The 44,659-nt window shown below is 42.2% G+C and carries 41 protein-coding genes and 1 pseudogene; 15 read left to right on the forward strand and 27 right to left on the reverse strand.

The genetic code is table 11. From position 1 onward, the window contains the following. Nucleotides 1-95: 95 nt before the first annotated feature. Nucleotides 96-767, reverse strand: a complete 672-nt coding sequence (locus tag FTU03_RS12630) for an HAD family hydrolase (RefSeq protein WP_159123698.1) — start codon at nucleotides 765-767, stop codon at nucleotides 96-98. A 258-nt stretch (nucleotides 768-1,025) separates the two neighbouring features. Here FTU03_RS12630 and FTU03_RS12635 point away from each other — a divergent pair, with 258 nt between their 5' ends. After that, nucleotides 1,026-1,793: a hydroxymethylpyrimidine/phosphomethylpyrimidine kinase gene (locus FTU03_RS12635; protein WP_159123701.1), complete on the forward strand. Its 768-nt coding sequence runs from the start codon at nucleotides 1,026-1,028 to the stop codon at nucleotides 1,791-1,793. A 113-nt stretch (nucleotides 1,794-1,906) separates the two neighbouring features. Here FTU03_RS12635 and FTU03_RS12640 read toward each other — a convergent pair whose 3' ends face one another. The 16 genes and pseudogenes from FTU03_RS12640 to acnD all read right to left on the reverse strand — a co-directional run bounded on the left by FTU03_RS12640 (nucleotide 1,907) and on the right by acnD (nucleotide 15,080). Then, nucleotides 1,907-2,350: a nuclear transport factor 2 family protein gene (locus FTU03_RS12640; RefSeq protein ID WP_159123697.1), complete on the reverse strand. Its 444-nt coding sequence runs from the start codon at nucleotides 2,348-2,350 to the stop codon at nucleotides 1,907-1,909. A gap of 390 nt (nucleotides 2,351-2,740) precedes the next feature. Beyond that, nucleotides 2,741-3,103, reverse strand: a complete 363-nt coding sequence (locus FTU03_RS12645) for a 5-carboxymethyl-2-hydroxymuconate Delta-isomerase (RefSeq protein WP_159123696.1) — start codon at nucleotides 3,101-3,103, stop codon at nucleotides 2,741-2,743. Between the two features lie 115 nt (nucleotides 3,104-3,218). After that, the gene (locus FTU03_RS12650; RefSeq protein ID WP_034705280.1) at nucleotides 3,219-3,557 is read right to left on the reverse strand and encodes a zinc ribbon domain-containing protein YjdM; all 339 of its coding nucleotides are present in this window, start codon (nucleotides 3,555-3,557) and stop codon (nucleotides 3,219-3,221) included. A gap of 123 nt (nucleotides 3,558-3,680) precedes the next feature. Further along, complete coding sequence (locus FTU03_RS12655) at nucleotides 3,681-4,127, reverse strand: SRPBCC domain-containing protein (RefSeq protein WP_159123695.1); 447 nt, start codon at nucleotides 4,125-4,127, stop codon at nucleotides 3,681-3,683. A 239-nt stretch (nucleotides 4,128-4,366) separates the two neighbouring features. Then, nucleotides 4,367-4,762: a ribonuclease E inhibitor RraB gene (locus FTU03_RS12660; RefSeq protein WP_004785133.1), complete on the reverse strand. Its 396-nt coding sequence runs from the start codon at nucleotides 4,760-4,762 to the stop codon at nucleotides 4,367-4,369. Between the two features lie 236 nt (nucleotides 4,763-4,998). After that, complete coding sequence (locus FTU03_RS12665; protein WP_179993179.1) at nucleotides 4,999-5,943, reverse strand: DUF4041 domain-containing protein; 945 nt, start codon at nucleotides 5,941-5,943, stop codon at nucleotides 4,999-5,001. A gap of 568 nt (nucleotides 5,944-6,511) precedes the next feature. Next, the gene (locus FTU03_RS12670) at nucleotides 6,512-7,177 is read right to left on the reverse strand and encodes a pseudouridine synthase (RefSeq protein WP_179993180.1); all 666 of its coding nucleotides are present in this window, start codon (nucleotides 7,175-7,177) and stop codon (nucleotides 6,512-6,514) included. An 87-nt stretch (nucleotides 7,178-7,264) separates the two neighbouring features. Next, nucleotides 7,265-7,720: a hypothetical protein gene (locus tag FTU03_RS12675; protein ID WP_004785138.1), complete on the reverse strand. Its 456-nt coding sequence runs from the start codon at nucleotides 7,718-7,720 to the stop codon at nucleotides 7,265-7,267. Nucleotides 7,721-8,466: 746 nt separating this feature from the next. Next, nucleotides 8,467-9,180 carry an SIMPL domain-containing protein gene (locus FTU03_RS12680; protein ID WP_005237113.1) on the reverse strand — a complete coding sequence of 238 codons (714 nt, stop codon included), beginning with the start codon at nucleotides 9,178-9,180 and terminating at the stop codon, nucleotides 8,467-8,469. Nucleotides 9,181-9,304: 124 nt separating this feature from the next. Beyond that, a pseudogene (locus FTU03_RS12685) lies at nucleotides 9,305-9,551 on the reverse strand (DUF6868 family protein). Nucleotides 9,552-9,700: 149 nt separating this feature from the next. Then, nucleotides 9,701-9,922, reverse strand: coding sequence for a hypothetical protein (locus FTU03_RS12690; protein ID WP_159123700.1), 222 nt, complete (start codon nucleotides 9,920-9,922; stop codon nucleotides 9,701-9,703). Between the two features lie 128 nt (nucleotides 9,923-10,050). Next, nucleotides 10,051-10,257, reverse strand: a complete 207-nt coding sequence (locus tag FTU03_RS12695; RefSeq protein ID WP_005237115.1) for a hypothetical protein — start codon at nucleotides 10,255-10,257, stop codon at nucleotides 10,051-10,053. A 196-nt stretch (nucleotides 10,258-10,453) separates the two neighbouring features. Further along, entirely contained in the window at nucleotides 10,454-11,032 is a 579-nt protein-coding gene (locus FTU03_RS12700; RefSeq protein ID WP_179993181.1) for a DUF4126 domain-containing protein, read from the reverse strand. Between the two features lie 120 nt (nucleotides 11,033-11,152). Beyond that, nucleotides 11,153-11,350: a zinc ribbon-containing protein gene (locus FTU03_RS12705; RefSeq protein ID WP_257229525.1), complete on the reverse strand. Its 198-nt coding sequence runs from the start codon at nucleotides 11,348-11,350 to the stop codon at nucleotides 11,153-11,155. A gap of 107 nt (nucleotides 11,351-11,457) precedes the next feature. Further along, entirely contained in the window at nucleotides 11,458-12,354 is an 897-nt protein-coding gene (locus tag FTU03_RS12710) for a hypothetical protein (RefSeq protein WP_179993183.1), read from the reverse strand. 119 nt (nucleotides 12,355-12,473) lie between these two features. Then, nucleotides 12,474-15,080 (reverse strand): Fe/S-dependent 2-methylisocitrate dehydratase AcnD, encoded by a 2,607-nt coding sequence (gene acnD / locus FTU03_RS12715; protein ID WP_159123692.1) that lies wholly within the window; start codon nucleotides 15,078-15,080, stop codon nucleotides 12,474-12,476. A 748-nt stretch (nucleotides 15,081-15,828) separates the two neighbouring features. Here acnD and FTU03_RS12720 point away from each other — a divergent pair. The 3 genes from FTU03_RS12720 to FTU03_RS12730 all read left to right on the forward strand — a co-directional run bounded on the left by FTU03_RS12720 (nucleotide 15,829) and on the right by FTU03_RS12730 (nucleotide 19,904). Continuing rightward, nucleotides 15,829-17,991 (forward strand): multicopper oxidase family protein, encoded by a 2,163-nt coding sequence (locus FTU03_RS12720; protein WP_179993184.1) that lies wholly within the window; start codon nucleotides 15,829-15,831, stop codon nucleotides 17,989-17,991. Between the two features lie 115 nt (nucleotides 17,992-18,106). Then, on the forward strand, nucleotides 18,107-18,832 hold the full coding sequence (locus tag FTU03_RS12725) for a folate-binding protein YgfZ (RefSeq protein WP_179993185.1): 726 nt from the start codon (nucleotides 18,107-18,109) through the stop codon (nucleotides 18,830-18,832). Between the two features lie 274 nt (nucleotides 18,833-19,106). Then, on the forward strand, nucleotides 19,107-19,904 hold the full coding sequence (locus tag FTU03_RS12730; RefSeq protein WP_179993186.1) for a tetratricopeptide repeat protein: 798 nt from the start codon (nucleotides 19,107-19,109) through the stop codon (nucleotides 19,902-19,904). A gap of 72 nt (nucleotides 19,905-19,976) precedes the next feature. On the opposite strand, the gene FTU03_RS12735 is transcribed toward FTU03_RS12730, so the two are convergent. The 3 genes from FTU03_RS12735 to FTU03_RS12745 form a co-directional block, all read right to left on the reverse strand. Beyond that, nucleotides 19,977-20,903, reverse strand: a complete 927-nt coding sequence (locus tag FTU03_RS12735; protein WP_179993187.1) for an AEC family transporter — start codon at nucleotides 20,901-20,903, stop codon at nucleotides 19,977-19,979. 58 nt (nucleotides 20,904-20,961) lie between these two features. Beyond that, nucleotides 20,962-22,071 carry an NADH:flavin oxidoreductase/NADH oxidase gene (locus tag FTU03_RS12740; RefSeq protein WP_179993188.1) on the reverse strand — a complete coding sequence of 370 codons (1,110 nt, stop codon included), beginning with the start codon at nucleotides 22,069-22,071 and terminating at the stop codon, nucleotides 20,962-20,964. Between the two features lie 104 nt (nucleotides 22,072-22,175). Further along, on the reverse strand, nucleotides 22,176-23,438 hold the full coding sequence (locus FTU03_RS12745) for a carbohydrate porin (RefSeq protein ID WP_179993189.1): 1,263 nt from the start codon (nucleotides 23,436-23,438) through the stop codon (nucleotides 22,176-22,178). Nucleotides 23,439-23,821: 383 nt separating this feature from the next. Here FTU03_RS12745 and mutM point away from each other — a divergent pair, with 383 nt between their 5' ends. Both mutM and FTU03_RS12755 read left to right on the forward strand, forming a co-directional pair. Beyond that, nucleotides 23,822-24,682 carry a bifunctional DNA-formamidopyrimidine glycosylase/DNA-(apurinic or apyrimidinic site) lyase gene (mutM, locus tag FTU03_RS12750; RefSeq protein ID WP_179993190.1) on the forward strand — a complete coding sequence of 287 codons (861 nt, stop codon included), beginning with the start codon at nucleotides 23,822-23,824 and terminating at the stop codon, nucleotides 24,680-24,682. Further along, nucleotides 24,679-24,963 carry a peptidylprolyl isomerase gene (locus tag FTU03_RS12755; protein ID WP_004785172.1) on the forward strand — a complete coding sequence of 95 codons (285 nt, stop codon included), beginning with the start codon at nucleotides 24,679-24,681 and terminating at the stop codon, nucleotides 24,961-24,963. Before mutM ends, FTU03_RS12755 begins: the two co-directional genes overlap by 4 nt. A 99-nt stretch (nucleotides 24,964-25,062) precedes the next feature. Here the strand turns inward: FTU03_RS12755 and mscL are convergent, their stop codons facing one another. Together mscL and typA are read right to left on the reverse strand one after the other, a co-directional pair. Further along, nucleotides 25,063-25,506, reverse strand: coding sequence for a large conductance mechanosensitive channel protein MscL (gene mscL, locus FTU03_RS12760; RefSeq protein WP_159123684.1), 444 nt, complete (start codon nucleotides 25,504-25,506; stop codon nucleotides 25,063-25,065). Between the two features lie 147 nt (nucleotides 25,507-25,653). Beyond that, on the reverse strand, nucleotides 25,654-27,489 hold the full coding sequence (typA, locus tag FTU03_RS12765) for a translational GTPase TypA (RefSeq protein ID WP_111884800.1): 1,836 nt from the start codon (nucleotides 27,487-27,489) through the stop codon (nucleotides 25,654-25,656). 173 nt (nucleotides 27,490-27,662) lie between these two features. Between typA and FTU03_RS12770 the strand changes: the two genes are divergently transcribed. The 3 genes from FTU03_RS12770 (at nucleotide 27,663) to FTU03_RS12780 (ending at nucleotide 31,597) form a co-directional block, all read left to right on the forward strand. Then, nucleotides 27,663-29,033 (forward strand): uracil-xanthine permease family protein, encoded by a 1,371-nt coding sequence (locus FTU03_RS12770; RefSeq protein ID WP_179993191.1) that lies wholly within the window; start codon nucleotides 27,663-27,665, stop codon nucleotides 29,031-29,033. Nucleotides 29,034-29,099: 66 nt separating this feature from the next. Then, nucleotides 29,100-30,134: a methyltransferase gene (locus FTU03_RS12775; RefSeq protein ID WP_159123682.1), complete on the forward strand. Its 1,035-nt coding sequence runs from the start codon at nucleotides 29,100-29,102 to the stop codon at nucleotides 30,132-30,134. After that, a complete protein-coding gene (locus FTU03_RS12780) occupies nucleotides 30,134-31,597 on the forward strand; it encodes an amino acid permease (RefSeq protein ID WP_179993192.1) in 1,464 nt (487 codons plus the stop codon). Before FTU03_RS12775 ends, FTU03_RS12780 begins: the two co-directional genes overlap by 1 nt. Nucleotides 31,598-31,652: 55 nt before the next feature. Here the strand turns inward: FTU03_RS12780 and FTU03_RS12785 are convergent, their stop codons facing one another. Continuing rightward, complete coding sequence (locus tag FTU03_RS12785) at nucleotides 31,653-32,186, reverse strand: peptidase C39 (protein ID WP_179993193.1); 534 nt, start codon at nucleotides 32,184-32,186, stop codon at nucleotides 31,653-31,655. A 103-nt stretch (nucleotides 32,187-32,289) separates the two neighbouring features. Then, nucleotides 32,290-33,351: an outer membrane protein Omp38 gene (omp38, locus tag FTU03_RS12790; protein ID WP_179993194.1), complete on the reverse strand. Its 1,062-nt coding sequence runs from the start codon at nucleotides 33,349-33,351 to the stop codon at nucleotides 32,290-32,292. 375 nt (nucleotides 33,352-33,726) lie between these two features. On the opposite strand from omp38, the gene FTU03_RS12795 reads away from it, so the two are divergent. The 3 genes from FTU03_RS12795 to FTU03_RS12805 all read left to right on the forward strand — a co-directional run bounded on the left by FTU03_RS12795 (nucleotide 33,727) and on the right by FTU03_RS12805 (nucleotide 36,178). Continuing rightward, nucleotides 33,727-34,248, forward strand: a complete 522-nt coding sequence (locus FTU03_RS12795) for a GspH/FimT family pseudopilin (protein WP_179993195.1) — start codon at nucleotides 33,727-33,729, stop codon at nucleotides 34,246-34,248. A 112-nt stretch (nucleotides 34,249-34,360) separates the two neighbouring features. Beyond that, a complete protein-coding gene (locus FTU03_RS12800; protein ID WP_179993196.1) occupies nucleotides 34,361-35,536 on the forward strand; it encodes an acetyl-CoA C-acyltransferase in 1,176 nt (391 codons plus the stop codon). 186 nt (nucleotides 35,537-35,722) lie between these two features. Further along, entirely contained in the window at nucleotides 35,723-36,178 is a 456-nt protein-coding gene (locus FTU03_RS12805) for a VOC family protein (protein ID WP_179993197.1), read from the forward strand. Between the two features lie 52 nt (nucleotides 36,179-36,230). On the opposite strand, the gene FTU03_RS12810 is transcribed toward FTU03_RS12805, so the two are convergent. From FTU03_RS12810 to FTU03_RS12820, 3 genes are all read right to left on the reverse strand, one after another. Next, nucleotides 36,231-36,716 carry a DUF934 domain-containing protein gene (locus tag FTU03_RS12810; protein WP_179993198.1) on the reverse strand — a complete coding sequence of 162 codons (486 nt, stop codon included), beginning with the start codon at nucleotides 36,714-36,716 and terminating at the stop codon, nucleotides 36,231-36,233. After that, on the reverse strand, nucleotides 36,709-38,352 hold the full coding sequence (locus tag FTU03_RS12815) for a nitrite/sulfite reductase (RefSeq protein ID WP_159123674.1): 1,644 nt from the start codon (nucleotides 38,350-38,352) through the stop codon (nucleotides 36,709-36,711). Before FTU03_RS12815 ends, FTU03_RS12810 begins: the two co-directional genes overlap by 8 nt. 226 nt (nucleotides 38,353-38,578) lie before the next feature. Continuing rightward, a complete protein-coding gene (locus FTU03_RS12820) occupies nucleotides 38,579-39,703 on the reverse strand; it encodes a CaiB/BaiF CoA-transferase family protein (protein WP_179993199.1) in 1,125 nt (374 codons plus the stop codon). Between the two features lie 213 nt (nucleotides 39,704-39,916). Between FTU03_RS12820 and FTU03_RS12825 the strand changes: the two genes are divergently transcribed. From FTU03_RS12825 to FTU03_RS12835, 3 genes are all read left to right on the forward strand, one after another. Then, nucleotides 39,917-40,927 (forward strand): AraC family transcriptional regulator, encoded by a 1,011-nt coding sequence (locus FTU03_RS12825; protein WP_004785199.1) that lies wholly within the window; start codon nucleotides 39,917-39,919, stop codon nucleotides 40,925-40,927. A 224-nt stretch (nucleotides 40,928-41,151) separates the two neighbouring features. Next, nucleotides 41,152-42,357: an acetyl-CoA C-acetyltransferase gene (locus FTU03_RS12830; RefSeq protein ID WP_159123672.1), complete on the forward strand. Its 1,206-nt coding sequence runs from the start codon at nucleotides 41,152-41,154 to the stop codon at nucleotides 42,355-42,357. A 10-nt stretch (nucleotides 42,358-42,367) separates the two neighbouring features. Beyond that, a complete protein-coding gene (locus tag FTU03_RS12835; RefSeq protein ID WP_179993200.1) occupies nucleotides 42,368-44,500 on the forward strand; it encodes a 3-hydroxyacyl-CoA dehydrogenase NAD-binding domain-containing protein in 2,133 nt (710 codons plus the stop codon). The last annotated feature ends 159 nt before the right edge of the window (nucleotides 44,501-44,659 follow it).

Consider the following 44,659-nt stretch of genomic DNA (forward strand, 5'->3'; position numbering starts at 1 on the left):
CAATTACGCAAAATAATTCGGTACTATTAAACATCGGGACTAGAGTTTTAAGTTTTGTGTGGTAACTCAACTGATGGCTCTAGTCCTCTTATTTTTCAAGTCAATTTTTTATCCGCGATTCGGGTTAAATAGTTTAATAAATGCCTAAAGTTCTCAATCGTATACTTGGGCTGTGCCTGCTGTAATTCAATTTCTGAGCCATAGCCGTATTTGACTGCAATCGATTCAATCCCATTATGGCGGGCACCAAAAATATCATGCTCACGGTCTCCCACCATAATGCATTGATCAGCCTGTATGCCTTGTTGTTCCAGGATATACTGAATCAGTTCCCCTTTATTGGTCCGGTCACCATTCAGCTCACTGCCATAAATCTCAGTAAAATACTGGGCCAGATTAAAATGTTCCAGAATCTGTCTGGCATAAACGGTTGGTTTTGCTGTTGCGAGAAACAGGCGATAACCACGGCGTTTAAGTTCCGCCAGAGTTTCAGCTACGCCTTCAAAGACGTGATTTTCATATAAGCCAGTCACTGCAAAACGCTCACGATATGCCATTAGTGCCTGTTCAGCCAGGGTATCATCCGCATCTACATTCAGAATTTTGGCTAACGAAGCTTTTAGAGGAGGCCCGATAATCCAGTCAATATTCGTGTCTTCACTGATCGGATGACCCACCTTTTCCAGACCATAGCGGGCAGAAGTCGTAATCCCCACTTTTGGATCGGTTAATGTACCATCCAAGTCAATTAAAATATTCTGAATCACACCTTGTCCCCTATGTTTGCAACCGACATCAATTCATAACGTGAGTATAGCCAGATTTCTCTACTCTAAAGCAATTATTAGGCCATAAAAACAAGCCAAGAATGCCCATTTTCAGGGTAATCAACTCTATATTTTGATCAGATAAAACATACGAAATTTTGCCTGACAGACCGTTCTTGCAAGTGATAGAAATTAATATCGAGAGTTTGAATAAATTTGCCTATACTAAGGCAATTTTAGTGAATGAAGGACATCATTTTGCGACCTACCGTACTTTGCTTTTCAGGTTTAGATCCTTCAGGTGGAGCAGGCCTTCAAGCAGATATTGAAGCCATCGGTCAAAGTGGTGCTCATGCTGCAATAGCCTGTACAGCCCTGACTATCCAGAACTCACAACAGGTCTTTGGTTTTGAAGCAACTTCAAAGGAATTACTGCTGGCTCAGGCCAATGCCGTGGTAAATGATCTGCCGATCCGCTGTGTTAAATCAGGCATGCTGGGAACGACTGTAAATATTGAGGTGCTAGCAGAATTTCTAACTGCGCATCCGGACTATCAGTATGTACTGGATCCGGTGCTGGTAGCCAACAGCGGTGGCTCACTCGGCAATCAGGCCACACTGGTCAAAGCGTTTAAACAACTGATTCCGCTAGCTACGATTTTAACTCCAAATACTGTTGAGTTGCGTGCCCTAACAGGTGAGCAGGATTTAGATCAAGCCACGCAGAAACTGTTTGAAATGGGTGCTCATGCGATTTTGGTCAAAGGCGGCCACGAAGATACTCCCGACTATATCCAGAACCGCCTATATATTCAGGGTGAATTAATCAACGAAACCCGCTGTCCGCGTCTGGAAGGTGAATATCACGGCTCAGGCTGTTCACTGGCGAGTTTCATTGCCGGACGTTTAGCCTTGGGTGACCAGTTGAAAACAGCCGTACAACATGCAGAAACCTGGTTATTTGGCGTATTAAAAAATGCGGAAATTCCGGTACCGAATGGTCAGCGGATTCCAAAACGCTTTTAATCTTCCCTAAATAAAAAAGCCTGAATGATTCAGGCTTTTTTATGGCGATTTCTTTTCAAGAATGGACAAATAGACATGATGATCTTGTTTCAATGAAATTTAAAACTTGCACCTTAACCTGCCAGTTTCACAGGACGCAGTTTTTCAGTTTTCTCCTGAACAGGGACAGAAATATGCTGATAATGCAATTGCCACTGATCTTGCTGCTTGCTTAAGACCATGCTGAAGCGACACCACTGTAAAGGAAAATATCGCTCCATCGCCGCATAGGCAATCCGGACATAACCATATACGAAAGCCATGTCATTATTGACCTGAATGGTGACCTCCTTCCGTTCAACGCGCATACCATTGTTGCGCATATATGGGCGGTACTGTTGCCATGCAGCCTGATAAGCCTCGATCCCTTTCAGTTCGGAGCTAATATCAATCAGACAGACATCTGGTCGGCAAAGTTGACGAATTTCGCTGAATTCAAGTGAACAAATAGCTTGATCCCATTTTTGTAAAAATGTCCTGACTTCCTGAGCCAGACATTCTTCCCCTATTATTTTCATTGAATACCTCTCTATAAGGTTTTATTCAGACTTGAAAACCGAGATTTCAAGCATCTCATTACTTTCAGTCTTTCTTGTTTTTCATTATTTTTAATTATGTGAATGGGTCCTGGTTTTACCCATCCCCCATATATCAGGTCAAAAGTGTGACCTAATACCTAAAATTACACTATTTTTTTAATTATAGGCAAAATTTTCTGATCAACTGCAATAATCAGGTGAATTTTGACTGATTATTTAAATTTTCATGCTCTAGTTTTATTTATCGTTCTTTATATTTCAAAATCGCTTTGATACTTCTCAATTTTTTATTAAGTTCTGATGTATTCAAGATAAAGAGAGAAACTAAGAAAACTTCATTTCCTAGTCCTCACTTCAATCTAAAAAAAATCAAATAATAGCTTTAGTATAAGTCTCTTTGTCCATTTCCAGAATTTCAACACAGAGCTGAATCTTTAACCCCGGCTGCAAGACAATGTGCTGCTGCATGACCTGAAGTACCAGCTTGGAAATTGCCTGGCGGATGTCCAGACTACGACCAGTCAGGAGAGAAACTTTAGCATGCACATAAGCCTGATCTGTCTCCTGCTCTAGTCCAATCACAAAATCCTGCTGTACAATCGCCCTACTTTTTAAATCATTCGGGTCATTAATATAACCGGCGTTAAATAAGGCCTGGTGAATTGCCAACATTAAAGGTCGGGTTTCAAGCTGCTGAATATTATCTGAATATTCAAGATGAAGATGAGGCATAAAGCATAGATCCAGGCATGATATGGCAATCAGAAGAGATTGATCTTCGAGTTTGAGGAAGAAGCATAAACCTTCAAACCCGAAGACCGAAAGCACTCATTCGTATAAGAACGTATCAGGCTTTTTTCACATATTCAGATTTGAGCTTCATGGCGCCAATGCCATCAATTTTACAGTCAATATCATGTCCATCAGTTGCATCGGGCAATAGACGAATATTTTTGACTTTAGTCCCGACTTTAACCACTGAAGAAGATCCTTTAATTTTAAGATCCTTAATCACCGTAACTGTGTCGCCATCAGCCAGCAGATTGCCATGCGCATCCTTGATGACCACGGTTTCCTCAGTTGCTTCCCCTTCTTTCCACTCATATCCACATTCTGGGCAGATTAACAAGTCACCATCTTCATAAGTATATTCAGACTGGCATTTTGGGCATTGTGGTAAAGCCATAGCAACCTCAACAAAACGAAAAATAAAAGAAAAAACAAAAAATTAAAGTTGAATTATAGCATCTTTGGATGGGTTCATGCTCAAGCTTTAAAAGGATCTCCCGCTCGACTTAATTAACTGAACTTAACCATCTAAAATATGTGGATTGACCAGCCAGGACAAAAGCTGCAATGACTCCTGCCAGCTTAAGTGACATGCAGATGGTGGTACCAGATCCGGATAACCCACCTGAATCATATGCAGACTGGTGCCTACAGACACTTTTTCAAAGATGAGCGTGACTTCAATTTCGCCTTTGACCTCAGGTGTAGAAAAGCAATCGGTATAGCGCAGTAACTGGTTGGGAATGACTTCATGATAGGTGCCATGTAAATGATGCTGGGTACCAGTGGCAAAATTGGTCAAGGTGATTTTATAGTTGCCTCCCGGTTTGACTTCGGCATGCTCAACTCTGGCAGTAAAGCCATGCGGTGCCAGCCATTTTGCAATGGCATCTGGATGAATAAAGGCCCGGTACACCCGTTCCGGTGGCGCACTGAATACGCGATGCATTTTTAGGGTATAACTCATTTCAGCCTACCTTTTTTTCTTGTTCTTACTGAAAGATTATTTTTATTTATTATTCGGACGGATCATCCCGATCTCGTCGGCCTCAGTATTTAAATGACTGCCCAATATACTGTACGGCCTAAATATAATTGTTATTTATCCATTTTATAGGATGTATAACAAAAAACTACAGTTGACCCGACCAATACCGCAGGCCATAAAAAACCCGGCTTAACCGGGCTTGAATAAGGAAATTTTGATTAGCTGCTACGAAGTTTGCTTTCACCTTCTTCCGGGTCATCTTCATCATCGTAAACATAGGCCATACAGCCCCAGCCATCATATTCACCCTGAAATTCAGCAGCAATTCTGGTAAACCATTGTTCCAGATCGACAATATTTTCATAGGTAGGTTGCATATAGACATGAATGGTAATTGTCCATTCCAGCGTATCGCTCTCCTCATCCTGATATAGGCTTATCTTTTGTTCTTCTTTGAGTAAATGCAATGCACAGCGGTCAGCCTGTTCTTCACTATTAAAGGCTATCGAGAATTCAATTTCATGGTCGTCCTGCAGATCATCACCATCCTGATACATTTGCCACAGTACATGACCATTTTCATCGTCAGGGAATTTGTCATAATCGCGTGCCATAGAGATATCCTTATTATGATGTTTTATTATTCGATTCAGCTTAACTTATTTTATTTGAATTATCGAGTACAGAATATGAAAAAAAATTAACTTTCTCTAAATAACCAACTGAATTTTATCAATATAAATTTAAGAATTTGAGAAAAAAAGCTGCATTTTCATCTAATTAAAAATACCTGCATATCAATCTGCAGATTAAAAAATTTCATCGGTTGATCTGTCTTTTTTAATTGTAGTTAGGAAGCGATCACTGCAGATGGCTCAGACACTTGATTCTGTCGAAGCTCGAGTAAAATGGTGGCGAATTTAAGCTCTTCCAGACGTAAGTTCAGATAAGACTCCTGAATCATGGCCTGGCTCAAGCTTTGTCCTTTATAGTTCATCAGGCGATAATCATCTTTTAAGGATTGCAGCATTTCACCCAGATTATGAGTATTTAACTGGGACAAATACAATTCTGCCCTGCTATTAAATGCCAGACTCAAAATCGCAATGGTGCTCTTGCGACGGTCTTCATCAACATAGTTACAGCTAGCCACCTGCTGCTGTTCTTTGGCCTGCTCAATCTGTGTTCTGATAGCCAGTAAATGCCGGGCTGCATCAGTATCGTTGTAGCCACTAATGAGCTGATCCAGAAGCTGCGTGACCGGCAGATCAAAACCATGTTGATAGCCCTTGATCTTATGCTCGAGAGCTTCAACTACTTCTTGCAGTCGCTGTTGTTCTTTAGCCTGCTGATAATAAGCCTGTAAAGCTTTTCGAGCCTGTCGCTCAATATCAGCTTCGGCCTGAGTCTGTAAATTCTGTAAATACGCTTTGACCTGAGCGATATAGGCTTTGAGATCATCCAGCATGATGGAAGCATCAAGCTTGGTTACTTCTACGAAATTTTCGGCCTGCAAGCTGCGGTTAATAATGTATTGTTCGATGTCACAGATATCCTGATATTGTTTATATTTATTCAGTTCAGTTCTGGCACTTCCCAGTTGCATCCGTAGCTGGGTCATTTCATAATTTAATTCATCAACTTGTGTTTCATAATCAGCCAATTTACTGCGTGAATGATCCAGATTTTCCTGTAAGGACTGAATATTGTTTCTTGATAATTTCAGGCTATTGAATACCCATAGTAATACAATGATTAAAACACTTGCGAGAACAAAGAGCACGCCACTTAGCATCATCCTGTCCCTTACCCCTTGCACCATATATAGGCACTAAAAAATTAAAAATTTATGATGTTTTAAAGTTATTCTGCATAATTTAATGATGAGAATCAAAGATAAAAAATGACCATAAACATTTAATATAATTGATCTTTTAAATGATTTTTCACCTATAAAACCTTAATATTTTTATGCCTATCAATTTACTTAAAATGAATCTGTTGGTGATAATCAATTAAAGGGGTTTTTATTTTTATATCGAATGTTATAAGAACAAACCCCTGAGAGACTGCAAATCTTGATAAAAACTGAATAAAAATAGATAGATCAAACAGTTAAACTAAAGATAAAGTGATAAAGTCCCTTAAATGATTCCTGAAATTTTTCCGGGTACACTTTTTTAATTTCAAAAAATCATTACTTGATAAGACATGATTCAGAACATAATTTTTCTAGAAAACTGCTTAAATTCAACTCCATAATTTTCCGATGACTGAAATAAATTCTGACATTTCTGTTGCAGCTTACTAAAATTTAAATATTTATCAGAATCCATATTCATTTTTTGAATGCTTAAATTTTACTAAAATGGTGCAGGTGCAAGAATTTCAACTTTATGACCACTCAAGGGTTGAGTAAAAGTCAGTTCACTGGCATGCAAAGCCATGCGATTAAGAGGACTACGCGTTGGTTCCGGATGATAGATTTTATCGCCCGTAATCGGATGACCGATATGCAGCATGTGGACTCTGAGCTGATGTGAACGCCCGGTAATTGGCGTTAGTAATACCCGGCTGATGTCTTGCTCAGGCAGATATCCCAGCCGTTGATAGAGTGTTTTGGCAGCTTTACCCAGTTCAAAATGCACCATTTGCCGAGGGCGATTTTCCCAGTCAGTAATCAAAGGTACATCGACACTGCCCTCGGCCTGAATTTCTCCCTGTACCAGCGCAATATAGTGTTTGCTGACTGTACGTGCCTGAAACATTTTGCTGACCGCCACTTCAGCATCGCGATGTTTGGCAAACATCAGGATACCAGACGTGGCCATATCCAGACGATGGGTAATTTTGGCATTCGGATAACGCTCTAGTACCCGTAGATAAGCACTGTCATGATGCTCAGGCAAACGTCCCGGAACAGACAACAAACCGGCCGGCTTCTCAATGACAACCAGATCATCATCTTCATACAGAATATGCAATGGGTCTTGAGGCGGCGCGTAGACAAAGTTGTCGTTAATAGGCATGTGCTGTAAGCATTCAGGAGAAAACGCGCAAAATAACAATGTCAGGGAATACTGTCAATCCAGCCCTGTTACAGGATCAGTGCCTGACTAAGCTTTGGACGCTGCACTGATGGGAGATACTGAATGACCCGACTGATACTGGGTTTTCAGTCTGTCGAGATCTTCATTTAAAAATGCCATAAGATATTGCTGAACCTGTGACATAGTCAGATTGCGAAATGACACATAGTCTTTGTTTTTCAGGCTAAACAGTCCCAGAATTTTATGTTGAGCTTCGACTTCAATATCACTTTCCAGCCTGAACTCAAGCTGACCTGACGGCGCCAGTTCATTCAGTGTGATCTGAATCGACTGTTCAGCATCGGAGTCTGTTACGGTAAAAGTGGTAATGGCGGCTTGCATCTGTAATTGTAAAACCCGTAACTGTTGCCAGTTAATGGACTTGAAAGTAGAGAGAATTTCTTCTGCCGATAAGCTGCCTAGCTGCTCTGCTTCGTCTTCTTCTTGATGCGGATAACTGATTTCTAATTCATATTTTTTCATGGGACGTGCCCCTTTCTTATATGCAAAATTATCATAGCATTCTGTTTTATTTTTCAAGGATATAATTTGTGAGCAAATATTAAACATATTATACTTTAAATTATTTATATCAAATACTTATAAACAACCAGCGACATTAGAGTAGTATTTAAACATAAAATAGTCGAAAGCTATAGGCTGTAAATAAAATAGATTAGATATGTGATTAAAATAGTATTTATTTGAATCTCAAATGAATTTACAGCTATTTAGGAAGAATATAAGTGACTGGGTAGGGAAGGTGTTCAACAGTTTGGAGGAGAAGATTGTTTTTATGAGAGGAGAAAATTTTGAGGGTGTTGGGAAAACATCTTGATGGTTTACTTCAACTATCACTCTTTGTAAGAAATGATCTTATAGCCTATAAACTTTTGGTCTATAGCGTCCTAAGCCGAATCGAGACCTTTTGGGTTCGTACTGCACTCGCGTTTTGCGCCACTCACAGCATGCTACTCTTTTCGATCCCATCACACCCTTGAGATCTATAGTAGCCAAGCTGCGGCAAAATTAATTTCCTAAGATTTTTTAATTTTCCCGATTTTTGAAAATATTTTTCTTTAAATATATTTGAAGAAGAATTTTTTACCTTTCACCTCAAAATAAAGATCTTTTATTGCAGAAAGAGCAGAATTACTGGAATTTATCTTCATGTAAAACCTCATTCTGCTCTAAATTTTTTAGACCCCTCTATTCAGCTTTCCAGCCATTTAATCAGCCAGATAATAATCCACTGTAGAAACCACACGAACTTTCTTTAGATAAGGCGTATTGCTGTCACGGTCCTCAATGCTAAACAAACCTTGATTGGCAGTTTTGATTTTCCCGAGACGGCTTTGAGAATCCGCGGCAAACTTTTCTGCCACACTGCGGGCATTTTGCGTGGCTTCTTCAATCATGGCTGGTTTGATGTCATTCAATTTGGTAAAGATATATTCCGTTCTTTGCCCGGAATCATCACCACCAAAAGCAATGCCCTTTTTACCCAGAGCGACCAGACGGGTTTGCGCTGCACGGACTGCATCAATATTGTGGGTATAAACCGTAATGGTCTGATGCGCGGTATAACGTAAGGCAACATTGGCATCACCGCCGTATTGCTGGGCATATTTATCTGTAGTGACTGGAGAACCGGTGGTAATTTCTTCTGCCTTAAAACCCTCACCTTTTAAGAAAGCCTGAATTTGCTGGGTTTGCAGCTCCATGGTGTCATACAGTTCGGTCAGATCCTGACTGCCGCCACTAAAACGGATCGGCCAGACGGCGACATCGGCTTTCACTTCACGTTCAGACAGCCCTTTTACGGAAACAATCCGCTCATACTGTTTAATCTTGACCGCACTATTGCCCAAAATGAATCCGGCGATAATCATTCCCAAGCCGATCAAAGCCCCTAAAATCAAGGCAGGTTTAAACTGATTCATTGATCCGAACTCCTTTTCCATATTGTTATCCTGTTTCGAGCATTATAAGCCTTAAACTGCTCTGTGTAATGCTGATGCGACTATCAGTTTTATTTATTCCTGGAACTTTGGAAAGTTTTATCTCCTAACTTTTCCCCATCAAATATAGGGTAATTAGCGGAACCAGATTGAACAGGAATATCCCGACTTTATAAATGGCCATGCCGCTATAGTGAATGGCATCAAAAGTTGGATCTGAGAGCTGAAACCATTGACCATGCAATCGTTTCACCCAGTCTCGTGCAGACAATCAGCAAAAACCAGAGCATTAAAATGCTGTAATTCAAAGCCAATGTATAAAGTAAAAACCGACACCAGAAATCGAGATTCATAGTGATTCCCTGCCTGTAGAGCCATCTATCCTTAAGTTAACAGATTGATCAAATGTTCAGGAACTGCTGATTTGTATCTGTGATCTAAAGGGAAATGGTTTAAATATTTTCAGCTAAAAGTTTCAGTTCTCACTTCCAGCGATCACTTTTTAGCGTACAAACAGATGACGGGTATGATGATTGATATAGGCATTTAAGCCATCACCATACTGGGCCAGCTGTTTCATATTTTCCACATGCTGATAGCCCGTACTGCTATAACTATAGGTATACACTTTCGAAGTTTTCTTAAATTGAACCCGAATAAACTCATTGCCAATCTCATAATTGGCCACACCCGAGTCATGATTGAGATCAAGATAATGTTGCAATTGAGCAGCCCTAAACATGATAAATCTATAGTTTTATATGGGGTCAAATTGATCATTTTTCAAACAGGATAAATGATAAAACCCACTGTATAGCGGGTTTTAAATGACGACCAATATGTCTATAAATCTCATTCTGTACAGCACTTATGACAGCCCTCTACTTTCTCCCTCGGCCAGTTCATTCTTGCGCGTTTATAAGCCAGATCATAATTAGCAAAATATCCAATCAGAATCTGGTTATCAAATTCTGGCAGGTCTTCACAGCCTCGTGTTGCGTTATGAATATAGTGCACGCCTTGGGCAGACTCTTGTTCATCTACAATAAATTTAATCATTTATAGTTCCCCTAATATTGTTTTTATAAAGTTCAACCACAAATAAAACCATACAAAAATTATGCCTTTTATAATCCCATAATAAAATTATGTCTTTATTGAATAAAAATCAAGCAATTTAATGAACAAGATGAGGGCCTTTCTTTAAGCAAATATTTCATTAAGAATGAGTGATAAATATTTATTTATCTGATTCTTATAAGGCGGAATTTTCTAGCTTGTTTTTCTTTTTTAGACGTATCCAGCGAATTGCCATGATGGCTAGCATTACAACCAGCAAGGCAGCTAGCACTGGCAAAAGCAATGACAGAATGGATAACAGAATAGCCCCGATCCACTCTCCGGTTGAGAGTACGGGATTCGCAACACCGCCTGTAGTGGCAGTTGATAGTCCACGTGCTGCAACACTGCTCAGTTGCACGGCCCCTGCTGTTCCGCCACCGACAATAATCGCTGCGGCCCAAGCTGCAAACTGGGACATTTCTCCACTGCTGGCAGCCATCGTGGTCAGAGTTCCGGCCAGTATGGCAGCAGGCGTTGCAATCATATCGATGGCATTGTCCACCCACGGAATATAATACGCAGCGATTTCACAGAGGGTCGCGATGGCTAAAGCCAGGCAGACTGCCGGCATGGCCAGCCATTCAAAACCGGTCATCGGTTCAAACCAGCCCATCAATGCGGCAATACTCATTATCAGCAAAGGCACAAAAACACGGAAACCAGAGGCTGCACTCAAGCCGATACCGATACATAAACCGAGGATTGTTTCCATGCTGCTTGCCCTTGAGATTTAAGCCATTTTTATAATGTAAATTATACGCTAACAAAAAAGCCCTATGGGGTGATAGGGCTTTTATTTAAAACAGGATCTTCTGTTTTGAATATCGTGTGCTTAGGCAACCTTATCGTTATATTGGGTGCCGAGGCATTTGGTACACGGTGGTAGTCGGTCTGTACCAATTTCTAAGAAGACGCGATGTCCGCATTGAACACAAAAATAGAAACCTGTTCCCGGTTTTGAGCCAGCTGTAACCATCTTTGTTCTCCGTTGTTTTAGAAAATGGTCTAAGCAGTATAACTCTGTTGTGATGAATGTCTATTGTCCATTTTTGTAAATGATAGTGTCGTTAAAGCTAAGTGTTATTTTTATTTGTGATCTAATGATATTTCGTCGCTGTGCCTAATCACTTTCACTTTCTATGATAAATAGCTTGATAGCATTGGAATAAATGGAGCTAAGAAAGTATATATAGTGACATGATTAGAGAGAAAACTCATTAGCTCACCATATTGGGAAGTATATTCTGGTGTTCCAATTGAGGTTCCTAATTTTTCAATTCTTAGTTCTAGATCGCTAACTAACTCTTCCTCGATTTCAGATTTTCTCAAAGTACTTAATAAATCTAGAAACTCTTGAGGAATTTGAGAGTTATTAATTTCTTGATGGATAGTGCTGTGATGATTTCCTGAAGCTAAGTTTTGAACATTACCAGCAATATTAAAATTAAAAATCTGGGTGACTTTTTCTTGAGGAATCGGATTAGAATTCAATGCAGCTTCACCTGCTTGCGGATTTAACAGCTCAATTTCTAAAGCAAAATTTAAGATTTTTGTTTTTACTGTATCTATTATTCCTACTACAGCTGAAGCAGGTATTACTTTCCAAGCTTGCATACAATTATAACCCTCATACATCTTAGAACCGTAATGAGCAATAATCGCTGGATTCCAATCTTGAGTTAAGACCTCACTTTCATTATTTGTTAAACTCTCAAGGGTTGCAATAGGACTAAAAAAATATGCTTTTGATAAACTTTTTTGAAGTTGCTCTGGCAAACTGTAAGTCAACATATCTGCATTATTTAAAGCACTTCCAAAAGCACCTGCAAAATGGCCTTTTGAATTAACATTTAAGATTCTATAGTCAGGTACATTTTTTGGGTCTTGTGGATAGCCTTGCAATTCGAAGCTAATCCAATTCTTAAAATCTTCATTACCCAATCTATAAGCTAATATTTGACATTTTCTTAATAAATCTGAAATCTTAGCATTTGAGTTTATAGCATCAATTTGTATCTCTCTTAAAAGTGACATTTTTTTCTCTAAACAATTTCAACAACTTTAATCCACCCCAACCCTCCTTTAAAAAAGGAGGGAGTTCCCCTCTTTAGAAAAGACGGGTTAGGGGAGATTTTTACTAGTAACTAGAAAAATTAAGCCACATTCCCTTCCAAGAAATCCTGTGCAAAGCGCTGTAATACTCCACCCGCTTCATAGACAGAAACTTCTTCTTCAGTATCCAGACGGCAAGTTACCGGCACTTCAATGGTCTGTTTCTTACCCTCTTCAGTCGCACGCTCAATCACCAGAGTCAAAGTCGAACGTGGCGCAATATTACCGATCACGCTATATAGCTCAGTACCATCCAGCTTCAAAGTTTTACGATCTGTACCCGGCTTAAACTCAAGTGGAAGTACACCCATACCGACCAGATTCGTACGGTGAATACGTTCAAAGCCTTCAGCCACAATCGCTTCTACACCTGCCAGACGCACACCTTTCGCAGCCCAGTCACGGCTTGAACCTTGACCATAATCTTTACCTGCAACAATGATGAGCGGCTGCTTACGGTTCATGTAGGTTTCAATCGCTTCCCACATACGCATCACTTCACCTTCCGGCTCGACACGTGCTTTAGAACCTTGCTTAATGGTACCGTCGGAACGCACCACCATTTCGTTATACAGCTTCGGATTCGCCAAGGTTGCACGCTGTGCAGTCAGGTGATCACCACGGTGCGTTGCGTAAGAGTTAAAGTCTTCCTCAGGCAAGCCCATTTTCGCCAGATATTGACCTGCTGCCGAATCCAACACAATCGCATTCGATGGAGATAAATGATCGGTAGTAATGTTATCGCCAAGGATGGCTAACGGACGCATATTTGCCAGAGTACGCGGTGCAGCCAATGCCCCTTCCCAGTATGGCGGACGGCGGATATAAGTACTTTGCGGACGCCAGTCATACAGCGGACTTGCTGCCTGCTCACGCTCACCCAGATCGAACATCGGAATATACACTTTCTTGAACTGTTCCGGCTTCACGGACTCTTTCACCAAAGCATCAATTTCTTCATCCGATGGCCAGATGTCTTTCAGGTAAATCGGATTGCCATCTTTGTCTGTGCCTAAGGCATCTTTCTCGATGTCAAAGCGGATCGTACCGGCAATTGCATATGCGACCACTAACGGTGGAGATGCTAAAAATGCCTGCTTCGCATAAGGATGGATACGGCCATCAAAGTTACGGTTACCCGACAAGACTGCTGTCGCATACAGATCACGGTCGATAATTTCCTGCTGAATCTTCGGATCAAGCGCACCAGACATGCCGTTACAGGTGGTACATGCATAGGCCACGATACCAAAGCCCAGTTTCTCCAGATCTTTTAGTACGCCTGCTTCTTCCAGATACAACGCTGCTGCTTTAGAACCCGGAGCAAAAGATGATTTCACCCACGGTTTACGCACTAAACCAAGTTCATTAGCCTTACGTGCCAACAAGCCTGCTGCCACGGTATTACGTGGGTTAGACGTATTGGTACACGAAGTAATTGCCGCGATGATGATTGCACCATCTGGCATTAAACCATCCGTACGGTTTTCTACCACACCCGCAATGCCTTTTTCTTTCAGGTCAGATGTTGATACACGCGCATGTGGATTGGATGGACCAGCGATGTTACGGGTGACAGTCGATAGGTCAAAACGCAATACACGTGGATATTCTGCCTGAGTCATTTCTGATGACCACAGACCAATCTCTTTCGCATAGGTTTCAACCAGTTTGACCTGTTCAGATTCACGACCAGTCAGCGTCAGATAATCAATGGTGTTCTGATCAATATAGAACATGGCTGCAGTTGCACCATATTCCGGGGTCATATTGGAAATCGTGGCACGATCACCGACTGACATGCTGTCTGCGCCTTCACCGAAGAATTCCAGATAAGCACCAACCACACGTTCTTTACGCAGGAATTCGGTTAGAGCTAAAACAATATCCGTTGCGGTAATGCCCGGCTGACGCTGTCCTACCAGTTCGACACCGATAATGTCTGGCAAACGCATCCATGATGCACGGCCCAGCATCACGTTCTCAGCTTCTAATCCACCAACACCGACTGAAATCACGCCTAGCGCATCCGTATGTGGAGTATGCGAGTCAGTCCCCACACAGGTATCCGGGAATGCCACGCCATCACGGTTCTGAATGACTGGTGACATTTTTTCCAGATTGATCTGGTGCATGATGCCGTTACCCGCAGGAATTACATCGACATTTTCAAACGCAGTTTTAGTCCATTCAATAAAATGGAAACGGTCTTCATTGCGGCGGTCTTCTACCGCACGGTTTTTCTCAAATGCATCTGGGTCAAAGCCGCCATATTCTACTGCCAGCGAGTGATCGACAATCAGCTGGGTCGGCACCACTGGATTGACTTTAGACGGATCACCGCCTTGATCGGCAATCGCATCACGCAGACCGGCAAGATCGACCAGTGCTGTTTGCCCTAAGATGTCATGACACACTACACGCGCCGGATACCAAGGAAAATCATGTTCCTGTTTACGCTCAATCAACTGGCGTAAAGACTGTTCTAAAATCGCAGGGTCGCAACGGCGTACCAGCTGCTCGGCCAGCACTTTAGATGTATAAGGAAGTTTGGCATATGCGCCTGGCTGAATATCTTCTACGGCTTGACGCACGTCATAATATTCCAGCTGGGTACCTTGCAACGGTTTCCGGTAGTTATTGTTCATAGCTTGCCTGCCCTCTTTCATTACTCTTTTTATTCATCAAAATATCTTGATGACTTGTTTTTTAATAAAGGCATTGTACGCTGTCGAAAGTCCATTTCCCAAATCTTATAATTTTCAAAAGCTTAAATACTAAAAATGGTATTTTTACCAAAATTACTGACCCATACTTTAGAATTTTGACTCTAAATTGCATTTTTTCTGAAAAATAGACCTAAATCTCTCTCATTCTTTAGTATGAGATATTAATAACCGCATAAAAAATAATCGATTTCTTGGAATCAGTTTAAGGATAAATTTCATATGAAATCAAAGCTTAGAATTTTTTAATTTTAGAAATAGCTCATTTAATAAAAAACTGAATCTATATTTTTTTATTTCAGTGTTAAGCATAACTCTTAACCGAAAATGGTAAATTTCATTGCAGATATGGCTCGATGAGTGTAGGCGAAAAAATCATTTTTCAGGTTAGACATACCCCGAAATAAGTTACATTCTCAATTCCATATATTTTTTAAGACTTTCTTACAATTTTAGAAATACGTTAAATATTTATAGGACAATGATTCATAAACATGAGCTTATAAAACACATCCCTATCTAAAATACTTTACACACGTCATTTTAGCTTACCGTCTGTCGCCCTCCCCCTAATTTGGTGATAACAGTCTGTATCTCAACTTTGTAAATCTACTCTCGAATTACTTCACAACAACAACACTCATCACAAAAGCACATAAGGGTGATTACAATGATACAACTCGCCATTCTTGGTATCGTTGCTGCAGTGATCGCTGTACTGGCAGCAAGCTGGAATGGAGGTAAAAATCCCTCCAATCCTAAACCGCCAACTCCCCACAACCCTAACCCACCTACCACTCCCAATAATCCCAACAATCCACAACCTACTCCAACAGCACCCGATACTTTGATTAGCAATCCGCCCCTATTGCAAAAAAATTCCAAGGGCACCCATGAACTGATCGTCGCTTATAAAACCGGCAAGATTTACAATCCGAGAAATAGTACCTGGGATCAACTGTTCGTCAGAGGTTATCTCACTAATGCAAGCTTGTTTAACAAGAAAAAAGCTGGAGAGTCTGTTGAAGACCTTTTAATTGGTCCGCAGATCCGGGTCAAACAAGGTGAAACCCTGAAAATTAACCTCAATAACCAGCTTCCACCTGAACAGAAAGCCACCTGCCCAGACAAAGTGGATAATGTGAATGATCCACATTGCTTTAATACCACCAACCTGCATACTCATGGCTTTTGGGTAAGCCCTCAAGGCAATAGTGATAATGTTTTCCTGAAATTTAAACCTCAGGAAAAATTTGACTATCAGTACAAAATGGAGCCGAATCATCCGGCAGGAACCTACTGGTATCATGCCCATCTACATGGCTCAACAGCTATTCAGGTATCGAGTGGTATGGCAGGCCCATTAATTGTAGAAGGCTCAAGAACACCAAAAGTGAAAAATGGCAAAGTCACTGAAACAGGCGATATGGACATTTTATGGAAAGAAAAAAATAGCTATCCAAATGAAAACATCCTGCTATTCCAGCAAATTCAATATCGATGCTCTAACCCTGACCCGGATGTAAAATTCGATATTCCCAACAATTGCGAAGGTAAAGGCTTAGGATTACTTGAAGATTATACAGATATCGCTAATCCTGGCTCTTGGGCCGGCCAGAACTTTTATACGTCTATCAATGGTAAAGTTTTAGGAGAGATTAAAGTTGAACAGAATGCTTTTAATCGCTGGCGCATGATTCATGGTGGTGTACGCGACACCATTGGTTTGATTATTAAAGAACTGCCAAACTCCAGTAAATTTAGCGCCGCAGACACCCTTAAAGCCTGTCTGGCATATCAGGAAGCAGATCCAAAAGAGTTTAATGAGAGTTTAAAAAGCTTACCTGTTTATACGATTGCTCAAGATGGTTTGACCATGACTCAGGTACAGCGCAGAACACTGTCTGTGTTCCAGCCTGGTTATCGTCATGATGCAATGGTTACCTTCCCAACCACCAATAAATACTGTATTTATGACTCCAAATTAAATATTGAGGATGAAGTGAATGCACCGATCCCAACGGGTCAAATTACTCCTCAACTAGCTCCAAACCACCCTTTCAATGCCCAACTACTGGGATGGGTCAATGTACAGGCAAGCAAAACAAAAGCGCAGACTCCTGCCCAGTTCCTGCAAGAGCGCGCGAAAAAAATTGGTTTAAGCAAAGAGATTCAGACTCAGTTATCCAAACTTGATCTTACTGCCTTTACCGATCATCCATCCCTAATGACTCCTGCAATTGACAAGCTGGTCGCTTCCAGACCAAAACAGTACAGTAAATTTGAACTGGCTTTCGCAAATGGTCTTAAATTTGGCTTCCGCCATAAAGAAGATGGTGACTTACTCAGTTTTGGAGATGCATTTGATGGCGAAGGATCAGTCGGTCGGACACATGCCAAAGATCCGGATCGTGAATATGTACGTCAGTTACAAATTGGGCAGACGGATGAATGGGAACTGACGACCGAAGCTTTTGGTGGCCATCCTTTCCATATTCATGTTAATCCATTCCAGATTGTTAAAATCTTAAAAACTGTCACTGGTCCTAATGGCGAATCTAAAGAAGTTGATGTGAGTGAATTAGCGCCTGATGATAATGACACAGATGATGTGCAATATCGTGGCATGAAAGGACAATTCAAAGATACCCTGTTTATCAAAGCAAACTATAAATTTATTCTTCGCAGTCATTACAAGAAATTTGAAGGTGATTTTGTACAGCACTGTCATATCCTCGATCATGAAGATCAGGGCATGATGGAAACGGTACGGGTCTGTGGAGGCAAATTCCCTTGTGATTCACCTCTGCCAACCTCGTCGCATCATCACTAATTAGACACTCCTGAAAAGGCCAATGATCCCGATTGTTGGCTTTTTTGTTTGCCTCTATTAAATGCTTGCTGCACAATAGTTTGATTGATTTTTAGTATTCAAACTGAGGCTGATCATGGCAACATCTCCTGCTTTTACCTTATTTACGCTGAATGGAGTAGATGCGCAAAAATTCCTTCAGGGTCAAGTTACTTTAAATGTCGAAACTCTGGCTGAAAACCTGACTCGCTATACAGCGATCTGTAGCTTGAAAGGACGTATCCAGTTTGGTATCTGGTTGAAAAAAATTAATCCGGAAAGCTTTGAAATTGTCAGCCCTGAAGATCAGGCAGCAGAACTGGCCAGCCATATTAAAAAGTTTGGTGCATTTTCAAAAATGAAACTGGAACAGGTTGGCCCGGTTTATCCAGTTATTAATGATATCCAGACTGATTTTGTTGAAACTGAAACGGATATTACCCTTTGGCAACAGCAAGCTATTGCTTCAGGTCAGGCTTGGATTCAAGCAACTACTGCGACCCTGTTCCAGCCACAGGAATTGCGTCTTCATCAACGTGAAGGTATTCACTATGACAAAGGCTGTTATTTGGGTCAGGAAGTGATTGCTCGCTTATGGTTCAAAGCCAAGCCAAAACACTGGTTGCATTTGATTCAAGGTACAGGTGAAGCACCTGCTGTTGCGACCAAGCTGCACAATGACGTCGAAGTGGTCAATAGCATTGGTACAGATGAGGGTTATCAGGCTTTGGTAGTTGCCAAACCTGAAGCATTGGCTGAGCTGGACGTACAAGTTCTGGAATTACCTAAAGCTTTAAGTGGTGATGTGGCACGTCCACAATAATGACCTATTATCTTGATGCAAAAGCCAGAATTCAATTCTGGCTTTTTTTATTTTTATTAGAATAAACAGTTAAATAGACAAAGATTGACTGAATAAAACACACCTTAAACCGAGCACGCTTTTATTGATTCATCTCCTATATGATTCTCAAATAATTTGTAATTAGTCACATATTCAGTATTTACAAAGCCTGAAATCGTCTTATGATGTAGATGAAAACGACAAAAATCGCACCATGGAATTAGGTGTTAGAAAAATTAAGGTTATCGGAACAATGAAAAAATTAGTACTTGCTGCAATTCTTGCAGTGTCCAGCCAATTTGCCCTAGCAAACACTTCAAATGCCCCAGTTGACCCTCAATTTGCCAAAATTGAAGAAATGGTGAATGCCAAGAATTTCAAGGGTGCCTACGATGCTTTAAGCAAACTGGCCAGCCAGGGAAATGCACAGGCTATCTATAACTTAGGCTATTTAACGCAAACTGGCCAAGGCACTGCCAAGGACGAAAAAAAGGCTATTCAGCTATATGAGCAGGCCGCCAGCAAAGGTTATCCAGTGGCCAACTATGTACTGGGCAAGAATTATACCGGTGGTACTTTAGGCCTTAAGCAGGATTTGGGCAAAGCCAAACAATACCTGGAACGTGCATCGGCAGCCAATTTCGATGAAGCGACGGTAGATCTGGCGATACTTTTATTTGCTGAAGGTACAACAGCTTCTGACCAGCAGGCTTTGAAAAAATTACAGCCTCTGATTAGCAAGGGTAATATGCCGGCCATTCATGCCAAAGCCTTATATGACATCAGCAACGGCTTTAAAACCAAGAATGAAAAGCCGATCCAGCAAGGCTTGAGCAGTATTCAGGATCTGGCGAAAAAAGGCTATATCCCCGCCCTGATGGCGATTGGGAATATGTTTGCCAACGGTAGTATTGTTCCGCAAAACCTGCCTGAAGCGAAAAAGATCTTTGCAGCCCTGGCACAGGAAAATATCCCAAAGGCCAGAGAATCTCTAGCAGCAGTGGATAAAATGATTTCTGAACAGAAAAAAGCACCTGCCAAAAAAAGTTGATCAGGTCTGATCAAAATAAAAAAGCTCCAACAGGAGCTTTTTTATGGGCTATAGATTTATAAGCCAGCTTGTTTAACTCCACCACAAAGTAATAAGGCCACTGGCAACCACGAAACCTGCGATAGTACTCATCAATAAAGGGGTTAAGGTTCGCTCATTAAGGCCGTATGCTTGTCCTAACATACCGAAAATCGTTGGCATAGGCAGTGCTGCAATCAAAGTCCCAGCATAGATCATTTCCTGACTCAGCTGAGTCAGTCGACTAAGACCCAGATACATCAGAATCGGCATCAGGATATTGCTGGAAAATACCAAATAGAAACTTTGCAGATTCACATATTTCAGGCTCATGCCCACGATTCCGCCACCAATCGCAAACAGCGCCAAAGGTGAGGCAGTCTGTCCAATCATGGCAAAGACCTGGTCCAGATAAATTGGCAAGCGAATTTCAAAAATCGCACAGGCCATACCCAGCATCACCCCCATAAATAAAGGGTTCTTGAACAGCATGAGAATGGTACTTTTCACAAGACTACCCAGATTGGCTTGATGTTGGGTACCGAGTGCAGCCAGGATCAAGACCATCGGTATCAGAATCATGCTTTCAATAATGACCACCAATGAGGTATAGGTCATTGCATGCTGTCCCACCAATAAAGTGAGTACTGCTGTACCGATCAATCCGGTATTGGACATTGCTGCCCCTAAGGACAGAACAGCGCTATGTGAAGAGGTATTCCGGAACTGACGGTGCATCAGCCAGAAGCTGAAACCATAAAGTAATAAAGTGACAGAGGTATAGACCGCAAAGTATTCAAAATACCAGATTTCATGCAGATCTTTAGAGGCTAAAAACTGGAAGAACAGTAACGGCAAGGCCACTTTGATGACAAAGGCCCCTACCATTTCGACCTGTTCTTTTTTTAGAATTTGACATTTCACACTCAGGTAACCTAGTGCCAATAATAAAAATATGGGCACAATTACCGCAATAATCATATGAAATGTCCTGTTGTTTGAGATGCGTTATTATAAGCCTTTCTAAGAAAAAATAGCCTTAAAACGATTCAAACAACTGATTTAAGCCATGCGGTGCAGAACGTAAATATTGTGGAGAAATTGCTATTTTTTCATCCAGCGTTACTGCGGCATGCCAAGGCCAGCGTGGATCATAAAGCAAGGCACGTGCAATCGCGATCGCATCAGCCTGTTTATACTCCAGTATGCCTTCTGCCTGCTGTGCATCGGTAATCAAACCCACAGCAATGACTGGAATATTCACGTCCTTTTTAATCGCTTCAGCAAAAGGGACCTGATAATTCGGATGCACATCAATTTTCTGATCTACATGTAAACCTGCACTCGAAACGTGAATATAGACTGCACCCAGTTTCTCCAGTTCTTTGGATAGTTCGACTGAAGATTCTACATCCCAACTTTCTACGCCATCCATCCAGTCCGTTGCTGAGATACGAACACCAATTGGAAAACCTTCTGGTACGGCGGCTTTTATTGCTTCAAATACTTCAAGCGTCAGACGAATACGGTTTTCAAATGAACCGCCATATTGATCCTGACGATGATTCGATAACGGTGACATGAACTGATGCAGTAAATAACCATGTGCTGCATGTAGTTCAATCAGTGCAAAGCCAGCTTCAACCGCCCGCTTTGCACTGGCTGCAAAATCCTGAATTACTTGCTGGATTTCATCAACACTTAAAGACTTAGGTGGATGTTCATGAGTCTGGAAAGGAATATCACTGGCAGAGACAGTTTGCCAACCGAGTGAATGATCTGGGGCGAACTGCCCTTTGCCACCCCAAGGTTTATCTGTAGAAGCTTTACGGCCTGCATGTGCGAGTTGAATTGCAAAAGGCATAGGAGAAATTGACTTGACCTTTTGCAATAAGGTTTTGATCTGGCTGGCCTGCTGGTCATTCCAAAGCCCTAAATCGGCATAACTGATGCGACCTTCAGGTTGTACAGCGGTGGCTTCCACAATGCAAAGACCTGCACTGGATAAGGCATAATTGGCCCATTGTTGTTCATGCCAGTAAGTGATTTCACCTTGCTCGGTTGCAGAGTACTGACACATCGGGGCAATCACAATTTTATTTTTAAGTTGCAATGATCCAAACTGAACCGGCTGAAATAGTAGTGACACGCGGTATTCCCTCTTTTTGTGAAGTGGCTTTTCAGAACTTTTTACCAAAAAATAAAAAACAGGCTCTGATGAGCCTGTTTATTTATAACGTGATTAAATTCTTTTTAGAAGATCACTCGTGTAGTCAAACCTAACACCAATGCATTATCCACTTGATTGCTAGACCCCGGATTTATAACGTATTGCAGGTTTGGACGTAGCATCAGCCATTTTGTTGCGTTATAGCTGTAGTTGAGTTCGATATTGTATTCGGCACTCGCATCATAAATTGGACGTGAATCTGCAAAGCGGTCATTTACATGTACACGGTTAACCGCTAAACCCAATATATCATTCGGCTGGCTATCCACCAAACCAATATATTTCAGACCCAACTGTTGTGAATTATCTACTTTATTGGTATCACGATCATGCCAGGTAAAGTTAGCGAATGAGTGTAAACCCTGACGGTCATTACCCGTTGAAGTCAATTGCTGCTCTACAGCTAACCAGCCCGCAAAGGTGCGGTTTTTTCCTTCACCTGTCGCAACATCTTTCTGGTTGGCAACATCATCAGCAGTGTTATACATACCGCCTACACGATAGCTGCCAGGCAAACCATTTACCGATGATTTTGGTGTCCAGATTACTTCTGCAGGAATGGTCACACCATCAGCATTGTCGGTATCCAGACTCCAGCCCTGACCTTCTTTAGCACCATTGCCGTTATCAGGATTAAATTCATAAACACCGACTTGTACAGCAACTTCAGGATTTAACTGCTGTTTTACACGTGCACCCCATTGTGCGACTGGGGTATTCATCCAGATATTGCCCTGCCATTTACCCATCTGCGCAGCACAAAATGCTGTACTGGCAAAATCACAGGCCATCACATTAAAGTCCATACCGAGACCCAGACGACCAGCTTTAATGCTCAGTCCTTGATTCTTATAGTTCTTTTCAATTGAAAGTTCGGTTAAACGGCTGTCCTGGTTACCACGGCCAAATGTCCCTTGAACATTGGCCCATTGAGCTGCATCACCTTGTAAATCACGTACCGATGTACTTTGACCCTGACGCGCAGTCGCCACTGCACGAACAGTTACGCCATCCCAGCCAGCCAGTTTTTCCATATCTAACTGTGTACCGAGCCATAACTGTGCAGAAGTTAGAGGATCAGCCCCTTCATTACGTCCGCCATCAGCCAGATACGCTGTATCTGTCAGTAAGTTTGCTTCAAACTTGACACCTTGTTGAGCAAGTTCAGTACGTTTTCCATTCCAGTCACCTAATAGGTACTGTCCTTGAGGATCAAATGCAGATTCAGCCTGAGCAGAGGTCATGGCTGCCATCAATGGCAATAAAGCTAGACTTAACTTTTTCATATAAAACCTAAACATATGGAGAGAGTAAAGGCAGCCTGATGCATGCCCTGTATGACTTGATACAGAACGTTACATAACTTTTCACTTAAAAACGCAGCAATTTTTTTATTATTGGTAAAACTTTAAGTTATAAGAAAAGATATTTTATATAACAATAAATTCTATAGAATTTATATTTTTCAGTAAGTTAAATACTAAAAATCAAACAATATACTTCCTATTTTTATTATTTGGATCTAAAACCTGCTCAATATTAAAGTTTATTTTTTAACCAATTGTTCAAATATTTTTGAATATCCTGCCCATAATTTCTATTCAAACAGGACTTGCATTCAGACTTAAAACACCCAATATTAGCCACATGATAATAGCTACCAAGTGTTATGCCTGAATTACCTGAAGTTGAAACCACCAAAACCAGCCTCCTTCCCCTTCTTAATCAGCAAGTGTTAAAAGTTGAAGTGCGTCAGCCTAGTTTACGTTGGCCGATTCCTGATGATCTCGCCCGTCTGCAAGGACAGCGCCTGATTCAGCTTACGCGTCGTTCTAAATATATTCTGGCGCAATTTGAACAGGATACGATGCTCTGGCATCTGGGTATGTCAGGCAGCTTTCGCTTGTGTGAAGCCAATGAAGAATTGCGCAAGCATGATCATCTGATTATTCAGTTTGAAGAGATTCAGCTGCGTTACCATGACCCGCGCCGTTTCGGCTGTATTCTCTGGTTAGACGCTCAATCACAAAGCAAACTGATTGATACGCTTGGGCCGGAGCCATTAAGCGATGCTTTTAATGCCGAATATCTATTTGAAAAACTAAAAAATAAAAACGTTGGCACCAAAGTTGCAATTATGGATAACCATTTCGTGGTCGGCGTAGGCAATATCTATGCAACTGAAAGCCTGTTCAATATGGGTATTCATCCAGCCCAGCCAGCCTCAAGTTTGAGTTTCGAACAGATTGAAAAACTGGTGGTTGAGATCAAGCGTATTTTAAAACAGGCGATTGACTTAGGTGGTTCTACCTTACGCGACTATACCAATGCCATGGGAGAAAATGGTTATTTCCAACAGACGCTGCTGGCTTATGGCCGTGCAGGAGAAATGTGCGTGAACTGCGAAACCACACTGGAAAATATCAAACTCGGCCAGCGCGCATCCGTCTATTGTCCTGAATGCCAGCCGCTGAAAAAGGTAAAACTTTCACCTAAGCGCATGGCTGCCGTACGAGGTAAGAAATCATGAAGACTGCAATTGTCCGTCATATTCTGGTTAAGGATAAAGATACTGCCGAACAACTCAAAAAGAAAATTCTAGCAGGTGCAGATTTTTCTAAGATTGCCAAACAGTACTCGACTTGCAACTCTGCTAAACGCGGTGGTGAGCTCGGTGAAGTAAAAAAAGGCCAACTCGTTCCAGTGATTGATAAACTGGTTTTTACCGCTGCAGAACATGTTCTACATGGCCCAATCAAAAGTCAGTTCGGTTTTCATTTGGTCGAAATTAAGTTTCGGATGGATTTTTAATTCCTTTAGGGTTCCCTCTCCTCTCAGGAGAGGGTTAGGGAGAGGTCAGAAAATAAAAAAACGGCGCTTATACGCCGTTTTTTTATTTACTCCAAAAGCTTAAGCTTCCGGACGTTTTTTTAGCTCATCACGAATTTCACGTAACAATGCAATATCTTCCGGAGTCGCTTCAGGTTCAGGCGCTGCTTCTTCTGCTTTATCACGGCGCAGTTTGTTCATCAGTTTCACCAACCAGAATACAACCCATGCCAATAACAGGAAGTTAATGAGAATGGTCAAGAAATTACCATAAGCAAAGACATTCAGACCGGCTGCCTGTGCTTCAGCCAGATTGGTCACATTATTTGGATTATCGCCTAACACGACAAACCAGTTAGAGTAATCAACATCACCACCCAAGATCCAGCTCACGACAGGCATGATGATATCTTTCACCATAGAATCGATAATTTTACCAAAAGCACCGCCAATGATCACACCCACTGCGAGATCCATGACATTGCCTTTTACCGCAAATTCTTTAAATTCTTGAATAATGCTCATAAAGTCACCAGTATTTTTATACAATTTTGTGATGGATTATACATTAGTTAGGGATTTCTATTTAAAACTAATTTATTAAGTGTATGTAATTTCTACCCAATAAAAAAACCGCTAACCTAAGTCAGCGGTTTTTTTGAAACTGTAAAATTAACCGTTACGGTTACGTTTACGTTCGTTTTCAGTCAACCAGCGTTTACGGATACGGATTGACTTAGGTGTTACTTCAACTAATTCGTCGTCTTCAATGAATTCAAGCGCTTGTTCAAGCGTAAATTCAATGTGCGGAACAAGAGTCAACGCATCATCAGTACCAGAAGCACGTACGTTAGTTAGCTGTTTCGCTTTAGTTGGGTTAACAGTCATGTCGTCTGAACGTGAGTTAATACCAACGATCATACCTTCATAAACTTCTAACTGAGGTTTAGCGAATAGACGGCCACGGTCTTGTAAGCTGAATAGTGCATAGCCCAAGCAAGTACCTTGAACCATAGAAATCAACACACCGTTTTGACGTTTCGCAACAGTACCTTGTTTCATTGGACCGTAGTGCGAGAAGCTTGAAGTCATGATACCTGTACCTGAAGTCATAGTTAAGAATTCAGAACGGAAACCAATCAAACCACGTGAAGGAACTGTTGCTTCAATACGGATACGGCCTTTACCGTCAACTTCCATATTGGTCATTTCACCTTTACGGTGACCCATTTGTTCCATTACAGCGCCTTGGTGCTGCTCTTCAACGTCAAACGTTACGTTTTCGTATGGCTCTTGTTTTTCACCATCAATTTCTTTGATGATTACTTGTGGACGTGATACACCCATTTCGAAGCCTTCACGACGCATGTTTTCAATAAGAACTGAAAGGTGAAGCTCACCACGACCAGATACTTTGAAACGGTCAGGACTGTCAGTATCTTCAACACGTAATGCTACGTTGTGAATCAATTCACGATCTAGACGTTCACGGATATTACGTGAAGTTACGAATTTACCTTCTTTACCAGCAAACGGTGAGTTGTTTACTTGGAAAGTCATCGATACTGTAGGTTCGTCTACAGAAAGTGCAGGTAAAGCTTCAACTGCTTTTGGATCACAGATTGTGTCAGAGATATGAAGTTCATCAATACCCGTTACACAAACAATGTCACCAGCAGAAGCTGATTCAACATCGATACGCTCTAAACCATGGTAACCCATGATTTTTAAGATACGACCGTTACGTGTTTTACCGTCTTTGTCGATTACAGTTACAGGAGTGTTTAATTTCACTGAACCACGTTGAATACGACCAACACCGATAACACCTACGAAGCTGTTATAGTCAAGTGAAGACACTTGCATTTGGAATGGACCATCAACGTCAACCGCTGGTGGTTCAACGATGTCTACAATTGTTTCGAACAATGGAGTCATGTCTTCAGCAAGTTCTTCTGGAGATGGACCAGCCACACCACGAAGACCTGAAGCATATACAACTGGGAAGTCTAACTGTTCGTCAGAACCACCAAGGTTGTCGAACAAATCGAATACTTGGTCAATTACCCAGTCTGGACGAGCGTTTGGCTTGTCGACTTTGTTAATAATTACGATTGGTTTCAAACCACGTGCGAACGCTTTTTGCGTTACAAAACGAGTTTGTGGCATTGGGCCTTCTTGAGAGTCAACAAGAAGAAGTACGCAGTCAACCATTGACATTACACGTTCTACTTCACCACCGAAGTCGGCGTGTCCCGGGGTATCCACGATATTGATACGGTATTCAGTGTTAGTACGCTTGTCTAACCATTTGATTGCAGTGTTTTTTGCAAGAATGGTAATACCACGTTCACTTTCAATAGCGCCAGAATCCATTACACGTTCGATCTCACCTGCGCGATCGCCAAGAGCACCTGATTGCTGTAAAAGTTTGTCTACAAGAGTAGTTTTACCATGGTCGACGTGCGCGATGATGGCAATGTTACGGAGAGTTTTAATATCTGACATGTGAATTCGATACGCCTAAAGTTTGAGGGCAAATTATACAGAAAAAATATAGATTTTAGTAGTGACAGTTTATTGACAATCGCATTTTTTTTGACGACTGGCACGCTTTTGGTTTTGTAAAGCTGTGTAAACAGATTAGAATAGCGCCACCTAGCCTTAATTTTCAGTGCCGCATGTCTGATTTAAACCAATCTCCCGAAGCAAAAGATCAACTCGATTTAGTCTATGGATTGAATGATCGACCAAAACCTTTTATTGCTTTTCTCGCTGCGTTTCAACATTTATTGGCCATTATTGTCCCAATTGTGACGCCGGGTCTGCTGATCTGTTTAGCACTTGGTGTGTCAAAAGAAGACACCAATATGATTCTTTCGATGTCATTGGTGATCTCTGGTATCGCAACCTTTTTACAATGTAAAAAAGTCGGCCCATTTGGTGCAGGTCTACTGATTGTACAAGGAACCAGCTTTAACTTTATTGGTCCTATTATCGGTATTGGTTCTGCAATGGTTGCGGCAGGTACACCTGTAGAAGCAGTGATGGCATCTATCTTTGGTGTGGTAATCGTGGGTTCATTCATTGAAATGGGTGTATCACGAATCTTACCGTGGGTGAAAAAACTGATTACACCACTGGTTACAGGTATTGTGGTACTACTTATTGGCTTAACCTTAATCAAAGAAGGTTTAATTTCAATGGGTGGTGGTTATCAGGCGATGGGCGATAAAACCTTTGCCAATGCAGATAACCTCATCATGTCATGTACGGTTTTGGCTTTAATTATTTTACTCAACCGTGTACGTATTACATGGGTAAAAAGTTCTGCCATCCTGATTGCCTTAGTCGTGGGTTACATCCTTGCAGGCTTTATGGGTCATTTAAACTTTGATGGCTTAAAAGATGCACCTCTGGTTCAGATTCCTACCCCAATGCATTTTGGTTTAAGCTTCTCATGGAGCTTATTCATTCCAATGGCATTCATTTACCTGGTGACTTCACTAGAAGCCATTGGTGATATTACCGCAACATCAAAATTATCGAATCAGCCAGTGGATGGTCAAACCTGGATGAATCGCATTAAAGGTGGTGTGTTAGTGAATGGTGCTAACTCTCTGCTTGCAGGCTTATTTAATACCTTCCCAAGTTCAGTTTTCGCACAAAATAATGGTGTGATTCAATTGACTGGTGTAGCTAGCCGTTATGTTGGGATATGGATCGCAGCACTCCTTGTGATTCTAGGTCTACTGCCTGCTGTTGCAGGTGTGATCCAAGCCGTTCCTCAAGCTGTGCTTGGTGGCGCAGTGATGGTGATGTTTGGTGCAGTCGCTGCATCTGGGATTAATATCCTGTCTGGTATTCACTTAGACCGTCGTGCCCTGCTGATCATTGCAATCTCGCTTGCACTTGGCTTAGGCGTTGCACAGGTACCTCAGATTCTGGAACATCTTCCTGAATTATTCCGTAACATCTTTAGTTCCGGTGTTGCGACAGGCGGTATTGCAGCCCTCATATTGAATATTGTACTTCCTGAAGTAAAGAAGTAATTTCATGTCCAAAGAACACTGTCTGAGTTGGACTCGGACAGTGTTTTTTCTATTGGAGAAAGATCTATGGATCCTAAAAGCGAAGTTTTATTAAGACAATATGATTATTTGTCTGGTCGCGTATTGCTGGTAAATGCCCCGACCGATGAGCTTCTTGCTGAATGTGGTGAATCTATCCAGCCCTTTGTTTGGACATGGAATTATAATGATTTTCAATATTTCCAGTCACAGCAGGCCCAGATTCATTTCGGCGCAGAATTTCCTGATCAGGAATTTGATCAGGCAGTTATTTTCGTACCTAAATCAAAAGAATTATTGAATTATCTGATTCACAATATTGCAGCCCGATTAAAACAAGGCAGCAGTGTCTTTCTGGTCGGTGAAAAGAAAGGTGGCGTAGAGCGTGCGGCAAAGCAGCTACAGGCTTATGGTAAACTCATCAAGCTCGACAGCGCACGACATTGCCAATTGTGGCAATTGACTCTAGACTGCACGGTCGAAGCAAAAGCGTTGGCAGATTGGGCACAGACCTATACAGTGGCCACACCAAAAGGTGATTTGCAGATTTGTGCACTTCCAGGTGTATTCAGTCAGGATCATCTGGATGTAGGAACAGCGGTGTTCTTACCCTATTTATCTCAGGTGACCTCAGGCAAGATTGCCGACTTTGGCTGTGGTGCAGGCGTGATCAGTGCTTATTTAGCCAAACTGAATCCTGAGAACCGTATTTTTGCTCTGGACGTGGATGCCTTTGCCTTGGCTTCTACTCAAATGACATTTGAGAAAAATCAGCTCAGTCCTCAGCAGCTGGAAATTAAAGCTGTGTCAGGTATTGAAGATGCACCGCTCTTTTTACATGCCATTGTCAGCAATCCTCCTTTCCATCAGGGAATCCAGACCAATTATGCGGCCAGCGAAACTTTATGCAAGACTTCGCGTCGTCATCTCAAGTCTGGCGGGGAATTATGGATTGTGGCAAACCGTTTCTTAAATTATCCAATTTTAATTGAACAAAGTTTTGGCCAATGTACAGTCAAAACTGATCAACAAGGTTTTAAAGTGCTCTTCGCCAGCACTCAAAAAAATGCTAAGGAATCATGATGAGCGAAACTCAGAACAGCGTGCAGCTGCAGCGTAAGCTTGGTGCTCGTCATCTCAATATGATCGCGATTGGCGGGTCTATCGGTACAGGTTTATTCCTGGCCTCAGGTGCGACTATTGCCAGCGCAGGCCCGGGTGGCGCACTTCTCGCCTATGCCCTGATTGGCGTAATGATTTATTTCTTGATGACCAGCCTTGGAGAACTTGCGACTCATAATCCGACCTCGGGCGCATTCTTTACCTACGGCACCAAATATGTCGAAGGTGGTTTTGGTTTCGCTTTAGGCTGGAACTACTGGTACAACTGGGCGATTACCGTTGCCTTTGAACTGGTTGCCGTACAGTTCATTATGAAATTCTGGTTCCCTGATATTCCCGGCTTTTACTGGAGTGCGATCTTCCTCGCTGTGATCTTTGGAATTAATGCTCTCACAGTAAAAGGTTTTGGTGAGTCAGAATTCTTCTTCTCATTGGTGAAAGTACTGGCGATTATTGCCTTTATCATCATCGGGATCTGGATGATTGCCAAGATCATGCTCACACCGGGTGTTTCGGCATTTGCAAACTGGAGCGTAGGTGAAGCGCCTTTTGTAGGCGGTTTCCAGGCCTTGATTGGTGTTGCCATGATTGCCGGATTCTCATTCCAGGGAACCGAGATGGTTGGTGTAGCCGCTGGTGAATCTAAAGATCCGCAAAAAACCATTCCAGTCGCGATCAAGCAAATCTTCTGGCGAATCCTGCTGTTCTATATCGTATGTATTTTCATTATCGGTACATTGGTTGCTTATAATGATCCGCGTCTCTTACAGGCAGCTGCAACTGAAGATATTGCCCTTTCTCCATTCACTTTATTGTATGAGAAAGCAGGTTTTGCTTTTGCAGCCAGTATGATGAATGCGGTAATTCTGACTGCGATTCTGTCTGCAGGTAACTCAGGCATGTATTCTTCGACCCGTATGCTGTTCGATATGGCACGTAAAGGCAGTGCGCCTAAGCTGTTTGCCCATCTGGATTCACGCGGTGTACCGATGAATGCCCTGTATGCGACCACGGCGATTGCGGCACTATGCTTCTTGACCACATTCTTTGGCGAGCAGGAAGTCTTTAACTGGTTGCTGAATATGTCAGGTATGTGTGGCTTCATTGTCTGGCTCGGGATTGCGATCTCACATTACCGCTTCCGTAAAGGTTATCTGGCTCAAGGCTATCAACTTGAAGGTCTGGCCTATAGAGCTAAATTCTTCCCGTTCGCGCCTTGGTTTGCCTTCGTCCTTTGTTCAATTGTTGTTCTAGGTCAAAATTATCAAGCTATCCTAGATGGTGAGTGGTTGGCTGTCCTTTCTACTTATATCGGTATTTTATTATTCCTGGTGATCTGGCTGGGTTATAAGTGGAAATATAAAACCAAACTGGTTTCCTATCAGGAGATGGATGTTCGACCGATGAATATTGAAAAAGACTAAGTTCTCACCTTTATTAAAAAAGCAGCTCAAGTAGCTGCTTTTTTATATTCTGAAATCAGCTATGACGCATGACAAAATTACGGTCATCAATCACGATGACTTGCTGACAAATACCTTCTACTCGACGCTGCTGTTCGAAAACTTCTTTAGACATAGCATTAAAACTATCAAAGAAACTGATTTCTTTTTCATTGATTTCATAAATTAATGAATGGTTCCCTACCCCTTCCAGCGTATCGTAGAACACGATTACAAAACGGCCTTTATCTACTGATTTTTGAATATCTGTATAAGAAAGTGGATATTCATGAACAGACACTTTGAGTTCTTGTGCTTTTTGATAAAACTGGATTTCAAGCGGCTGTTTATCGGGATCAGTTTCTGTAAAAAATTCAACATCAAGCCCTAGTGTTTTAAGTGCAACAGCGAGTGCAATACTTGAAGCTCCCATCTCATCATTATACTGTGTCAATTGCACCAGATCAGGAATATGCAGATCTATTCCATAATGATGAAAGATCATCCAGATTGCATATATACCACTATTAGCTTCCAGACTTTGTAAGTCTTGAGGGAGTTCTATACTCATGCTTTAACTCCAAATCAGTTTCGAGCACCAAGTGTATGCAAAAAACAGCCATAAAAAAAGCGACTCAAAGAGTCGCTTTTTTTAATCACTGTTCAATAACGAATTATTGAGCAGCTGGTTGTTCAGCTAGAACAGTACGGCTACCAGTGATTGTCGCGAATACACGACGGTTCATAGCACGACCTTCTTTAGTGTTGTTGTCAGCAATCGGTTGATCCCAAGCGAAACCTTGAGTAGACAAACGAGATGCATCTACGTTGTATTCGTTAACAAGTGCAGATTTAACAGAGTTAGCACGAGCTAGAGATAAACGTTCGTTCAATGCACGTGGACCAGTGCTGTCTGTGTGACCTTCGATACGAGCAGTTGCGTTTGGATATTCAACTAGCTTCTCAGCAACTTTCGCGATTTCTGGTTTGTATTGGTCTTTGATGTTTGATTTATTCGTATCAAAGAACACGCGAAGTTCCATGTTCAGGTCTTCAGTCAACTCTTGTGGTGCTGGAGCTACTGGAGCTACTGGCTCAACTGGAGCAACTTCTACAACGTCAGCAGCTGGTTTCAAACGACCACCTAAAACTACGTTAAGACCAGCAAGTGCTGTATAGTTCCAGAATTTTTCGTCAAAGTGATAAGTACCACGAGCTTCAGTACGTAGCGCTAAAGCATCGTTGATGTGCCAGAATGCACCGATACCAGCATTACCTAGTGTACCTTCTTCTTCAAAACCACGACCAGTACGACCTAAAGCAGTTTCTGAAGCACCGTCAAACTCATATTTGTAGTGACCAGCACCTAACAATGCATATGGCTTGATTTTGCTGTCATAGTTGCCAGTAAATACGTCAGAAGTTGCATAGAAATTACCTGCAATGTTCTGGCCTTTGTATTCAGCACCTGGTAGATCTCGCATATCGCCTTTAACTTGGCTATATTCAGCTTCAAAACCTAACCATGGAGTTAGTTCAACACCAATTGCAGCACCAACAAATAGATCATCTTCCATTTCACCAGAAGTTGTTAGTTCGCCATCATCACCGCCATTGTTGTGTTGGGTGTCTTGCCAAGTATAACCTAACATTAATGGAGTAACAGTTACGCCTGCGTTTGCAGCAGCAAAAGGAGCAGCTACAAGCATTGCTAAAGCAATACGACTCATTTTCATGGATTTATCCTCCAGAGATAACAATTGTTGTTCAAGCTCAAGCCTTCTAATAGGCCATTCTGAGATAGGCTTTTTTTACCCCAGTGTTATTTTTAAGCTATTCACTGCGCATCATACAAACACTTTATTATTTTTCCAAGTGCTTGATTAATCTAATCAAGTAAATTATTGACAAAATTACTTACAATTTCCGTTGTAATTCAGTAATTTTTTACTCAATTTTTTGTTGTGAATCGCCTATTGTCATTGCCAATTTATTTTTAAGCGCCTTTTTGAATTTTGAGTAAGGCATTGCTTACTCGCTCAATTAAGCATAAAAAACGCACAATTAATAGCATGTTTCAAATAAAAATAATATATAAATCAGGTAACTCTATGTATAAAAAGATAACAAGAGCGTTCACTATTGTTGAGTTAATTATCTGTATTGCCCTTATCGCAATTGTGGTCACAATTGCCTTGCCTTATTTTCATGATTATTTATCCAAGCAGGAAGCCAAAAATATTCCGATGAAACTTACAGCAACCAATCGTTATGCACGCAGCCAGGCAGCTGTGTTTCACCAGAATATTGTGATTTGTCCCAGTCAAGATTCATTAACCTGCCAAGCAAACCAATGGAATAAAAATTTGCTGGTATTTATTGATAAAAACCGTAATCGTCAAGTCGACAATGACGAACAAATTTTACACATTGAACAACTTAATCTTAAATACGGTAACTTGAGTTGGCGAGGTGCTTTAAGTATGCCGAACGTAACTTATCAAGCCCAGACGGCTTTACCAATTGGATCGAATGGCAGCTTTTATTATTGTTCTACTCACCTTGCATCTCAGCAACGTATTGTCTTGAATAAAATGGGACATATCCGAATCGAACATCTGGCCTCCTGTTAATAAAACCCTAGAGTCTATGATTTATCCAGATTAGGACTTTAATCCTGTACTTTTTTCAATATACTGCTTAGGTTCGAGAAAAAATGATCAAAACTTATAGGGAGATATAACAATGACTGACATCGTAATTGTCAATGGCGCACGTACAGCGATGGGCGGCTTTCAAGGTAGCTTGGCTAGCGTTACTGCACCTGAGCTAGGCGCTGCCACCATCAAAGAAGCGATTGCGCGTTCAGGCTTGCAGCCAACCGATATTGAAGAAGTCATTATGGGTTGTGTACTCCCGGCAGGTTTAAAACAAGGTCCTGCCCGTCAAGCGATGCGTAAAGCGGGTCTGCCTGATTCTACAGGTGCCGTCACCATCAATAAATTATGTGGTTCAGGCATGAAAGCAGTTATGCAAGCGGCAGATATGATTAAGGCAGGTTCTGCAACTTATGTAGTTGCTGGTGGTATGGAATCCATGACCAATGCGCCATATGTATTGCCAAAAGCACGTGGCGGTTTCCGTATGGGTCATGGTGAAATCAAGGATCATATGTTCCTCGATGGTCTGGAAGATGCTGAAACTGGTCGCCTGATGGGCTCATTTGCTCAAGATATGGCGAATACAAAAGGCTATACACGTGAACAGATGGATGAGTTTGCAATCCGTTCACTGAAACGTGCTCAAACTGCAGTCAATGAAGGCTACTTTGCTGATGAAATCGTGCCAGTCACTGTTTCCACTCGTAAAGGTGATGTGGTCGTTGATAAGGACGAACAACCTTTCAATGCCAATATTGACAAGATTCCAACTTTACGTCCTGCTTTTGCAAAAGACGGGACCATTACGGCAGCAAATGCCAGCTCTATTTCAGACGGTGCCTCTGCCCTTGTGCTGACTTCAAGCGACAATGCAGCAACTAAAGGTTTAGCGCCTTTGGCTAAAATCATTGCTTATGCTTCAAACTCCCAGCATCCATCTGAATTCACGATTGCGCCAGTGGGTGCGATTCAGAAAGTTCTGGATAAAACTGGCTGGAAAGCTGAGGAAGTTGACCTTTGGGAAATCAATGAAGCGTTTGCTATGGTCACCATGTGCCCAATGGATGAGTTCAAGCTTGATCCTGAAAAAGTCAACATCAATGGTGGTGCATGTGCGCTCGGTCACCCGGTTGGTTCTACAGGTTCACGTATTATCCTGACCTTGATTCATGCATTGAAACGTACAGGCGGTAAACGTGGTATCGCTGCGCTATGTATTGGCGGTGGTGAAGCAACTGCGGTCGCAATCGAACTGATCTAATTCTTTTATAATCAATTCGTAGAGAGGGCTTTTATAGCCCTCTTTTTATTTTATAAATATTTCATTTTTTTATTATCTATCCATAAAGTAAATTCTTTTAATTACATTTTCATAAAGCTTCTTTATCAATCAGATTCAATTCAGGGCGTAAATTAAAGGGATTCAGAATAAGAAAAGGAATCCTGCATGCGACTTAATCACTATCTCAATTTCCAGGGTGAAACCGAAGCTGCCTTTACCTTTTATCGTTCGGTATTTGGTGGCGAATTTTCCAGTCTAACCCGTTATGGAGATACGCCTGGACAGCAAGGAATTGATTTATCAGATGAAGAAAAAAATCTGATTTTGCATATCTCACTTCCAATTAATGAATACACAGAGCTCATGGGCTCTGATATCAATGACAAACTCTGTACTGAAAATACACCAGCATTTAGTAAGGGTACTAATCACTATATTGCGATTATTTTAAGTGCCAATGAACAGGATGAAGCCAAACGACTCTATGAAGCTTTATCGGTGAATGGTCAAATCGAAATGCCTTTAGAAAAAACCTTTTGGGGTGCGCTTTATAGTGCCTTTACGGATCAATTCGGAGTGCAATGGATGATTAACTGCCTACTTGAAGAACGTGCACCCTAAGATTTAAATACAAAAAAGCCTCCAGATGGAGGCTTTTTTAGTTGAAGGTGAATTAAGCCCCAGTTTGATAATTCGGCGTCGGTACTGCTGTAGAAGCTTGGTAAGGATTGGTAAAATCACCCAAACCTGCAGCTGCTTCCTGAATATCTTTACCTTCTTTAATGACAAAGGTATCGAAACCAGAACGCTTCATGTAGTTCAAGACATCTTTGAACACATCACCAGTCGCACGCAGCTCACCCTGGAAACCTTGACGGCGAAGCAATGCAGCAAATGAATAACCACGGCCATCATTAAAACCTGCAAACTCAATAAAAATCGCATCAAGTTGCTCAAGCGGAAATTCATTGGTTTCAGGTGAAGCATCAACCGTTAAGTACAATGCTTTTTTACCAGAAATATTGGCAATCTGGTCTAACTGCTCTACAGTCAGAACTACATCACCCTGTGGCAATATACCATCTTCACCAATTAGCTGGTAAGTGTTATCTGCAATTGTGCCATCTTTAGAGAGCACTTGTAGTGCGGTATTAAGCATATGCGCGCTCCTTGAATGGTTGAATGCCGACACGACGATAAGTATCGATAAACTCTTCACCATCCTGACGCAAGTCAAGATAAGTATTCAGAATTTCTTCTACGATATCCGGCACCACTTCTGCAGCAAATGATGGCCCAAGAATGTCACCAATAGAGGCATCATGATCCGCATTACCACCTAAAGTGATCTGATAGAATTCAGCGCCTTTTTTATCTACACCCAGTATTCCGATGTTACCTACATGGTGATGACCACAGGCATTCATACAACCTGAAATGTTCAGGTCCAGTTTACCCAAGTTGTAAATGGTATCCAGATCATCAAAACGGCGTGAAATCGCTTCAGAAATTGGAATGGATTTCGCATTCGCTAGTGAGCAGAAGTCACCACCTGGGCAGCAGATAATGTCAGTCAAGAAACCGATATGCGCACGTGCCAGGTTATGCTGATCCAGCGTCTGCCACAATTCGAACAGGTCTTTTTGTGGTACATCTACCAGCGCAATATTTTGCTCATGAGTCGTACGCAGTTCACCGAAGGTGTACTTGTCTGCAAGATCTGCAATCAGGTTCATTTCCTCAGTGGTCACATCACCCGGTGCAATGCCTGCACGTTTCAGTGAAATCGTGACAATACGATAACCTTTCACTTTATGTGCATTGGTATTGATGTTGAACCATTGCTTAAACTTCGGATACTGAGCAAACAGCTCTGTGAAGTCTTCATCTGCATAATCTTGGTAATCAAATGGAGTAAAGTTTTCATCCATTCTCGCCAGCGTTTCAGCATCAATCTTCAACGTTTTAACAGTATGTGCAAATTCGGCTTCAACTTTCTCAGCAAAGACTTCAGGCGTCAGAGCTTTTACCAAGATTTTGATACGCGCCTTATATTTGTTGTCGCGACGGCCGTGCAGGTTATAGACACGTAGTACTGCTTCAAGATAAGCAATCAGGTCTTCACGTGGTAGGAAGTCACGAATAAAACTACCAATTACTGGCGTACGGCCCAAGCCACCACCGACTTTAATTTTATAACCGATTTCTCCAGCTTCATTTTTTACGATATAGACACCGATATCGTGGAATGAAGTTGCTGCACGGTCAATCTCTTCCAGCGCAGATACCGCAATCTTGAACTTACGTGGCAGGAAAGCAAATTCCGGGTGGAAAGTTGACCATTGACGGATCAATTCACAGGTCGGACGTGGATCTGCAATTTCACCTGCCACCACACCTGCATACTGGTCAGTGGTAGTATTACGGATACAGTTCCCTGAAGTCTGGATCGCATGCATTTGCACGGTTGCCAGTTCAGCCAGCATATCAGGCACGTTTTCTAGTGCAGGCCAGTTAAACTGGATATTCTGACGGGTTGAAACGTGTGCATAGCCACGATCATACTCTTTCGCCAGATCAGCCACTTTACGAAGTTGTTTAGAATTCATCAGGCCATAAGGTACCGCAATACGCAACATAGGCGCATAACGTTGTACATAAAGACCATTTTGAAGGCGGAGCGGACGGTATTCATCTTCCGTCAATTTGCCCGCTAAATAACGTTCCGTCTGGTCACGGAACTGTGCAACACGTTCATTAATCAGTTGCTGATCGAAATCAGTATATAAATACATGGCGTACAGCTAGTAGTTTCTATTATATCGTCGGCAAGGATAACGACATTGAATCTATCAATAAAATGCTTTTTATACATATTTCATAGCGATTTTATTGATAAGCCTAGCAAACTTTCAATGATATAAAGCTTTAGATCAGCTTCTTCTGATTTTTAACGTGAATGATTTATTTTTTAAATCTTTAGCAGTTTTTTTCATAAACCAAAATGAGAAAGTCGCTCAATTACCACTCTTTGGTTTCGCCTAAAGCCTGACCAATAAATTGATATCGCATAGTTGATCTTGAAAACTTGATCGGGCAAGCCAGTTGAGCTTCGGTTTGCTCCCGCTGATCAGCTTTAACAGGCACCTGTACCACCCATTCACGTTGCTGCGCCAGTTCAGAATGCAGGGCTTCATCAAGCTTTAATACAGGTTCGACACAGAAATCCGCCTGAGAAAATAAGGCTTGCCAGTGAGATAGAGGTTGGGATCTTATTTTATCGCGAATCGCCTGTTTTACTAAAGCATGATCTTCAGGTGCGAAAGAAGCACCTTTTTCCAGAATAATCGGCAAATCCAGCAATTGTGCCAGACCTTGCATGAATTGAGGCTCCAAACTGCCTACTGACAAATAGCGATTATCCTGAGTCTGATAATAGTCATAAAAGGTACCGCCATTTAAGTAACCGGATTCAATCTGCTGGTGCTGATTACCCGCCAGACTGGCAGAAGCTGCCATATTATTTAATGTCGCCGCGCAATCGGTCATGGAAATATCAATATATTGTCCTTGACCACTGCTCTGCCGCTCAATCACCGCTGCCAGAATGGCAACCAGCGCATGCATAGAGCCACCCGCGACATCGGCAATCTGGATTCCCATTGCCGGTGGTCCGCTTTCGATCCGGCCACTATGTCCGGCAATCCCAGATAAAGCCAAATAGTTAATATCATGCCCTGCCCGATCTTTATAAGGGCCAGTCTGACCATAACCAGTAATCGAGCAATAAATTAAGCGTGGATTGAGCGCACTGAGTGTTGAATAATCCAGGCCAAGCCGTTGCATCACACCTGGGCGAAATTGCTCTACGACAATGTCATAATCTGCAATTCGGGATTTGATTTGTTCAATATGTTCGGGATTCTTTAAATCCAGTGCGACAGAATGTTTGTTTCTGTTCAGATAATTATGCGTTGTGGCCTGTCCATGTGCAAAAGGTGGCATTAAACGTACCAGATCAGGACGTGTGGGTGATTCAATATGCACAACTTCTGCACCCATGTCTGCAAGATATAATGTGGCAAATGGACCAGGTAATAATGTAGAAAAATCTAATATTTTCAAACCTTTTAATGCATATGACATTGGAGTTATTACTCTATTTATATCGCTTTTTGCCTCATCATAAGAACATAAATGCCCAAAAACAATGTCATGTTCAGCCATTTACCTTGATAGTTTCGGCAATTTAACATGTAAGAAAATGGTAATTGGATTCTTGTAAATTGCCATTGATTTTTTATTTTTTGTCATTTAGGTCAAATATTAGTGAACATTAAAGAGACTGAAGGATTAAACATGAGTCGTGATACGATCAGTATCCATTTCGTCAATGCAGCCTTATACGGCGTTAAGCGCCTGGGCATGGATGTCGATACTTTATTGTCTCACGTTGGGATTGAAGCCGAGCTTCTGCATCAGCCCAAGGCGCGTATTTCGCCTGAACAATATACCCGTTTTATCAAGATGCTCTGGATGGTGACTCAGGACGAACATGTCGGTTTTGACAAGCAGCCGCGTCGTCTTGGCACTTTCGCGATTATGTGTCAGCTGATTATTCATGCCAAAACACTGGGCGATGCACTCGAGCTTTCTTCTCAATTCTACAAACTCTTTGGTGATGACTGGTCTGTAACCCTGGAACGTGACAAGCATGAAGCGCGCCTGGTTCCCCTGATCCCAAATTCGATGGATCCGGAACACTTTATTACTGAAAGTATGTTGATGATCTGGCATGGTCTGGCATCGTGGTTAATTGAACGTCGTCTGCCGCTGGAACGTGTACATTTCAGCTACCCTCGCCCTGCGCATGCAGATGAATACGATGCGCTGTTCTTTGCACCTGTGATGCAGTTCGATATGCCGCGTACTGAAATTACCTTTGCAGCGGATTATCTGGATTTGCCAATTCGCCAGAATGAAGAAACTCTGGAAGAATTCCTGAAAGCAGCACCTGCTCAACTTCTCGTTAAATTTAAAAATACCAACTCGCTGACTTCGCGGATCCGGGATGTATTGAAGAGCCAGATCGGTGAAGAAATGCCGACCTTAAACGATGTTGCATCGATGCTCTATCTATCCCCACAAACCCTGCGTCGCCGTCTTGCTGCCGAAGGCAAGAGCTATCAGGGCGTGAAAGATGCGCTACGTCGCGATGCTGCGATTCACCTGTTATTGAATCCGGATTTAACGTTGGAAGACGTGGCACAACAGGTGGGCTTTAGTGAAACCAGCACTTTCCACCGTGCTTTCAAAAAATGGACAGGGGTAACACCAGGCCTATACCGTCAGTTACACGGTTACCATTAAAAACCTTGCTCTAAAAATGTATACTTGAAAAGTATCGTTTATTAAGCGCTACAAGCCCCTAGCCCAAGCTCCAGACTTGGGCTTTTTTATGCCCGCTTTTTAATCCATCAAGACTGACCAAATTGCTCAAATGATCTGGTCCGTTCTCGTCATTGCACTTCAAGATTTAATCATTACACTCGAAGCATTAGAACAATTTCAGTAAAGCAAGAAAAGGATATTGTATGAGCGAGGCCTATATTATTGATGCCATTCGCACGCCACGCGGAAAGGGAAAAAAAGACGGATCATTACATGAAGTTAAACCAATTAGTTTACTGACTACGCTCTTAAATGAACTGAAAGAACGCCATAACCTGGATACATCTCAGGTGGATGATATTGTGCTGGGCTGTGTGACTCCAATCGGTGATCAGGGTGCAGACATTGCCAAAACTGCTGCAATTGCCGCAGGCTGGGACAATGATGTGGCTGGCGTTCAGATCAACCGTTTCTGTGCTTCGGGTCTGGAAGCTGTAAATCTGGCAGCACAAAAAGTTCGTTCAGGCTGGGAAGATCTGGTCGTTGCGGGTGGTGTTGAATCCATGTCTCGCGTTCCGATGGGTTCTGATGGCGGCCCGTGGGCATTAGATCCTGAAACCAATATGGCTTGCGATTTTATTCCACAAGGCATAGGGGCTGACCTGATCGCGACCATTGATGGTTATAGTCGTGCAGATGTAGATCAATTCGCCGAGCAATCACAAAAGAAAGCGGCAGCAGCCCAAGCGAATGGTTATTTTGATAAATCTATTATTCCAGTGAAAGATAAAGCTGGCGTCGTGATTCTAGACAAAGATGAATTCATTAAACCGACAACAACTGCAGAAGGCTTAAGTGCATTAAAGCCAAGTTTTGCAACGATGGGCCAGATAGGCTTTGATGCTATCGCCCTACAGAAATATCCGGAAGTAGGCTCTGTAAACCATGTCCACCATGCAGGTAATTCTTCAGGCATCGTAGATGGTGCAGCAGTCGTATTACTTGCCTCCGAACAGGCAGTGCAACAGCAAAATCTCAAGCCACGCGCCAAAGTACTGGCAACAGCGCTAGTTGGTGCCGATCCAACCATTATGCTGACCGGCCCTGCCCCGGCTGCACGTAAGGCTTTAGCCAAAGCCGGACTCACTATTGATGATATTGATCTGTTTGAAGTCAATGAAGCTTTCGCTGCTGTGGTGATGCGCTTTATTAATGAAATGAAAGTTGATCCTGCCAAAGTCAATGTCAATGGTGGTGCCATTGCCATGGGACATCCACTCGGTGCGACCGGCGCCATGATTCTAGGCACTTTACTGGATGAACTGGAACGTCAAGGTAAGAAACGTGGACTGGCTACCCTGTGTGTGGGTGGTGGTATGGGCATCGCAACCATTATTGAGTTGGTATAAGGAGATAAGCATGAGCGCAATTCAATATCAAAAAATTGAAGATCACATTGTCATTCTGACCTTTGATTCTCCGAACCAGTCCGCCAATACCATGAATGCCGACTTTCGCGCGGCTCTGGAAGAAGTCGTTGCCCAGTTACAAGCAGATGAACAGATCGCCGGGATTATTTTCCGATCAGCAAAAAAAACATTCTTTGCTGGCGGTGATCTAGATGAGTTAATTCAGGCGACGCCTGAACATGCCACCGAATTCTTCAATATGATTGAAGACATGAAAGCCAAACTGCGTTATATCGAAACGCGTGGTATTCCAGTAGTGGCAGCTTTAAATGGTACAGCCTTAGGCGGTGGTTGGGAAATTGCTTTATGTGCCCATCATCGTATTGCGCTGAATGATGCCAAAACCAAGTTTGGTTTACCTGAAGTCACTTTAGGCTTGCTGCCAGGCGGTGGCGGTATTGTCCGCATGGTTCGTCTGCTAGGCCTGCAAAATGCCTTACCTTTGCTGATGGAAGGCAAACAGTTCGGTGTAGAGAAAGCCAAGTCTTTGGGACTGGTGCATGACACAGCCGACTCACTGGATGAGTTACTAGATAAATCTATAGCCTGGATTAAACAACATCCGCAATCTCAACAGCCTTTCGATGTAAAAGGCTACAAAATTCCGGGAGGCTCTCCTTCTTCGCCTGCCGTTGCACAGATGCTGGCCATTGCTCCTGCGATGTTGCGTGATAAAACCAAGGGTTGTTATCCAGCACCAGAATCTATTCTCTCCGCTGCGGTTGAAGGTGCTCAGGTTGATGTCGATACTGCGCTAAGAATTGAGTCGCGTTATTTCACCTATCTCGCTACCGGCCAGATTTCCAAGAACATGATCGGTACATTCTGGCATGGCATGAATGCCATCAAGTCGGGTGCCAGCCGTCCTAAAGACTTTGCGCCATGGAAAGCTACTAAAGTAGGTGTTTTGGGTGCAGGCATGATGGGTGCTGGTATTGCCTATGTCACTGCCAGCAAAGGCATTCAGGTGGTGCTGAAAGATATTTCGGTCGAAGCTGCTGAAAAAGGCAAAGCCTATAGTCAGAAATTATTAGATAAAAAAGTGGCTCAAGGCCGCTTAACAGCTGAAAAACGTGACCAGATTTTAAGTCTGATTCACACCACAACAGAAGCAGCAGATTTGCAAGGCTGTGACCTGATCATTGAAGCAGTATTTGAAAATCAGGAACTCAAAGCCAAAGTTACTCAGGAAGCAGAGCAATATTTATCAGCCAACGGTGTAATGGCCTCTAATACCTCGACTCTACCCATCAGTGACTTGGCTCAAGCCTCTCAAAATCAGGCGAATTTTATCGGTCTGCATTTTTTTAGTCCAGTCGACAAAATGCAACTGGTCGAGATCATTAAGGGAAAAAATACTTCAGCAGAAACACTGGCCAAGGCATTTGACTATGTGCAGCAGATTGGCAAATTACCGATTGTAGTGAATGACAGTCGTGGCTTCTTTACCAGCCGTGTCTTTGGCACCTTTGTACAGGAAGGATTACGTTTGCTTGCCGAAGGGGTGCATCCAGCCCGTATCGAAATGGCTGCGCTGAAAGCCGGTATGCCAGTCGGACCACTTGCTATTCAGGATGAAGTCTCTCTAACACTTTCTGAGCATGTGGCTGCAGAAAGCCGTAAGGCTCTGGCTGCACAAGGCAAAGAACGTCCAAGCACCGATGCAGATGCCGTGATTCAAACCATGATTCATGAGTTTAACCGTAAAGGCAAAGCTGCTGGTGCAGGTTTTTATGATTATCCTGAAGGAGGCAAAAAGCAGCTGTGGTCTGGCCTAGAGCATTGGCATAAACAGGTGGATATTTCTGAACAGGAAATGATTGACCGCTTCCTGTTTGTTCAAGCCCTCGATACTGTGCGCTGTCTGGAAGAAGGTGTGCTGGAGTCAGTAGTCGATGCGAATATCGGGTCAATCTTTGGAATTGGTTTTGCCGCCTGGACGGGAGGTGCTGTGCAGTTCTTGAACCAGTATGGTTTAACCAAAGCCTTGAATCGTGCTGAAATCTTGGAACGTAAATATGGCGAACGTTTCAAAGCGCCACAGTTACTCAAACAGAAAGTTGCTGAAGGTCAGCGCTTTTAAAAACTGAATCTAGAAAAAAGGGGAGCAAATGCCACTGCTGTCCCATAGTTTGCTTTAAATAAAAAAACCTGAGTCCTAACAGTTAAAATATGAGTGCAAACAAACACTTTAACGACCAGGATTCAGGTTTTGTCACATCAGAATACCGTATTTCATGAG

The sequence above is a fragment of the Acinetobacter sp. YH12046 genome, from assembly GCF_013419905.1.
Classification (GTDB): Bacteria; Pseudomonadota; Gammaproteobacteria; order Pseudomonadales; family Moraxellaceae; genus Acinetobacter.

What these genes read in the sequence shown, in the direction of transcription:
- FTU03_RS12640 (WP_159123697.1), bottom strand. Translation starts at nt 2,350, where the DNA reads ATGAAAATAATAGGGGAAGAATGTCTGGCTCAGGAAGTCAGGACATTT.
- FTU03_RS12645 (WP_159123696.1), bottom strand. Translation starts at nt 3,103, where the DNA reads ATGCCTCATCTTCATCTTGAATATTCAGATAATATTCAGCAGCTTGAA.
- FTU03_RS12650 (WP_034705280.1), bottom strand. Translation starts at nt 3,557, where the DNA reads ATGGCTTTACCACAATGCCCAAAATGCCAGTCTGAATATACTTATGAA.
- FTU03_RS12655 (WP_159123695.1), bottom strand. Translation starts at nt 4,127, where the DNA reads ATGAGTTATACCCTAAAAATGCATCGCGTATTCAGTGCGCCACCGGAA.
- FTU03_RS12660 (WP_004785133.1), bottom strand. Translation starts at nt 4,762, where the DNA reads ATGGCACGCGATTATGACAAATTCCCTGACGATGAAAATGGTCATGTA.
- FTU03_RS12665 (WP_179993179.1), bottom strand. Translation starts at nt 5,943, where the DNA reads ATGCTAAGTGGCGTGCTCTTTGTTCTCGCAAGTGTTTTAATCATTGTA.
- FTU03_RS12670 (WP_179993180.1), bottom strand. Translation starts at nt 7,177, where the DNA reads ATGCCTATTAACGACAACTTTGTCTACGCGCCGCCTCAAGACCCATTG.
- FTU03_RS12675 (WP_004785138.1), bottom strand. Translation starts at nt 7,720, where the DNA reads ATGAAAAAATATGAATTAGAAATCAGTTATCCGCATCAAGAAGAAGAC.
- FTU03_RS12680 (WP_005237113.1), bottom strand. Translation starts at nt 9,180, where the DNA reads ATGAATCAGTTTAAACCTGCCTTGATTTTAGGGGCTTTGATCGGCTTG.
- FTU03_RS12695 (WP_005237115.1), bottom strand. Translation starts at nt 10,257, where the DNA reads ATGATTAAATTTATTGTAGATGAACAAGAGTCTGCCCAAGGCGTGCAC.
- FTU03_RS12700 (WP_179993181.1), bottom strand. Translation starts at nt 11,032, where the DNA reads ATGGAAACAATCCTCGGTTTATGTATCGGTATCGGCTTGAGTGCAGCC.
- FTU03_RS12710 (WP_179993183.1), bottom strand. Translation starts at nt 12,354, where the DNA reads ATGTCACTTTTAAGAGAGATACAAATTGATGCTATAAACTCAAATGCT.
- acnD (WP_159123692.1), bottom strand. Translation starts at nt 15,080, where the DNA reads ATGAACAATAACTACCGGAAACCGTTGCAAGGTACCCAGCTGGAATAT.
- FTU03_RS12720 (WP_179993184.1), top strand. Translation starts at nt 15,829, where the DNA reads ATGATACAACTCGCCATTCTTGGTATCGTTGCTGCAGTGATCGCTGTA.
- FTU03_RS12725 (WP_179993185.1), top strand. Translation starts at nt 18,107, where the DNA reads ATGGCAACATCTCCTGCTTTTACCTTATTTACGCTGAATGGAGTAGAT.
- FTU03_RS12730 (WP_179993186.1), top strand. Translation starts at nt 19,107, where the DNA reads ATGAAAAAATTAGTACTTGCTGCAATTCTTGCAGTGTCCAGCCAATTT.
- FTU03_RS12735 (WP_179993187.1), bottom strand. Translation starts at nt 20,903, where the DNA reads ATGATTATTGCGGTAATTGTGCCCATATTTTTATTATTGGCACTAGGT.
- FTU03_RS12745 (WP_179993189.1), bottom strand. Translation starts at nt 23,438, where the DNA reads ATGAAAAAGTTAAGTCTAGCTTTATTGCCATTGATGGCAGCCATGACC.
- mutM (WP_179993190.1), top strand. Translation starts at nt 23,822, where the DNA reads ATGCCTGAATTACCTGAAGTTGAAACCACCAAAACCAGCCTCCTTCCC.
- FTU03_RS12755 (WP_004785172.1), top strand. Translation starts at nt 24,679, where the DNA reads ATGAAGACTGCAATTGTCCGTCATATTCTGGTTAAGGATAAAGATACT.
- mscL (WP_159123684.1), bottom strand. Translation starts at nt 25,506, where the DNA reads ATGAGCATTATTCAAGAATTTAAAGAATTTGCGGTAAAAGGCAATGTC.
- typA (WP_111884800.1), bottom strand. Translation starts at nt 27,489, where the DNA reads ATGTCAGATATTAAAACTCTCCGTAACATTGCCATCATCGCGCACGTC.
- FTU03_RS12770 (WP_179993191.1), top strand. Translation starts at nt 27,663, where the DNA reads ATGTCTGATTTAAACCAATCTCCCGAAGCAAAAGATCAACTCGATTTA.
- FTU03_RS12775 (WP_159123682.1), top strand. Translation starts at nt 29,100, where the DNA reads ATGGATCCTAAAAGCGAAGTTTTATTAAGACAATATGATTATTTGTCT.
- FTU03_RS12780 (WP_179993192.1), top strand. Translation starts at nt 30,134, where the DNA reads ATGAGCGAAACTCAGAACAGCGTGCAGCTGCAGCGTAAGCTTGGTGCT.
- FTU03_RS12785 (WP_179993193.1), bottom strand. Translation starts at nt 32,186, where the DNA reads ATGAGTATAGAACTCCCTCAAGACTTACAAAGTCTGGAAGCTAATAGT.
- omp38 (WP_179993194.1), bottom strand. Translation starts at nt 33,351, where the DNA reads ATGAAAATGAGTCGTATTGCTTTAGCAATGCTTGTAGCTGCTCCTTTT.
- FTU03_RS12795 (WP_179993195.1), top strand. Translation starts at nt 33,727, where the DNA reads ATGTATAAAAAGATAACAAGAGCGTTCACTATTGTTGAGTTAATTATC.
- FTU03_RS12800 (WP_179993196.1), top strand. Translation starts at nt 34,361, where the DNA reads ATGACTGACATCGTAATTGTCAATGGCGCACGTACAGCGATGGGCGGC.
- FTU03_RS12805 (WP_179993197.1), top strand. Translation starts at nt 35,723, where the DNA reads ATGCGACTTAATCACTATCTCAATTTCCAGGGTGAAACCGAAGCTGCC.
- FTU03_RS12810 (WP_179993198.1), bottom strand. Translation starts at nt 36,716, where the DNA reads ATGCTTAATACCGCACTACAAGTGCTCTCTAAAGATGGCACAATTGCA.
- FTU03_RS12815 (WP_159123674.1), bottom strand. Translation starts at nt 38,352, where the DNA reads ATGTATTTATATACTGATTTCGATCAGCAACTGATTAATGAACGTGTT.
- FTU03_RS12820 (WP_179993199.1), bottom strand. Translation starts at nt 39,703, where the DNA reads ATGTCATATGCATTAAAAGGTTTGAAAATATTAGATTTTTCTACATTA.
- FTU03_RS12825 (WP_004785199.1), top strand. Translation starts at nt 39,917, where the DNA reads ATGAGTCGTGATACGATCAGTATCCATTTCGTCAATGCAGCCTTATAC.
- FTU03_RS12830 (WP_159123672.1), top strand. Translation starts at nt 41,152, where the DNA reads ATGAGCGAGGCCTATATTATTGATGCCATTCGCACGCCACGCGGAAAG.
- FTU03_RS12835 (WP_179993200.1), top strand. Translation starts at nt 42,368, where the DNA reads ATGAGCGCAATTCAATATCAAAAAATTGAAGATCACATTGTCATTCTG.